Source organism: Haloferax sp. Q22 (assembly GCF_001482285.1).
GTDB lineage: Archaea > Halobacteriota > Halobacteria > Halobacteriales > Haloferacaceae > Haloferax.
This window is the reverse complement of sequence record NZ_LOEP01000005.1, coordinates 1-55,007: the sequence shown is the minus strand read 5'-3', so window position 1 is coordinate 55,007 and position 55,007 is coordinate 1. Positions and strand designations below refer to the sequence as shown.

Genomic DNA, 55,007 nt, shown 5'->3' with positions numbered 1-55,007 from the left:
GGACTCGTAGTTCTTATCGGCGCGACCGCCGGCGTCCCCGGTGGCTCGCTCACCCTCTCGCGGTCGTTCTACGTCCTCGTGGGGCTGTTCGTCGTCGCGCCGCTGGTCGCTCCCGTACTGTTTGTCGCCCGCCGACACCGCCGCACCGGCTCGGAACCGCGGTACGACCTGAGCCTCGCGCTCGCGGGCTTCGTGTTCATGCTGTCGGTGTACGTCGGGCTCGTCGCGTCGGTGCCGGCGGAGCTTCAGACGCCCGCAGAGCCGTTCGCGGTGGGTCCCGTGACCGTCTCGGCGCTCGTTCCCGTCGTCCAACTCCTCTACGACCTCCCTGCAATCTACGGGCTCGTCCCGCCGGTCGCGTGCGCGGTGGGCATCTACGCGATTCACCGACTGCTTCGGTAACCTCGTCGGGACTCACCGACTGCTTCGGTAACTGCCGTGGACTCGTGTTCTCCGACGCAGCCTCATCCGACTCGCGCCGCTAACTCGTCGCGGTAGCGGTAGACGACCGCTGAAGTGACGACGCCGACGCCGACGAGGAGCGCTACCGCCTCGTAGTTCGCCGCACCCGCGTTCTGTCCGGCAGCCGCCGCGAGGGCGAACGTCGGTAGGCGACCGACGGCGACGAGGACGACGAGCGTTCGGAGCCGCAGCGGCGAGACCCCGGCGAGCGCACAGAGCGCGTCGTCCGGAAACGCCGGCAGGAGAAACAGGACGAACAGGCCGGTGACGCCCCGGCGGTCGGCGAAGCCGTCGAACCGGGCGAGTGCGTCGTCGGCGACGAGGCGCTCGACCGCGGGCCGGCCGAAACGCCGGGCGAGCAGGAAGACGACGGCGCTTCCGGCGACCACGCCGACCATGCTGTAGGCCGTCCCGGCGGCCGTTCCGAACAGGTAGCCGCCGACGGCGGCGAGGGCCTGCCCGGGAATCGGCGCGAGAATCACCTGCAGGGTCTGGATACCGACGAACACCAACGGAGCGAACGGCCCGGTCGATTCGACGGCCGAGCGGACCCATGCCGGGTCTGCGAGGCGCGGGGCGAACACGGCGACGCCGACCGCGACGGCCGCGAAGGCGACCGCAATGGCCCCGACTCTGACGAGCGCCGCATTCCGCGCCGCAGACGAGTCGAACAGGCGACCGGTCACAGGAACGAAGCGGTCTTGAGCCGGGCGTTCAGCGCGTACTTTCGCAGGTACTGGCGGGCGGTCGTTCGCGTCCCACGCGCGACGGTTCGCCCGGCGCGGACTCCGTCCAAGATGGCGTCGGTCGTGACGCCGCCGCCCGCCTCGACCGAGACGGCCGTGTACGCCTGTCCGACCAGCGCGGGCCGGTGCGCGTCGCTCCCGCCCGTTCCCGGGAGTCCGTGCCGGCGGGCGTAGCGCCGCGCCTGCCCGTTTCTGAATCCGGTGAGCGTGTGCGCGTTGTACACCTCGACGGCGTCAACGTCCCGAATCGCCCGGCGGGACGCGCCGTGTCGAAACGTCTGAAACGGGTGCGGGACGACTGCGATCCCACCCGACTCGCGAACCGCCCGCGCCGTCTCGGAGAGCGGCCGCCCCGTCGCCGGCGGATCGTCGACGCCGAGCGCGAGGAGGTGGCCGTCGGCCGTCGAGACCTCGACGCCGGGGACGACCCGGACGCCGTACTCGTGGGCGATGTCGAACGCCCGCGGGAGCGATCCGACCGAGTCGTGGTCGGTGATGGCGACCGCGTCGAGGCCGACCGCCGCCGCGCGGGCCAGCACCGCTTCGACCGACATCTCGCAGTCGTAGGAGGCGTCGGTGTGGACGTGGAGGTCCACCGCGAGCGTCCGCGGTCCCCGCGAGCCCTGCGCCGGACCGCTCATATCACGCCGAATTCGAGCGCGAGACAGCCGGCGACCGTCAGGACGCCGGCGACGCCGACGAGGACGTGGCCCGCGTCGGTCTTGTACGCCTTGTAGTCGGAGGTCATGAGCGGACAGACCGCCACGATGGTCGCGCCCGCGACCCAGCCGTTCCACAGCGGGACGAACTGGAGGAGGAAGTAGTTCGCCAGCACGACGAGGTGCGTGTGGACGACCGTCGTCCCGTGGTAGTACGAGGTGCCGCCCTCGTCGCCGAAGCCCTCGCTGTTGTGGCGGATGAGTCGCAGGCCGCCGAAGGTGAGGACGACGAAGCCGACGACGGCGCTCACGACCGGATTGGGCGCGAGCGCGACGTGGTACAGGAGCGCCGCCGACACGAGGTACGCGAAGATGTCGATGAAGGAGTCTATCTGTCGGCCGAACGCCGAGGCGGTCCCGGTCTTGCGGGCGTAGTAGCCGTCGGCTTTGTCGAAGGCGAAGCCGGCGAGAACGGCCACGATGGCCCAGTTCGGCTCGCCCGACACGAACAGTATCGCGCCGACCCACGCCCAGAAGAGCGCGCCCAGACTCAACCAGTCCGCGGTCCCGAGCCGCGAAATCATGTTCTCCCCCGTCGATGAGCGCACGACCTCGCTCGCCCGCGCGTCGACCGCGTCCAGCCTCCCGCGAAGTGCTGACCTGAGTTCGTCCGTCATGCCTGTCTGTCCGACACACTCGGCCGATTGAGTATAAATTTAACCGCTATAGTATATATAAATCAAATATCTATATACTAACGTTCCCGAACGGAGCGCTCGGGACGGAACTGAGCGCTCTGTACCGCTATGAACGGGATTTGACGCGCCGGCGACGCCACGGCCCGGCCCGGTAGTACGCCCGGACCCGGGCGACTCGGAAGCCGACGCTCTCGAAGGTCCACTGCGAGGGTCGGTTGTCGCGGGCGACGAGCGCGTGCACCGTTTCGGCCCCGCGCTCGCCGGCGACGGCGACGGCCCGCGAGACGAGCGCGGTGGCGATACCGCGGTTCCGCGCCTCGGGTGCGACGAATACCCGGCGGACATAGCCGCCGGGGAAGGTTACGTCGGCCTCCAGCGGGTGAACGTGATACGTCAGGCCGGGGTCGCCGAGGAAGAGATAGCCGACGGGGTCGGTGTCCGCGACTTCACCGTTCTCACCGCCCTCGCCGTCTCTCTCGGCTCTCCCGGCGTCGAACGCGCACACCGCCGTCTCGTCGTCTCTGAGTTCGGAAAACGCGTCGTAGCGGGTTTCGAACTGCGTCGCCTCCGCGGGGTCGAGCGCACGAATCTCGACTCCCGCCGGAGGGTCGCGGTCGGCGTCCGCCGCCTCAGCGTCCGCGACGTACTCGTCCATCTGCGTCGCCGTGAGTCCGCGGGCCTTGAGCGCGTCGTAGACGCGGCGGGCCGTTTCGGTCCGGGTCAACCGCCAGAGCGCGGGCATCGTCAGTCGCGTCGAAGCGCCGCGAGAAAAGCCCACCGTCGCCGTGGGTACAGGTGGCACACGCGGTCGAAAGCGCCCGAAACGGGGAAAAGGCCCGGCGGCTTACACCGGGTGATGACCGAGACCGAGTCCGAGACCGAATCCGAGTCCGAGCGAACGGGAACGTTTCTCGTCACCGCCGCCGACGAGGAGTCGGCCGTCCTGAAGGACGTTCACTCCGGGCAGGTTCACGCGCTCTCGTCGAACCCCGGCGTCTCCGAGGACGAAGCCGTCCGCGGGACCGTCGCGCCCGACCCGCCGATGAACGTCTCGTGGCAGCTCGTGGAGGTCGACTCGCGCTGGACCGTCTCCGTCGAGCGCTCCACCGAGTCGCCGACGACGAACTCCCGCGACATCGCCGCGGACAACCCCGACGGCGAACTCGTCCGGGAGGAACGCGCCGGAACCGGCGAGATTCACGTCCTGTCGGTCCCTGACGACATGACCGAACAGGCCGTCGACGACATCCTCTCGGACCGCGAGGGGCTGCTCTCGCGGGCCGCCAGACTCGACGTGAATCGCGTCGAAATCCGCTCGCAGCCGGGCGTCGTCGCGGTCCGCTACATGCCCTGAGTCGGGTCTTTTCTGCTCTCCGGTCGCTCGTCTTCTCGCGCTCCCGCTTCCCCTTTTGCTACCGCTGTGTTCCGGTCGAGGAGACGGGACCGTCCGCGCTCTGGACGCACCACCCGCCGTGGACGCTTCCCTCGCGCTCGACGAACTCGACGGTCGTCTCCTCGCCGATTCCGGTCGCGTCCGCGGGGTCGAGCCCTTCCACGCGGAGCGTCAGCGTCAACGCGTCGCCGCAACAGCCCACGTCGAGGAACTCCTCCCACTCGTCGCCCGGCGCGGCGTCCTCGTGGACCCGCTGCAGGTAGGTCACGAAGTGGTCAGCTGGTCGCGGCCCCACGCGCTGAGTTCGTCGGGGAAGGAGACGACCACGCGGGTCGCCGTCTGGTCGGTCGCCATACCTCACGATTGTCGGCCAACGATTATGGGCCTGTCGCGGGTTCGCCGCGCGCCCGTCAGACCGTTTCACAGCCGAGACCGTCCGCGGATAAGAAACCTTATTCGGCACCGCTCAGGACCGCAACCCATGGTTGAGTTTACGGTACCGGAGGTAGACTACACCCGGTACACGAATCGCCAACTCGTGGCCGTCCCCCTCGCGGTCCTCGCGGTGGCCCTCTTGGTCATCGGAGGGTGGTACGTCGCGACTGGCGCGCCGGTGAACCCGGGCGTCGATTTCACCGGCGGGACCGAACTCCGTATCGCAACGGATGCCCCGCAAAGCGAGGTCGCCGCGGCCTTCGACAGTCAGCCCGAATCGATTCGTTCCGTCGCGGCCGACGGAACGTACGTCGTGACCTTCCAGTCCGGGAGCGCGACGTCGAGTGAACTCCAGACACAAGCCGAAGACGCCGGCTTCGAAGTCCGGTCTATCGACGCGGTGTCCGCTAACTTCGGCTCCGAGACGCAACTGCTCGCCCTCGGTGGCCTCGCGGTCGCCTTCGCGGGCATGAGTATCCTCGTGTTCGCCATGTTCCGCTCGTTCGTTCCCTCCATCGCGGTCGTCGTCTCGGCGTTCTCCGACATCGTCATCCCGGTGGCGCTGATGAACCTCCTCGGCATCGAGCTATCGCTGGGGACTGTCGCCGCCCTCCTGATGCTCATCGGGTACTCGGTGGACTCGGACATCCTCCTGAACAACCACGTCCTCCGACGGTCCGGTGACTTCTACGAGTCCACCGCGCGCGCCATGCGCACCGGTGTGACCATGACGCTCACATCCATCGCGGCGATGATCGTCATGACCATCACGGCGACGCTGTTCGGGATTCAACTGCTCGCCGCCATCGGTACGGTCCTCGTGTTCGGCCTCACCGCAGACCTGATGAACACCTACATGCTGAACGTGACCCTCCTCCGCTGGTACAAGTTCGAGGGGGTGGCCCGATGAGCGCGCTCCGCGACAACTGGCGGGTCATCTTCCTCGTCGTCGCCATCCTGCTTTCGACGTTCGCCCTCTTCTCGCCGACCATCGGGGGCCAGTCCCCAATCGGTGAGGACAACAGCGCGACGAACCTCAAGTTCGGCCTCCAACTCGACGGCGGGACGCGCATCCGCGCGCCGCTCGTCGGCGTCACGGCCGAGGACGTCGAGTTCGAAGGCGATTCCGAGCGCGTCGTCGAACGGCAGGTCGCCGCCCAGTTGGCGGGGGCTGACGCCGCAGACATCATCGCCCGAACGGGCGCTGAGTCAAGCACGGTCGAAGCGACCCTGGAGAACGTCACGGCCGACGACCTGAGCGCCGCGCTCGACGCCGCGGGCTACGCCCACGGCGAAGTCAGAGACGGCGTGACCGAGACGACACGCGCCGAGACGGTCCGCGTCCTCCAGTCGAAGATCAACGAGGCTGGTCTCTCCGGCGGGACGGTCCAACAGGTGACCACGGCGACGGGCGAACACTTCATCCTCGTCGAGGTCCCCAACCGCGACCAGTCTGACGTCGTCGACCTCGTCGGCGAGCGCGGGACGGTCCAAATCGACATCTACTACCCGACCTCGCAGAACGGCACCCGCGTGTACGAGACGCGCGAGGCCGTCCTGACGCAGGCCGACTTCACCTCCATCGGGACCGCACAGGAGTCCCAGACCGGGAGCGGGGCGTTCGTCCCCGTCTCCGTCCGCGACGACCCCGCACAGGAGTTCCAGACGGCGGTTCAGGATACCGGTCTCGCCCAACCCGGCGGGACGCGGTGTACCTACATGGCGGACGGTGGCAAGAACACGACCGAAGGCTGTCTCCTCCTCGTCGTCAACGGAGAGGTCGTCAACGCCTTCGGGATGAGCGGCGGGCTCGCCGACACCATGCGGTCCGGCGAGTGGGCCGGCGCGCCGAGCTTCCAGCTCCAGACCCGCAACACGTCCGAGGCGCAGGAAATCGCCATCAACCTCCGCGCCGGTGCGCTCCCGGCCAAGCTCGACCTCTCGGGCGAGGACAGCGGCACCTCGTCGTACATCTCCCCGAGCCAGGGTGAGAGCTTCAAGTTCGACTCGCTCATCACGGGTATCATCGCGGTCCTCGCGGTCGCCGGCGTCGTCTTCGTCCGCTACGGCAAACCGCAGGTCGCCCTGCCGATGATCGTCACCGGCCTCTCCGAGGTGTACGTCCTCCTCGGATTCGCCGCGGCCATCGGCTACCCGCTCGACCTCTCGGTCATCGCCGGCTTCATCGCCGTCATCGGGACGGGCGTGGACGACCTCATCATCATCGCCGACGAGGTGATGGCTGAGGGCACCGTGAAGTCGCGGAAAGTCTTCCAGTCGCGGTTCCGCCGGGCCTTCTGGGTCATCGGCGCGGCCGCCGCGACGACCATCATCGCCATGAGCCCGCTCGCCGTGCTCTCGCTCGGCGACCTACAGGGCTTCGCCATCTTCACCATCCTCGGCGTCATCGTCGGCGTCCTCGTCACCCGCCCGGCGTACGGTGACATCCTCCGACTCCTCCTGACCGAGGACCGCTGAGGTCGACCCGCTTTCGACCGACGCGTTCTTTCACTCGTTCGTCACGCGTCCAGCGCCGCGAGCCGACGACTCCGCCCGCAGGCCACCGTCGCGATTCTCGCAGCTGATACCGCTCCGACCGCTCGTCCGTTCTCCACGTCAGAATCGGGTGACTGCGACGGTTTCGGTCGTCCCCATCGAGATGTACTTGCCGACAGAATGATATAGACTGTCTATAAAATACTGACCGAACCGGCAACCGACCAACCGCCGCCCGTCGGTACTCACGGTGCACGCACTCCACTCATGGAAGACACGCCACTTCGACGCGACGACACGGACGCGACGACGACCCGGCCGGACGCTCCGCGACGCTCCGCCTCCGCGGACGACGAGGAGTTCGTCGCCATCGTCGCCCCGTACGAGGACGCACCAGACGAGTGCACCATCTTCCCCGCAGGACTCTCCGAAGACGAGTTGCTGACGACGTGGCTCTCCGCGCAGGAAGGCGGGTACGTCTCGCTCGCCGAGATGCGGTAGCCCGTCGCCGCGACTCGTCCTCGAACCACCCGACCCTCCACTTTTTCGAACGTCGGTCTCGCGACGCCTCAGAAATCCCCTAGCGACGACTGTTCGTGCGCGGCCATGAGGTCGGCACACGTCGACCACGACTTCCGCGCACAGTCCGGCAGAATGCCGTGTTCGCGGACGTACTCCCGAAGGAACTCGCGGGTCGTCCCGTCGCTCGGATAGCCGCTCCCCACCTCGCCGTACTCGTCAGCGATGGCCTCGACCCGGCGGTCGCGTTCGACCTTCGCCACGATGCTCGCCGCGCCGACGATGGCGTGTTCGTCGTCCGCGCGGTGCTGGGCGCGGACCTCGACCGAGACGCCCGCCTCGGCCAGCCCCTCGCGGACGCGGCGGCCGAATCTGGCCTCGTTCACGTCGCCCGCGTCGCAGACGAGTTCGTCGGCGTCGGCGGCGACGTCGGCGGCCGCCTCGACCTGCGCCCGGACGGTCAGCAGGTTCATGTCCGTCTCGGGGTCGTCGATTGTCTCGGGTTCGACGAACGCGACACCGACTTCCACGTCGTCTCGGTCGCGGAGTTTCGCGGCGAGTTCCTCGCGCCGCTCGGGAGTCAGTCGCTTCGAGTCGGCGATTCCGTCCGGGAGGGCGTCGGGGTCTCCTCGGACCGCCGCGGCGACCATCGGACCCAACACGGGCCCCTTTCCGGCTTCGTCGACGCCGATGTGCATACCTCGTCGGGTGTCGCGGGCGAGAATTAGAGATTGCGGTCCGCGACGACGCTCGCGGAGGTCCCCCGGGGCTCCGTTCAGTCCTTGAAGAACTCGTCGTCCTCGAACGGCTCGTCCTCGCCTTCGACCGCGATGACGTCGAGCGCGGTGACGACCGCGCCCGTGTCGAGGATGCCGGCGAGGCTCGGGTTCGTTCGGCCCTCGTCGCCCGAGATGAGTTCCTTGATGTAGAGACCGCCCTCGCCGTGGATTTCGACGGTCGCGTGGCGCGCGTCTTCGAGGTCGCCGGTGGCGTCGTAGACGTGGCGGGTGCGGGTGATGCTCGCGCGGCGGTGGTCGACGCGGTGGGGGGTGTACTGTTCGATGGTCGCGCCGGTGAGTTCGTCCAGCGCGGCCCCCAGTTCCTCGTCGGTCACGTCGTCGTCGAACTCGACGGCGGCGCGGTACTCCTTGCTCGCGTCGAGTTTCTTCACGCGCTCGACCATGTCGTAGGTGGCGAGCCGGAGCCCCTCGACCTCGATTTCGCCCTCGGCCATCGCGTTGATGTCACCTTCGAGCTGTTCGACGTCGATGGTGCGGCGACGCGGCTCCATGATTTCGACCACGAACGGTCGACCCGTCCCGAGCATGAGGGCGTCCACGTCCTCGCGGCCCGCGCCGTGAAACTTCGCGTCGACGCCGTCCATCACGTCGGTCACGACGGGAGCGACGAAGCCCTCGACGCTGTCCTCGTAGAGGTAGCCCGACCCGCCGCAGTAGTCGCAGGGCTCCTTGCCCTTGTAGCCCGACCCGTCGCACTCGCGGCAGGGCCACTCGGTCTGCGGGATGTCGCGCGCGAGTTTCCGGTAGCGCCCGTAGACGAACGCGGAGTTGAGCTGCGCCTCGACGGTGTCGGCCTCGATGTCGAGGAGGAACTGCACGTCCGGGCGGGTGAAGTCCACCTCGGTGCCGGTGAGTCGCCCCACGCGCTTTCCGACCTCGCGGTTGAACTCGGACTTGAACAGTTCGCCGGCGTCCTCGGGGAGCCCCGCGCCCTCGCGGAGCAGTAGCTCGTTTTCCTCGACGAGCGGCGGCGCACGGGTGCCGACTTGGTACGTCTCGACTTCCACGTCCTCGATGGCCTCGGCGCAGCGCTCGGCCCACTCGTCGAACTCGGCGCAGGCCCCCTCGCAGACCCAGCAGTCCTCGGTCTCGACGGCCTCGTAGGGCTCGTCGTCGTCGAGGGCGGCGGCGACCCGGAGCGACTTGCCCCGCTCGGCGTTCGTCAGCCCGAAACTGCGCTCGGCGAAGGCCCGGCCCAGACAGGCGTCGCAGACCGGCCCGCTCTCGGCGAGCGCTCGCGCGTCCTCAAGGATGCTCATGTTCGGTCTCTATCGGGGCGCGCGTAACTAGCTTACTTTGTTCGGCGGGCCGCCCACGGCACGGCACGTCGACATACCCCAGAGCTGAGACGTTTGTCAACACGACCCGAGTGGAGTGCTATCTCGGCTCCGAGAAATTTGATGTACGGCGGCGTGGTAGCCGCTTCAACACCTGGGTCTACGGTCGATATCTCGTGTCTATCAATACGCAAACGAATCGGACGCTCGCACTGTTCGCGACCATCGCGGTCCTCTGGGGAACCTCCTTCATGGCCATCGAGGTGGGCCTCGACGTCCTCCCGCCCGTGCTGTTCGCCGCCCTCCGGTACGACGTGGCCGGCGTCGTACTGTTCGTCTACGGCCTGCTCGCGGCGGAGGACTGGCGACCCCGCGGCCGCGACGAGTGGCTCGTCGTCCTCGTCGGCGGCACGCTGCTCATCGGCGCGCACTTCTCGCTCCTGTTCTCCGGCCAGCGGTACGTGACGAGCGGCGTCTCGGCCATCGTCATCAGCCTCGCGCCCGTCCTCACGCCGTTTTTCGCGTGGCCGATGCTCCCCGAGGAGCGCCTCGACGCGTTCGGGTTCTTCGGCGTCTTCCTCGGGTTGGCCGGGACGGTGGTCATCGCCCTCGCGTCCGGGTCGGTCGGCGGCCAACTGCTCGGCGTGGCCCTGCTGCTTCTCGCCGCCGCGGCGTGGGCGTTCGGCTCGGTGCTCGTCAAGCGGCTCCCCGGCAACCCGCCCGTCGTCCCGATGCAAGCGTGGATGATGCTCCTCGGCGCGGGCATGCTCCACGTCACGAGCCCCGTCCTCGGCGAGCCCGGCCTCGCGAGCGTGGCGTGGTCGCCGGTCGTCGTCGCCGCGCTGCTGTTCTTGGCCGTGCTGTGCAGCGCCGTCGGCTTCATCGCCTACTTCGTCCTGCTGGACCGCATCGGCGCGGTCGAAATCAGCCTCGTCAACTACGTCACGCCGGTCGTCGCCGCCGTCACCGGCTGGGCGTTCCTCGGCGAGCGCATCGGCCCCGCCACCGTCTCCGGCTTCGCGCTCATCCTCCTCGGATTCGCGTTCATGAAGCGCGACGCGCTCGGCCCGCTGGGTCGCCGTCTCGGCGTCCGCGTCGGCCTCGTCGCGCCCGAACCCGCGGCCGACCCGGACGTCCACCCGGCCGACGACTGAGCGGCGTCCCGTCGCCGACGCTGCAGGGCTACTCTCACAAGGCTGTCGCGGAACTCTCGCAGACTTGTCGCGTCCGGCGTCACGGCACGAACCTCGAACCGCCTCCGAGTAGAAAAAAGCTCGTCACGTCCGACGCCGGCGTCCGCGCCGGCCTCGGTCGTCGTCCTCAGTTGCTGGTCTCGTTGTCCGACGACGTGGTCGTCTCGTTCGTCGTCGTGACCGTCTCGTTGGCGGTTGTCGTCTCGGTGACCGTCTCGTTCGTCGCGGTCGCGTTCGTGGTCGTCGTCTCGTTGGTGGCCGTGGTGGTGGTCGTGGTCTCCTCGGCGGCCTCGTGAGTCGCGAGGACCTCCTCGGCACCCGCGCGACCGACCCAGACGACCTCGACCGTCGAGTCGCTCTCGGCAGACTCGATCTCGAGGAAGTTACCGACCGAGACGGGGTACTCCTGACCCTTCTCGCCGTCGGCGACCCACGTGGTGGTGCGCTCGTCGTCGACGGTGACGTAGACCTCGCTCGTCGCCTCGTCGGTGATCTTCTCGCCGCCCATGTGGACGACGCGGAGGACGCCGCCGTTCGTGCGGAAGGCGAGTTCGGGGGACGGAACCTCGGCCGGTTCGACGTCGGCCGTCGTCTCGCCCGTCGTGCCGTTGCCCGTCTCGTTGCCCGCGGTCGGCTGCGACCCGGAGTCACCGCCCATACAACCGGCGGTGGTGAGGAGGGCTCCTGTCGCGGCGGCGCTCTTCAGGAAGGTGCGTCGTTCCATACACGGTGATTTACAAGCTCGTATATATGTCTTGTAGTTTACAGTTTGGGGGTAGATAACTACTCCCACACCCGGTTTTCCAATTTTGTCTATCAGGTATTTACAATAAGCCAACCTGTCCGAGCGCCCACAGGGCGACGAGCGCCGTGGCCGCGCCGAGCGCGACGAGCAGGAGAGTGACGGCGGCCACCGCGGCCAAGAGGAAGCGCCGGTCGGCCGCCGCGCCAGCGGGGGAGGCGTCGTCGTACCGAGCCTCCAACAGGCGGACGTTCCGGGCGTTGGCCTTCCACGCCGCGTCGAACACGTCGCCGACGAGCGGGAGCGACCCGACGGTCGCGTCGAGGACGACGTTGCCGAGCATCCGCGCGAGCGTCGCCCGCGGCACGCCGAGCATCGCGGCCTCGACGAGGATGTACGCCGAGAGCGCCGAGGCCGTCGCGTCGCCGATGCCCGGGACGAGTCCCAGTATCGGGTCGAGACCGACGCGGTAGTTCGTCCCCGGCACCTCGAACGCCTCGTCGAGGTAGAAGCTCACCGCGCGGAGCCGAGCGAGGGTCTCCTCGTCCGCGAGGCCCGCCGACTCGAAATCGACGACTGCGTCGGGTTCAAGCGGTTCGTCGCCGTCGCCGTCACCGCCGCTCGCCGCCGCGGGCGTCGTCGGTGTGGAGGAGTCGTTCACACGCGTCGAGTCGCGCGGGCGGAACTTGAGGATAGCGTCGAGTGGAAAAAAGAACGCGACGCGCCGCCCCCACGGTTCGGGCGGGCGCGTCTCAGAGCTACGAAGCCGGACGCCGTCGTGTGACCATGCCGGAACCGGGAGCCGACGGCGGACTCCCTGAGTTGGAGTCGATGGCCGAGCTTAGAGCCCCACCTCAATCGCGCGCTCGACGACGCCCGCGCCGTAGCGCTCTTCCAACTCCTCGTGTTGGTCCGGACGGTGTTCGTACACGTCTTGGAACAGGCTGATGGGCGTCATCGCGGCCTGGTACGTCGCCTCGTCCCACATGCGGTCCTTGGCGATGTCGATTTCGGTACCGCCGATGCGGAGCGTCGCCGACTGGGTCATGGCGATCGCGCCGCGGCCGGCCTCCTTGGCCGCCTCGAACTCCTCCATGGAGTCGACGATATCGTCCATGCTCGGGACGTACGAGGTCAGACCGAGCAGTTCCTCGCGGAGTTCGTCCGCGGTGAGTTCCCGCGCGTCGCCGCCGACCCGGAGTTCGTAGCCGCCGTCGGTGGCTTCGAGCGAGAGGCGGTCGCCGTCGTACACCTCGACGCCGTCTTCGGACGCGAGTTCGACCTCCTCGCCGCCCGCGTCGAGGAGCCAACTGCCGGTCTTCGGCGGGAGCGGCGAGGTGTTTGCCTCGACGACCTGTCCGGGGGTGAGCGACCAGATGCCGAGCATCCCCTTCGCCTGATTCTCGGTCATGCGCTCGCGGTAGCCTTCGACGTCGCGGATGTCGTCGTAGGGGCCGTCGACGGCGATACAGCCGGCGGCGCTGGCCCCGCGGGAGGTGTTGTGTCGAAGCTCCGGCCACGCCGGGAGTTCGCCGGTGGGCGTCATGGCCCGCATGTCCTTCGTGTAGTCGACCTCGCCGTCGACGAGGAGGAACAGCCGTTCGAGGTTGTTCGTCGGCTTGCCCATCTCGTCACGGAGGTCGCCCATGGCGAGTTCGGCTTCACCGCTCTCGATGATGACCGACATGGCGAGGCTCCCCTCGTCGAGTCCGTGCTCGTTCTCGACGATGGTGAACCACTCGTCGGCCTTCTTCCAGTCGTCGATGCCGCCGACCTCGGGGATGACGAAGCCGTCGATGTGTTCGACCGCGCCGTTTTCCGGGTCGGTGATTTCGAGCATGTGCTGGAAGCCCTGATACCGGGTTTCGGGGCTGTCGCGGTGCCAGACCATCCGGGGGTGGATCTCGCCGGGGAACTCCGAGCCGTGTTCGGAGATGACTTCGATGATGTTCTCGGCTCCCTCGTCGCGCATCGACGGCGCGGTGGCGTCCTCGTTGTCGGGGACCCACACGTCGGGGGCCTGCATCCCGCGGAGGCCGGCCGCCCGTCGGAGCATTTTCGCGGAGTCGGCTTCGCCCTCGACGGCCGTCGGCGAGGTGAAGAACGTCCGCACGAACTGTCGGTCGTGTCTGCGCTCAGTCATCGTCGTTGCTCGTGATGGGGTCGGCCTGCTCCTCGCTGAACCCTTCCGACTCCTCGATGCGGCGGCGCGCCTCGGGGTCGAACTGCGTCTCGATGTCCTGATACCGCGAGACGAACGACAGCTCGTGGTGGCTCTCGGTCGGGTGGCCAAGGTAGCGCTGTTCGAGGTCGAACTGCCCTTCTTCGTCCTGTTCGGCGAGCTTCTTGAAGTCCTCGTAGACGGCGTGCGCGCCCGAGTGGAGGCCGAACAGCGTGATGAAGATGTACTTGTAGCCGAGGTCGCCCAGCTCCTGGAACGTCAGCGGGTCCTCCTCTTCGGACCACGCGAACGACGACGAGTAGTTGAACGCGAGCTTCAGGTCCGGGTGGGTCTCGTGAATCTCCTCCGCGTAGGCGACGGCGTCCTCGCGCGAGGGGTTCGGCATCTCGGGCCAGACGATGTCGACGCCGGCGTCGGCGTAGATACGGCCGCGTTCGACGTGTTCGTCCCAGTCACCGTTCGAGGAGCCGTAGGCGTCGGTACGGGCGATGACGACCGTGTCCTCCGACTGCTTGGCGTCGACGGCGGCCTCGAAGCGAGCCTTGGCCTTCTCGCGGGAGACGATTTGCTTGCCCGCGATGTGGCCGCAGCGCTTGGGCGTCGTCTGGTCCTCGATGTGGACGGCGGCGACGCCGGCCTTCTCGTACTCGCGGACGGCGCGGCGGACGTTGTGGATGCCGCCGTAGCCCGTGTCGCAGTCGGCGATGACCGGCAGATTCGTCGCCTCGACCATGCGCTTTGCGTTCTCGACCATCTCGGTCATCGTGACCATCTCCAAGTCGGGGAAGCCGAACTGCCCGAGGACCGTCGAGTAGCCGGACATGTAGGCGGCGTCGTGGCCCGTCATCTCGGCGAGGCGGGCGTCCAGCGCGTGGTACATGCCGGGGGCGAACACGAAGTCCTGCGTGTTCAGCATCTCCCGCAGTTCGCGGGCCTTCTGGTTGTCAACATCCTGTGCGAAGACGTCGCTGTCGAGTTCGGTCGGGTTCATTGGGTGTCGGTGGGCTGCATCGTTCGCTCGATACGGTTCAGTTGGGCGCGGAGCGCGGCGAGTTCGCGCCGAATCGTCGTCATCTCGTCGTCCCCACCCGGCTGTTGGATGAAGGGGACGAGCGGCGCGTCCATGTTCTCCTCGTTGTTGGGGTAGCGCCGCGCGGCAGGTGGACGAGTCGTCGTCGAGCGAGTGGTGGTCGGTGTGCGGGTCGTCGTGTCGGTTCGGGTCGTGTTGTCGCGGTTTGTCATCGGTTACGTCGGTGGGGTCGGCGGTCGGTAGCGGTCGGTTCGAGTCATGGTCGTCGAGCGGTCGGATGCGTGGTGTGCTGCGGATACTACCATCGGATGTCTCCTCACCCGGTTCGACTGCAGAGTAGTACTAATAGTTAATGATTGATAATGATAATATTAGTTAATGACTTAGTTCTGTACGAACGGATATTAGGCCCTAATTTGACACATGGTAACACACCTGCCCCGTCGCGCAGGGTCAGAGCGTTATCGGGTCCAGTCGGCGACCGGCCGTGTCACGCCGTGACGGGGCGTTCCGCGGACACTACGCTTAATCGCGTCCACGCCCGACGACGCACCAACGAATGGCATCCGCGATTGAGATACGCGACCTGACGAAGTCCTACGGCGACGTCCGCGCCCTCGACGGCGTCGACCTCGACGTTCCCGAGGGGTCGTTCTTCGGGCTGTTGGGGCCGAACGGGGCGGGGAAGACGACGTTCATCAACATCCTTGTCGGCCTCGTCCGCAAGACCGGCGGCGAGGCGAGCGTCTTCGGCTACGACGTGGAAGACGACTACCGCGAGGCCCGCGACCGCATCGGCCTCGCGCCCCAGGAGTTTAACGTGGACCGATTCTTCCCCATTCGGGAAGTGCTCGAACACAAGGCGGGCTACCACGGGATTCCGCACGACGAGGCCCGCGAGCGCGCCGACGACGTGCTCAAGCGCGTCGGCATCTACGACAAGCGCGACACCCGCTTCGACTGGCTCTCCGGCGGGATGAAACGACGGTTCATGCTCGCGCGGGCGCTCATCACCGACCCCGACCTGCTCATCCTCGACGAGCCGACCGCCGGGGTCGACGTGCAACTGCGCCACGAACTCTGGGAGACCATCGTCGACCTCAACGACAGCGGGACGACCATCCTGCTCACGACCCACTACATCGAAGAGGCCGAACGCCTCTGCGACGAGGTCGCCATCCTCGACTCCGGGTCCGTCATCGAGGTCGCCAGCCCCGAGGAACTGATGGACCGCGGCACCGACGACATCGTCGTCCAACTCCGCGACCCGCCGACTGCGGTGCCCGACTTCGCGGCCGACGACGACCGCGTCGAGGCCGTCGAACTGGACGGCACCCGCCTCGTCGTGACGGCACAGCAGGGCGGTCTCGTCGCCCCCGACGTGGTGCAGGCGCTCGACCGGCAGGGCCACGAAATCGTCGACCTCGAAATCTCCCGCACGTCGCTCGAAGAGGTGTTCGTCGAGATGACGAGACAGGGCGAGGGCCGCGCCACCGCGGAGGTCGAGCAATGAGCCTCACGAGCCTCGACGTGACCGGCTTTTACGCCCTGCTCCGTCGCGAAGTCCTCCGATTCGTTCGCCGCCCGCGCAACACGTTCGTCCCGCCGTTTATCACGAACGTGCTGTACTTCTCCGTGTTCGGCGTCATCCTCGGCGAGCGCATCAACGAAATCGCGGGCGTCCCGTACATCCTGTTTATCCTCCCCGGCCTCATCGTCCTCGGGGCCGTCTCGAACGCCTTCGAGAACGCGTCCTTCTCTATCTTCCACGGCCGCTGGAACCGCTACATCGAGGAGGCGCTGACCTCGCCGCTGTCGTACACCTCGATGGTCGGCGCGTACGTCCTCTCCAGTGCGACCCGCGGGGTGCTCGTCGGCGCGCTCGTCGCCCTCATCGGCGCGTTCTTCACGTCCGTCGGCGTCGCCCAACCGTTCTATCTCGTCGCGTTCGTGCTCGTCATCACCCTGTTGTTCGCGGGCCTCGGCGTGGTCGGCGGCCTCTGGGCCGACGACTTCGACGACCTGACGATGATGAACCAGTTCATCCTGCGCCCGCTGGTGTTCTTCGGCGGCGTCTTCTACTCGCTCAACGAGATTCCGGCGACCTTCCAGCAGGCGTCGCTCCTCAACCCGATGATATACATGGTCAACGGCGTCCGCTACGGCTTCCTCGGCGTCACCGAGGTGGACCCGAACCTCTCTCTCGGCGTGCTGACGGCGCTCACGCTCGGCGTCGTCAGTCTCAACGTCGTTCTCTTCCGGCGAGGCTACGGACTGACCGACTAAGGCCGGTCGACCGTCATCGACCGTCTCCGGTGACGACCCGCCGTAGTCGGCTCATCTCTCCCCGTTGCCTCGCGTTCTTGTCTGAACAACTGTCTTTTACGATGACAAGTATTTTCACAACCGCTCTAGAAGTCACGTCCGCAGTATGGTATCAAAACCCTCCTCCGCGGCGTCGACGCGGACCGTTTCGGTCCTCGCCCTCGTCGCGGCCGTCCTGGTTGGAGCATTCCTCGCCCCCGTCGTCTACGACGCGGCCGCGCCCACCCCCGACAGGGTCGCGGTTATCTCGGTCGACGGGACCATCACCTCCTACACAGCTGACCAGCTGGAAGAGGACCTCCACGAAGCGCGAGAGAACGAATCGATAAAGGCCGTCGTCCTGCAGGTCGACAGCCCCGGCGGCTCTGCCGCCGCCTCCGAGCGGATGTACTTGGCGGTCAACCGGACCGCCCAAGAGATGCCCGTCGTTTCGAGCGTCCAAGGAACGGGCGCGTCGGGCGCGTACTACACGATGCTTCCCTCGGAGAACATCTACGTGACGCCCTCGTCGGTCATCGGGAGCGTCGGCGTCCGCGGTTCGGCACCCTACGGCGGCTCGTCCAACGAGATCCGCACCGGTCCCGACAAGGCGTCGATGACCCTCGACCACCGCGAAGCGCAGATTGAGACGCTGAAGCACGCCTTCGTCGGCAGCGTCATGGACCACCGCGGCGACGAACTCTCGCTGTCGCGCGAGGAGGTCGCCTACGCGAAGGTCTACACCGGCGCTCGCGCCACGCAGAACGGCTACGCCGACGACATCGGTACGCTCCAGACGGCCATCGAGCGCGCCGCCTCCGAGGCCGGCCTCGAAGACTACGAGGTCGTCGAGAAGGAGCCCCCGACTCGTTCGGGAATCATCCTTCTCAGCTCGCAGAGCGGGAATTCGACGGTCGTCATCGAAGAGAGTCCCATCGGCTACGACGGCGTTCGCGCGCCGCAGTTCCTGATGGTGTACGGGCAAGTGCAGTACGAAGATGAGGTGATCGGTAATGTCTCAGCGTAACTTACTCGGCGGGACGGTCGTCTTCGCGGTCGCGCTCGGCCTCATCTTGGTCGGAGCCGCGGTGGCACCCTACGCCTTCCAACTCGGCGGTAGCGCCCCGGCAGACACGGAAAACGCCGCGAAGCAGGCGTTCGACGCGGACGAACTCGTCGCCACGCCCGGCCCCGAATCGGGCGACGTGACGATGGACTCCAACGCGGAGCCGAAGACCGTCCTCATCGACGTGGCCCACGAGAACAGCGTGAGCGAGTCCGACATCCAGCCGCTCGTCGACGCGCTCGTCGCCAACGGCCATCAGGTGAAGTACCTCACCCGCGAGGACGCCCAGCGGAACTTCAACGCCTCGCTCCGGAAAGCCGACGCCTTCGTCGTCGTCAACCCCGAACAGCCGTACACCGGCGACCAGCTCGCCGGCCTGCGTTCGTTCGAGGACGCTGGCGGCCGCGTCGCCCTCGTCGGCGACCCGCAGTCCGCGGGCACGACGAGCATCCTCGGTCTCATCACCGTCTCGGTGTCGTCCGGGACCACCGGCGGCGACGCCGGACTGACCTCCGACTACGGGGTCTCGTTCGGCTCCACGTCGCTGTACAACATGCACGACTACTACCTCAACTACGAGAACGTCTACGCCACGCCCGAGGGCGAAACCGCTCTGACCGAGGGCGTCGACGAGGTCGTGTTCCGCGACGCCGCGCCGCTTTCGGTCTCGGCCGACAGCGTCTCGCCGGCGCTCGTCTCCGGCGGCGAGACCCGCGTCGAGTCGATTCGCAAGACCGGTCCGTACACGGTCGCCGCCCAGAGCGAGACGGTTGTCGCCATCGGTGACGCCGACTTCCTCGCGCCCGAATCGGCCTACGAGGCCGACAACGAGGTGCTCGTCGGCAACCTCGCTGACTTCCTCGTCTCCGGCGACAAGGAAGCCGGTGCGCCCGCTCCGGCCACGCCCGAAGCCGGCGGCGCGCCCGGCTCGGCACCCGGACAGGGGACCGCCCCGACTCAGGCGTAACCGAACCGCATCGACTCGTATCGACGCGACCGGTCCACCTGTCTCAGCCATCGCGGGCGGCCGGTCGCCCGACGCCGACACCCAGCCATCACTCACGTGACCGAAGCCGGACTCCCGGCTTCGCTGTCCCGACTCGTTTCTTTCGTCGTACTTCGCCTCCCGTCGGTCGACGACTTCCTCAGGCGTCTTTGCCCCCGTCGGCGGTGACCCCGTCGGCGATGCGGTCCGCGTCGGCCTCATCAGCCGCGCGGCTTCGTTCGACCAGTCGCGCGAGGATATCCGCAGAGACGCCCGATACGTCACCGGCCTGAATGCCCCAGAGCGTCGCGTAGAGGCCGCCGAGTTCGACGAGTTCGTCGTGGGTTCCCGACTCGACGACTTCCCCCTCGTCGAGGACGACGATGGCGTCGGCCCGGCGGACTGTCGAGAGCCGGTGGGCGATGACGAGCGTCGTCCGGCCCGCCGAGAGGCGGTCGAGCGCGCGCTGGATGAGCAGTTCCGTCTCCGTGTCGACGGCGCTCGTCGCCTCGTCGAGGACGAGAATCCGCGGGTTTTGGAGCATCGCGCGGGCGATGGAGAGCCGCTGGCGTTGACCGCCCGAGAGCTTCACACCGCGCTCGCCGATGCGGGTGTCGTAGCCGTCGGGGAGCCGCGAGACGAACTCGTGGGCCTCGGCGGCGCTCGCGGCCGCGACCATCTCCGGCTCGCTCGCATCGAACGCCCCGTACAGGAGGTTCTCCCTGACCGTCCCGTCGAAGAGGTACACGTCCTGACTCACGTAGCCGATTGCTTCGCGCAGACTCCTGATTTCGACGTCGCGCACGTCGTGGCTGTCCACGCGGACCGCCCCGTCCGTGGGTTCGTAGAGCCTGAGGAGGAGCTTCGCGACGGTGGATTTCCCCGCGCCCGTGGGGCCGACGAGCGCGACGGTCTCTCCCGGTTCGGCCGTGAACGAGACGTCGCGGAGCACCTCGCGGCCGGTCGCGTAGGCGAACGACACGCGGTCGAACTCCACGCGGCCGGCGACTGCGTCAAGGGCTGCGGCGTCGGGCGCGTCGCGGACGACGGCTTCCCGGTCGGCCAGTCCGAAGATGCGCTCGCCCGAGGCGCGGGCGTTCTCGTAGGAGTTGACGATGCGCCCCGCACCCGACAGCGGGTCGATGAACCGCTGGGTCATGAACAGGAACGTGACGAACTCGCCAACCAGCAGGTCGCCCGTGAAGTGCGCGGGCGGGCCGAAGATGAGCCAGACGCCGCCGATGGCGAACGTGGCGGCGAACGCGACGCCCGCGAGGAGTTCCATCGACGGCTGGTAGAGGTAGTCGAGTCTGACGACCGCGAGGGCGCGCCGGTAGTAGTCCATGGAGGCGTCGGCGACGCGGTCGGTCTCGTAGTCCTCGGTCGCGGAGGCCTTGATGACCTCCATCCCCGAGACGTTGTTCTCGATGCGGGTGTTGAGCGCGCCGACGCTCTCACGGAGCGCGCGGTACAGCGGCCGAATCGTCCGCATGAACCAGACGGTGAAGACGGCGAGAAGCGGGACGGCCACAAGCGTGACGACCGCGAGTTGGGCATTCAGGTAGAATAGCACGCCGGCGATGCCGACGACGGCGACGACCAACTGGAGGCCGCCCGAGAGCGTGCTATCGAGGAACGTCCGGAGGTTGCGCACGTCGCCGTCGAGAATCGACAGCACCTGCCCGGTCTGTTTGTCGTCGAAGAAGGCCATGTCGAGGCGCTGGAGCGCGTCGTAGGTGTCCACGCGGACGGCGTGCTGGACGCGATTCGAGTAGACGGCGAGGCCGAGACCCTGCACCCACGAGAGCGCGACGCCGCCGACGAACGCCCCGATGACGAGCCAGAAGCTCAGCCAGAACTGCCCGGAGACGGTCGTCGGCAACCACGACGACGGGACCAACGGGAGTGCGTACGCCGTGTTTCGGAAGAACACCGCGTCGATGGCGACCCCGAGGACGAGCGCCGGCACGATGGCGACGAGCCGCCCGAGGACGCTCGCCAGTAGCCCGACGACGAACCACGCGAGGTTCTCGCGACCGTATTCGGCGAACAGGCGGACCATCGGGTCGCGCCCGGCTTTGAGGCTCACTTACCCGAGGTAAGCGTCCGGCGGATATGACATGCGCGGTCAGGGGGATTCCCGTCCACCGCGTGCGCCGCTTCGCTCAAATCTGCCCGCTTGCCCGCGCGAGTGAACAGCAATAAGGCCCCGACGCGCCGAGTCGGATTCATGCGCCAATTCATCGTCATCGGCCACGACGCGCCGACGACGCCCGACTTCTCGCTCGACGACATCGCGGGTGGGGCCGGCCGCCTCGACGTGCTCTGTCGCTGTGTGAACTCCGCGTTCTTCCTCTCGCACGACATCCGCGAGGACGTTCGGGTCCACCTCGTCCTCGGCGACGAGTACACCGTCCGCTTCGAGGGGTCGGAACTCCGCCGACTCAACCCCGACGAGCGCTCTACCGCCGCCCTGATTCGCAAGGCGCTGGAGAAGCGCGAGGAGGCAATCGGCCACATGCCGGCCGAGTCGTCGCCGGGAGTCTCCATCCGCCGGATGGGCTTCGAGACGACGCTGGAGGAGGCTGCCCGCGACGCGACCGTGGTCGAACTCCACGAGGACGGTGACCCCGTGGTTCAGGTCGAACCCCCAGAGAATCCGCTTTTCGTCCTCTCTGACCACCACGACTTCACCGACGAGGAAGCCGAGTTGCTGGCGGCCGCCGCCGACGAGCGGGTCCGCCTTGGCCCCGAGATTCTCCACGCCGACCACTCGATTACGGTCGCGCACAACTACCTCGATACCGCGGGATATTCGCGGTACTGAGTCGGGGTCGGCGGTGTGTCACGCGGTCTGACGGTGGCCCACAATCACAACTGTTAAACGCGACGGTGGCTTGCCTCAAAATGCGGGCCGGTGGGGTAGCTTGGTATCCTTCGGCCTTCGGGTGGCCGTAACCTCAGTTCGAATCTGAGCCGGCCCATATTCTCCCCACCTTTCACGACCCACGAGCGACAGCGAGTGGTCTGAAAGGTGTGGGAGATTTCACCCGGTGAAGATTCGAATCAGGGAACGAACGAAGTGAGTGACCGTGGTTCGAATCTGAGCCGGCCCATTTCTACCCCTTTCAACGCCAACGAGCACCGCGTAGCGTGTGCGAGTCTCCCCGAAACGGTTGTTTGGGCGACTGAAGATTCGAACGTCCGAGCGACAGCGAGGGAAGTTCGAATCCCAGTCACACCCCGCCGTCAAACCGAAAATCTTCAATAGTTTAGGACAACCTAAACCAACCGCTGGTTGGCGGTATCGACGGTCCACCACCGCCAGAGAACCGAAGCAATTATCCATTTTAGGTGGGCCTAAAAATTATGGAGCACGACGAGACGCCACGGAAGGGTCTGACGCGGCGCGACTACGTGAAGTATGGCGGCGCGGCGGTCGGCGGCGGCCTGCTCGCCGGCTGTACCGGGGGGAACGATTCGGAGTCTACGGACGCCGAGACCGAATCGACGACGCAGACCGCGACCGAGACAGCCACGGACACGGAGGCCGAGACGGCCGAGGACAGTTCGTACTCGGTGTCGATGTCGCCGGTCGGCACCGTCGAGTTCGACGAGCCGCCGCAGAGCATCTTCACGCGGCTGACCCACCACGCGGGGATGGCGTTCGCGCTCGGCCGCGGTGACGACGTGAATGCGGTCAACGGGCCGGCGTACTACGACACGACGTGGAAGCAGTTTACGGCGCGACTCCCGGGCGTCGAGGTCGACTGGGCGGATCTGTATCCCTCGTGGGAGACGAGCAAGGAGAAGCTCTACGAGCTCGACAGCGACGTGCATCTGGCCGATCCCGCGTGGGTCGTCCAGCTCGAACAGTGGGACATGGACGACATCGAGGAGGTCGACGACAACATCTCACCGTGGTTCGGGAACTCGTTGAGCGGTCGTCACGCGTCGCCGACCGACGAGTGGACCGGCGACTACGAGTATTACACGCTGTGGGAGCAGTTCGAGAAGGTCGCGCAGGTGCTCAAAGAAGCGGAGCGCTACGAGGCCCTCGCGGCCGTCCACGACGACCTGCTCGCCACCATCGAGGCGGGTCTGCCGCCGGAAGACGAGCGCCCGAGCGTGGTGCTTCTCACGGCGGCCGACATCGAAAAGCAGATCTGGGCGTACACGGTCGGCACCCCCGGATTTATGACCTCTCACATCCGACCGCTCGCACCCCGCGACGCGTTCGAAGGCTCTATCGAGTCCGGCTCGAACGTCGACTTCGAGGCGCTGTTGGAGGCCGACCCCGACGTCATCCTCTTCCTGAGCGGGATGCAGCCGAACGTCAGCATGAACGACCTCCGGGCAACGCTCGAAGACGACCCCGTCGCCGCGGAGATTTCGGCGGTCCAGAACGGCCGCGTCTACCCGCAGGGCGCGCGCTATCAGGGTCCGATTCTCAACCTGTTCCAACTGGAGATGAGCGCCAAGCAGTTCCATCCCGAGGAGTTCGGTGAGTGGCCGACCTCGGATGGCGGTCCGTACCCCGAAATCCCGGAGGAAGAACGGCTGTTCGACCGCCAGCACGTCGCCGACATCATCAACGGCGAGTTCTGAGCGGTCGCCCACGCCGCACCGACGGCCCCGCCAACCGGCCCCGCATTCTCCGTCGCCGAACGACACAAGAGATTTGTTCCGTCCTCGACTCCACCACATAGACAGATGACGGACCGACCCGCGTTCGACCGACGGGCGTTCCTCGCCGCGCTCGGGGGCGTTGGTCTCGGGTCGCTCGCCGGGTGTTCGGCCCTCGGCGGCGACTCAAGCGAGACCACGAGCACCGCCGCCCCGACCGCCAGCGTCGACGCCGACGTCGCCCGCGACCTCGCCGCGCGGTTCGCGCCGACGCTCTACTTCGACGCCGCCGAGACGTGGTTCCCGACGGATCCGCGGTCGTACGCGAGCGACCGGGACGGCGAGACGGTTGTCGACGGCTTCGACGCGCTCGACGGCTATCACGCGACACAGCGGGAGACCGGCGAGCGAGCGCCGGAGCCGACGGTGTTCTACAACGTGGTCCGATACGAGGACTCGTCGCTGACGGCCGTGCAGTACTGGTTCTACTCGGTGTTCGACCAGTTCACGACGAACTTCCACTGGCACGACTGGGAGGTGTTGCACGTCTTCGTCGACACGGCGGACGACGAGCCGGTCCCCCAACTCTACGTGGCGAGTTCGCACTCGCAGTCGGTGCCGAACAACGAGTTCCTCGACCCGGATCCCGAGCGCCCGCCACGGGTGCTGTCGGAACTCGGGTCGCACTCCAGCGCGCTCTCGCTCAACGACCGGGCCGACCGGTTCCAGCGGCTCCCGGCGGGCGGGACGTTCGCGGACATCACGAACCGGGCGTTCGACCGTATCGAGGACGTCGCGGAGATTCCCATCGCCTACGGCCTCCCCAGAGATGAGGGCGCGCGCCTGCCCTACGTCGTCCCGGAACTCGACGGCGCGCCGGTGTACGAAGACGAGCGGCTCCCGTCCGTCACGCGTGAATCCCTCGTCAGCGAGGCGCTCACGGTGCGGTCGTTCGACGCGCTGTCGTCGCCGCCGACGGACTTCCCTGCGCGCTCGACTGGGCTGGTGTTCGGGCCTGAGGCGACCGACGAGCGCGACACAGACGCGGACGCGGACGCAGACATCGAGTACGCGCTCGTCCCCGCGGGCGAGGTCGAACACATTACTGCGTTCACCGGGCCGCAACTGAGCTTCGAGTTCGTGGTCCCGACGTTCGCCGAAGACGCGATTGCGAGCCACCTCACGACGACGAGCGCGCCGTGGAGTCAGCCGCGCTACGCCGACCCCGCGGCGGACATCACCGACCCGACCCACCGGAGCGCCCTCGCCGAGCGGTACGATGTCGTCGACGAGCCCTCGGCGCTCAACACGCTTTTCGTCCGGGTGACGGAGGCCGTCACCGACGCGGACGCGCCGGACGGCGAGGGCGTGACGACCCGCGAGTCGGGCGTCGAGTCCGTGCTTCTCTTGGAGAGCGACCCCGAGGCCGCGCCGACGTTCGGCGGACTCGGCGTCCTGCAGGACGTGCCCGCGGGCGAGCACCGGCTCACGGTCAACGGCGCGGGGTCGGCACCCCACAGCGAGACGGTTCAGGTGGGTGACGTGGGGCCCGGTTCGGGGTCCACGTCGGAGACCGAATCGTCGTCTGGCGACGATGACAGCGACAGCGACACCCTCACCACGGCCGGGGTGGACGGCGAAATCCCGCTCGTGGCGCGGGAGTCGGCGACGAAAGTCGAGGTCGACGCCGACGGCACGGATCGCGACCTGACGGCGCTCGCGCTCGAAGACGACTTCGGCGGCCGACTGTACGACGCGCCGCTATCCGGGCCGGACGCCGTCTACGTCCACCGCGGCGGCGCGTACACCGTCGAAGTCCGCGACAGTGACGACGAACTCGGCGCGTTCCGCGTGAACCCCGACCCCGTGAACGAAGAGTCGGATTCGGACGGCGACGCCGCGCCCGACTCGATTCCGAGCGTCCGCATCGACGAACCCCGAACCGGGAAGGCGTCGCTCGCGACGTTTCTCGCGGATATTTCGGCGGAGACGGCCGCGGCGGTCGCGGCGGTCGACGAGGAAGACAGCGGTGACAGCGACGGCTCGGATGATTCGGGTACTTCGGACGACTCGTCGGGCACGGGTACCCCGGACGACTCGACCCAAACGTCGATGAGCAACGGACAGGAGAACGCGATTCGCGGGCTGGCGCAGGCGCTCGAATCGGTCGCCGAGGCCGCACGCCGGGCCGCGGAGCGCGCCGAGGCGGGCGACCGCGGACGGGCGGACGAGAGCCTCGTCACCGTCGCGTCCCGCCTCGAACGCGTGGCCGAACGGCTGGCCGAGGCCCGCGAGGACCTGCCGGGGTCGCTCTCGCGGGCGACCGACCGGCGACTCGAACAGGCGCGGCGTCGCTCCGAGCAGGCCCGCGCGGCCGACGCGCTCTGAGTCAGTAATTCGCGCGGCCGACGCTCTGAGTTGGAAGTGGATAGGTCGCGTAGCCGACCGGCCGCGAACGCGTCGCTCACCGGTCGAATATACGCAAAATGTGAGTTATCGTTCTGCCGCGAAACGCGGCGTACTAAATTAGTTTAAAGGCGCGTGAGGTTCGTCGCGCGCGGGCCCTTGGGGGCCTGCTCGATGTCGAACTCCACATCCGTGCCTTCTTCGAGGTCCGGGCCGCCGATGTCTTCCATGTGGAAGAACACGTCGTCGTCAGCATCGTCCGTCGAAATGAAACCGTAGCCGCCAGTGTCGTTGAAGAAATCAACGTTTCCTTTCGCCATTGCTTTTGAACACACACGCCCTTTGCGGATAAGACTTGTGAGGGTCGTGTTGTCACGGGGCTATTTTATTGAATATTTTTCTGAATCCTCGATCTTTGTAGACGAATGTTCTGTTGTGTCGGTTCTGCTCTCGTTCGCCTAGCGGTTCGTCGCCGATGGCGCGGTAATCTGTGGTATCGGCAGTTCTGCTCACCGAACCCGGCGGGTCGCGGCCGACGAGGCTTTACGCGTGGCCGGACGGTCTCCGACACCGTGGATGCTAACGACGTTCGTCGGAAGTGGGCGAATCGGTCGGGAGAGTTCTCGCCGGAGTACTACGCGTACTACGGGCCGAACGAGACGAGCGAGTCGATTCGGCGCGTCTTCGAGGCGCGTCTCGACCTCTCGGCGTCGATTCTCGAACTCGGTTGCGGTCCCGGTCGGCACCTCTCGCACCTCCGCGAACACGGCTTCGAGAACCTCCACGGCGTCGACATCAACCCCGACTGCTTCGAGGTGATGGCCGACGCCTACCCCGACCTCGCCGACTGTGGGACGTTCCGCGCCGCCGCCATCGAGGAGGTCGCCGAGGAGTTCTCCCCGGGCCAGTTCGACGCCATCTACTCCATCGAGACGCTCCAGCACATCCACCCCGACGACGCGTGGGTGTTCGAGGCGCTCGCCCGGAGCGCGAGCGACTACTTCGTCACCGTCGAAAACGAGGGTGACCAGTCGGTCCCGCCCGAGGACCGCGGCGTCAACGACGACGAGTACGACTTCCCCCTCTACTACCGCGATTGGGAGGCCGTGTTCGCGTCGTTCGGCTTCGAACAGGTCGCCTGCGAGCGCGGCGACCGCGACACGCTCCGCGTGTTCCGCCGGACCGACTGACCTCGTTTTCACTCAGAACCCGCCGTAGCGGAGGTACACCATGTCGGCGATGAGGACGAGTTGGAACACTCCCTGTACGCCGCCGAGCATGGCGTTCTGTTTTCCGATGGCCGAGATGACGCCGGGATCCGGGTCCTCGGAGGTCATCTCGAAGTACATCCGTATCTCGCCGGGCATCAGGAAGCCGAAGCCCTGTACCGAGAGAATCGTGACGACGACGAGCGCGACGACGATGGCCGGTGTGGTCATCTGAAAGTCGCCGATGGTGGTCGCGACCCACGCGAGCGACCCGACGGTGGCGACGGCGAAGACGACCTGCCAGCGCCGGTCGCGCCACGCGTTCAGTCGCCGTCCAAGCAGGAGGAGAACCGGAATCAGGTTCGCGGCGGTGAACAGCGCGAGCCACGGTTCGGCGTGGGGAAACACTCCGAGTCGCTGGGCGAGCGTGATGCCACCCGCGATGGTGACAAGCGCCATCGACGGGAGGAAAAACGCGGTCTTCGGCGTGAGGCGCTCGAACACCGCGGCGCTCTGTTCGTCCGTCAGGCCGCCGATGACCGGCCCGAGAATCGCCCCCATGAACAGGTCGGTGCCCGTCCAGAGCAACCCCGCCATGACGTGGACGAACGTGTGTTGCTGAAGCGACCCGAGCGTGACCGCGTACCCCAACGCGAGAACGGAGACTGCGACGATGCCGCCCGCGAACGCCGGATTCGCTCGTCGTGCCATACCCCCGATTGTCCCACCAACCGTTGCCCTGTGTTGGCTCATCACATCCGTGACGTGTACTATCGGTGATAAAACCGGCGACGATGTCGGCCTCGGCTGGATGGATGAGAAGATGGGGAGTAAAGTTATATTGACGGAGTGTAAAGGTATATTTACATGACAACGAAGAACAACGATGCGGTCGATTTCGTCCGGCTCGCGGTGGGGGGCGTGTTCGCCCCGCTCCTCGTCGTCGCTGGGGTCGTTCTCGCGTGGTATTCGTTCCCGGTTGAAGGCGGTATCCTCGCCGTCGCCGGCGGCATCGCGGGGTATTACAGCTACCGGCGCTATCGTGGACTGACGCGGGCAGACACGTTAGAAGACGAGCGCGCCCAGCGCGTGACCGAGAAGGCGGGACTCAACGCCCTGTGGATCGTCATCCTCGTCATGATTGCCGGGGTGTACTTCTACCCGCGGCTCGTCGTCGGCGGTCCACTCGAATCGTTCGCGTCGTCGTACGGCGGACTCGGCGGTATCTACCTCGCGGTCGGGTTCCTCGCGTACGCCGGCGGTCGCCTGTACTACAGCCACCGCGGGCCATGAGCGTCCAGAACGAACTCCGCGTCTACCGGGCGAAACACGAGTACACCCAGGCGGAACTCGCCGTCGCGACGGACGTCTCCCGACAGACGATAAACGCCATCGAGACGGGAAAGTACAACCCGAGCCTCGAACTGGCGCTGAAACTTGCCCGGCTGTTCGACGTCGCCGTCGAGGACCTCTTTTGGCTCGACGAGGCGAGCGATGGAGGTTCGAACTAACGCTATACCTCCGCCTGTCCGACCGCGTCGGCGGTCATCTCGAATATCGTCTCCTCGCACTCCGGACACGAGAACTCGACCGCGTCGTACGTCTGACAGCAGGTCTCGCGTTCGACGCGGTCGAACTGAAGGGGCGTCCGGCAGACTGCGCACCGTTCGAGGAGAACTCGAACGCTCTGGAGGATTTTCGCCTTCCGAGCCGGCTCGAACGAGGCGAAACCGTCGACCGTTCGTTCGAGCGCGACCGCCGATTTCGCGTCCGCGACCGCGGCGGTTACCGACGGCCAGCGGGTGACGTAGTTTCTCTTGGGGCCCATCAGCCCGGGCCTTTCGTCTCCGAAGGAGACCGACACGTTGTCGAACACCCGCCGAAAGACCGATTCGAGGGCTTCCCGGTCGTCGCCGACGGATGCCGCGGCTCGCTTCTCGCTGAATTCGGCGGTGAGTCGCACGTCGGTTCCGTCTTCGGTGTCGGTCACGATTCCGCTCGCCGCGAGTTCTGCCAACGGGTCGAACGCTTCGTCCGGCGCTTCCCCCTCGGTGGAGGTCGGTGCGGGCGGTTGCTTACCAAACGCGGCGAGTACCGATTCGGGGAGGTACCGCTTCGTGAGTTGGGGCGTCCCCGGAACGAGATAGCCGCGGTAGTAAATCGCCGCGCCGGAGGCGGCGAACATTGCAACACCGACTATCGGACTCACCAGTGAAACGACGACCGACGCGACCACCGCGATGGCGGCGTTCACGACCGTACAGGGGAAACAGCGGTTTTCACCGGTGTACTCGGGTCGTCGAAGGCCTTGCAGGTTCACCATATGTGGTCCCGTCCGGGAGGACGCCAATCACTTTACCTGCCGAAATATCTCACCCCGTGGGTCAGCTCACACCGTGGCACGCGGCACGCCGCGGGACTGTTCGCCCCGTCCGATATCCCAGTAGGCAAATTGACACGAAAACCCGACGCAGGTCGAGCCGCAATGTCGGACAACAACGACAATGCGGACGAATCGAACGGATTGAACCGTCGTCGCCTGCTGCAGACGCTCGGCGCGACAACCGGTAGTCTCACGCTCGGTCTCACGGGGACGGACCTCGTCGCCGCGACTAAAAGCGGTGGGAAGCTCCCGTTCAGTCACGACGAACTCAAGGGTGGTGCGAAACGGAAGGCGGTCGAACAGGCGGTTGCGGCTTTTGAGGACGCGACCGACCTGCAGTCGACGCTTTCGGACCGGGACCTCGAAATCGTACGAAGCGACGCGGACGCGAAGCGGACCGTTTACAACGACTCTCGCGGCACGGTCGTCCGGGTCGGCCTCCCCCTCGACGGTCTCCCGGGCGACATCCACGGGGCGGTGCTCTGGTCGGACGACGGCTCTCTCGATGTCGTTATCGACGGCTCCGCGAAGTCGGTCGTCGGTCAGTTCAAGAACGTCACGGTCGACGACCTCTCCGTGAAAAACGAAGGTTCACAGGGTATCGAAGTCATCGGTGCGGACCGACACGTCGTTCGGTTCTACGGTGAGTCGGCGTCGAAGGTCTCGACCGACAGCGTCTCTACGGACGGCGCGGTGCCGACGAGCGAGACGTTCGCCGTCGATGGGAGAGAACTCTCTCCGCAGTTCACGACGCAGTCGGTTTCGAGCGCGATCGAGTGCGCCCTTCGGTGTTCGGGCGGCGGGAGCGCCGTCCTCGGATGCGCGGCCGGCTGTGCCGCCTGTCCGACCGCGCCCGCGACGTGGGTTGCGCTCCTGTCCTGTCTCGCCTGTGCGGGGTGCGCCTGTAAAGTCGGGTGTTGTGTCGGCGACTGTATCGGAGACATCGAGTGTACGACGGCGCACTACTACTGCGTCGTCGGTGGCGTCGTCTCGCCCGGCCAGGCTGCCGCCGCGTGCTGTATCGATTACGGCTGTGGTTCCGCCGACTGTTCCCTGGTCTAACTCTCCGTTCGGTCCAGTTTTTGACAAAACTGCTCAGGCGATGCTCTCTACCTTCCGGTCTTCGAAGTTCGACTTATAGGCGGTTGTCGCCCACCGGTCGAACAAACAACAGTCGCGCGACGTTTCGAGGAGACCGCAGGCGAGATTCTGGTCGTTGTACGCCGTCACGAGGACCTTGTTCGGGGTCAAAAACAGTTCGTACGACGGCAGTTCCGATGCCACGAAAAAGCGACTCTTTTCGCCGAACATCGTGTCTCGACCCCTCCGAACACCCTCCGAGACACGGTTGGCGACGCTCGGCGTGACGAGCAACTCGATTTCGGAGTCACGCTCGATGAACCGCTGGATGAGGTCGCCGTACAGCGGGTTGTACACGGGCATGAATCCGTAGAGCCGGTCGACCTCGGTGAGCACCTCGAGGACGCGCTCCGCCGGGGCATACGGTTGCTCGGGAGTCCCGACGGTCATGGAATACTGGTCTGTCAGCCGGAGGAACGTCTCTGCCTGTACATCTCCGAACAGCTCCTCGTGAACCGACTGCGGTAGTTGGTCGAGCACCTTCGAGAGGTCGACCAGTTGATTGACGCGCGAGACTGACGAATCGAGGGCGGTCGCGAGAATTCGACCGCCGAAGGTGAGAGAGAACACCTGCTTCGCTCCGGACGTGATCCAGCCGCGGTCCTCAAGTTCGTTCAGCGTCCGTCGAAGGGTCGTTCGCGGGATATCCAACGCCGTCTGTAACTCGTCTGCGGGACGCGGCCGCTCGGCGAGTGAAAACAGGATGTTCAGTCGGTTCTCCGTCCCGAAGAGGTACTGGAGCTCCCCGATACACTCTTCCAAGCAACGCTCGGGCATGTTCGAGTCTCTATTACAGCCACCCATTATGTCACCTGATAACAACGACACCGTCGCGTGAACGAACTCCCGTCTCGGTGACGAGGCCAGAGACCGGGACACGTCGCGCAGTCACGCGATTACTCTCGCCTCCCACAGTTTTTCGCAGACGAACGCGTTCGGGCAGCGGTGATTCTCCCGTTCGGTGAGATAATTTACGTCGTTTCACGAGACGTACGTGACTAACTCATGTCAAACACATTGGAGATGTCCGCGGGCGCCTCTGCGACACACACAGTTCGATGTCTCCTGCGAGTCAACCGCGTTCCCGAGACGGTCGGGTATAACGTCACCTACGTCGCTATCGGCGTCGGGCTCGCGTCTCGGTGGCCCGTCGACTCCGGAACGACGGCCCTCGTTGTCCTCTTCGCGGCGATCATGCTATCGAAGATGCAGGCGTCGGTCGCCGACGCGCTCCACGACCGTGAACTCGACGCGGAGAATCCGTCGAAGTCCGTCATCTCGAACGCCGTCTCACAGCTCGGATGTGAAGTCACTCGGACGCTCCTCGTGACGGAGATCGTCGTCGCGCTCGCCCTCTGGGGCTGGCTGACACATGTCTCCGGGACGCTCCTGTTTCTCGCATGCGGTGCCGCCGTCACGGTCTTGGGCTACGTGTACTCCTACCCGCCGCGGCTCAAAGAGCGCGGCGTCGTCAACCACGTGACGACGACCGGCGTCGACGTGGGCGGAGTCATCTTGCCCGTCGTCGTTCTCTCGGGTTCCGCGCTCACTCCTTCGGTCTGGGCCACGCTCTTTGCCGTGTTTCTCTACGGCTTCGGGTATCACGTATTGCATCAGGCCGGCGACACCTACTACGACCGGGAGTTCGGCGTCACGACGTTCACCCAACGCCTCGGCGTCACGCGGAGCGTTCGGGTTGCGTCCGTGGCGACGATTCTCGCCGGCGTCGTACTGTGCGCTTACGGGGCTGCCCTCGGTGGGGCTGCCGCCCTTGCGGTCGGTGTCGGCTACGCGGTGCTCGCGGCACGAGTGGCAGGTCGGTCGGAGCGAGCGCAGTCCGACGCGGTGTCGCGGTGGTTCCACATCGGATGGGTCGCGACGTTCCTCAACGGCTCTCTCGCCGCCAGTCTGTTCCTGTGATATAATTTCGAATAACGCGGTTCGAAACCAAATGCCGAACTTTATCAATTCACAATCATTTTCTTGTGATATGTCTGATGATATTTCGGGCCGGGACGTTCGGGTAACGATGCAGAAGCGACACGATATTCTCGTCGCCCTGGCGACCGAGCCTCAGACGAAGCCCGAACTCGTCGAATCGGTCGGCCCGTCTCGTTCCACGGTCGACCGTGCAGTACACGCCCTCCAAGAGATCAGGTGCGTCACGCGGTGTGACGGTGATTACTGCCTTACTCCGGTCGGTCGCATCGCTCTCGCCGAGCACGAGCGCTACGTCGAGACGATGGACGGAATCGCTAGTGCGACCGACGTGTTGAACGCCCTCCCGAACGACGTTCGTATCGCTCCCGAATTCCTCAGTGGTGCCGACGTCCGGGTCGCGTCGGCGCACGCGCCCGAGTCGGCGCTGCAACCGAGTCTATCCCGACTGGACGCCCCCGGTCGTTTGGTCGGGTTCGCACCGGTCGTGCTTTCGCTTTACACCGACACGCTGACCGACCTCGTCACCGAACACGACATCGACGTCGAGATCGTGCTTCGGCGGGGAACGCTCGATTCGCTCCTCGAGTACTACCGCGACCGGTTCGACGACGCGGCGGTGGCCGGCCACTTCGAGTTCCACGTCTCGGACCGACCGGTTCCGTACGCGCTCTGGATCAAGGAACGCGAGGAGTCCCCCGTGGCCGGCATCACGGTCCACGAGCACGGCGGGGTCCGCGGTGTCCTGATGAATGATGAGCCGCGGGCGGTCGAGTGGGCCCGGGACACCTACGAACACTACCGCGAAGAGGCACGTCACGTCACGACGGAACTCCAGCCGTGACGCCGCCGAACAGTCCCCCGCCGGCCGCCGATGCGCCGCTTCCGCCAAGCCCGCCGGGCGTGCCGGTTCTCGGTCACACTCACCGGCTCCTCCGAACGAACCCGCTCGACTGGTTCACTGACCTCTCGGAGGCCTACGGCGACGTGGTTCGGGTTCGAATCGCCGGGCAGTCGGTCATCGCGCTCTCGAACCCCGACGATATCGAAAGGGTCCTCATCGAGCGCAACCAGCACTACCGGAAAGGGGGGTTCCAGAAACTCGTGACCCGCTCGCTCCTCGGAAACGGCCTCGTCCTCGCCGAGGGAGACGCGTGGCGTGCGCACCGTCACGACCTTGAGCCCGCGTTTTACCCCGACCGGCTCTCCGCGTACGCCCGGACCATCCGGTCGCACACCCGCTCGTTTCTCGACGGAATCACGACGGGCGACGTGATCGACCTCGAGTCGTCGATGAAACGACTGACGCTTCGAATCATCGCCGACGCGTTGTTCGGCGTCGATGTCGCCGACGACACGACCGAACTCGGGTCGGCGTTCGAGCGGATTCTCGACCACTTCGAGCGAATCAGCCGGACGTACGTCTATCTGCCCGAATGGATCCCGACGCCGGAGAACCTCGGATATCGACGGGCGCTGACGAGGCTCGAAGCAGTCGTCGACGAGATTCTCGACGCCCATCGGGACGGGAGCGTCGACCGGCGAACCGCCGTGACCGGGCTCCTCGAGAGTGATTCCGAATGGAGTCGGACGGAGTTGCGAGACGAAATCGTGACGCTACTGGTGGCGGGACACGAAACCACGGCTCTCGCGCTGACGTTCACGGGGTTTCTCCTCGGTAGTCACCCGGACATCGCCTCGCGAGCCGCGACCGCGGCCCGTCGTCTCGAGGGACCGAACTTCGTCGAAGCAGTCGCGGACTGCGACGTGTTAGACCGGGTTCTCAAGGAGTCGCTCCGGTTGTATCCGCCCGTCTACGGCATCTTCCGCGAACCAACGACGGACGACGTACTCGGCGGCTACCGGATACCGTCCGGATCGATTCTCGCGCTCAATCAGTGGGTCGTCCACCGCGACGACCGCTTTTTCCCCCGACCGACGGAGTTCCGTCCGGAGCGGTGGACGCCGGCGTTCGAACAGTCGCTCTCTCCGGGGGCGTATTTCCCCTTCGCGGCGGGACCACGGCGGTGTCTGGGTGACCGCTTTGCGAGCCTCGAAGCGAAGCTCGTCCTCGCGTCGCTCCTCCGACGGTTCGACATCGAACTGGTGTCCGAGGGGTCACTCGACGTCGTCCCGTCGCTGACGACACAGCCCAAAAATCCGGTTCGTGTTCGCTTGACTGAGGCGTGATCGGGTCGAAGTACCGTCCATCGTGGTGGCGCCCCAGCACGGGTGCACTTATCCCCTCCAGCCACCACCCTCCGACAATGACTGACGCCCTCTCGTTCGATATCACGAGCGTCGACGACGTCGCGGCCAACCGCGACGAGGTCGTCGCGGCGGTCGAAGCCCACGCGGGCACCATCGCGCGCGAACTCGCCATCCTCCAGGGCGGCGACTACGGCCAGGAGACGTTCAAGACGCGCCGCGGGACGTGGACGCTCAAGTACGAGGCGGGCGCGCTGCAGTACCTCCGGTTCAAGGGGAAGTCGGGCGGCGAGACGTACGTCGTCTCGACCAAACAGCCCCCGGAGCCGAAGGCGCTCGCGACGGCGATGCAGGACTACCCGGCGTTCGTGGAGGCGTACAACGAGCACGTCGAGTCGCTCGACGGCGTCCTCGACGACGTGCCGACGGAGTTCCCTGCGGTGACGACGACCGAGGAAATCGTGGCCCAGCGGGACCAACTCGTCTCGACCATCCGCGAGGTGGCCGACACCATGGCGGGCGAACTCAACCGCTTCGACGGCGAGTACGGCACCTTCACCCAGCGGGTCGGCGGCACGCGCTGGGAGCTGAAGTGGGACGGCCCGCGGGCGTCGTACCTGCGCGTCGGCGGCGAGGGCGGCATCTACCTGCTGTCGCAGTACGAACCGCCCGCCGCACCCGACGTGCGCGAACTCGCCGGCGACTTCGCCGGGTTCGTGGCGGCGTACAACGAGTACGTCGACGACCTCGAAGCCGACCTCGCGACCGTCTCGTTCGACGACGCGGGGTAGCGAGGTAGCGGTGTATCGGGGCACCGCGACGCTTTTGGAAACACCGCCGTCACGTGATGCCATGAGCGACGACGACCTCGCGTGGGAGACTACCGACACGCGCATCGACTACTCGTGTCCCGGCTTCGACATCCGCATGGACGACGTTCGGCTCCCCGACGGGACCGAGACGGACTTTCACTACGTCGACGAGCCGGCGGCGGTCGTCGTCCTCCCCTTCACGCCCGACGGCGACGTGGTCGTCATCGACGAGTGGCGACAGGCGGTCGGCCGGACGAACCGCGGGCTCCCCGCCGGCGGTACCGAACCGGACGACGACGACTACGCCGCGGCCGCCCGGCGCGAACTCGCCGAGGAGACCGGCCACGAGGCCGAGTCGGTCGAGCCACTCGTGACCGTCGAGCCGGCCAACGGCATCGCCAACTCGGTCCACCACTACTTCGTCGCGCGCGGGTGCGAGCCGAGCGCCGACCAGAACCTCGACTTCAACGAGAGCATTCGCCCGACGACGGTCGAGTACGACGACCTCAAGCGGGCCGTCCTGGCGGGCGAGGTCCGCGACGCGCGGACGGTCCTCGGCGTGCTCTACTACGAACTCGCCGGCGAGTAAGGAGCCGAGAGGGCCGTCGCTGGTTCCCCTTTTCGTCCTGCGTTTGCGTTCGCCTCCTGGGCCGCCGCTCAGGAGAGATGACGAATCAGCTCGTCGGTCACCTCCTCGCGCTCGTGGTGTACCCAATGCGACGCGTCGGGGAACGTCCGAAGCCGGCCGTCCTCGCAGTAGTCGATGCTCTGTTTCGCCATCGAGGGGACGAGTGCGATGTCGTCTTCGCCCCAGCAGACCAGCGTCGGTTGGGTGACGACCTCGCGGGGCGGGCTTTCCGACCGGAGGAACCCACGATACCAGTCTATTCGCGGCCCGATACCCGTGTGCCGCCAGGCGGCCCGATAGCGGTCGATAGTCTCTCGGTCGAACGTCCCCGGGTTGGACGTCTTTTCGAGGGCGGCGACCATCCTGCTCGCGTCGTTCCAACTGAGAATCCATTCGGGGAGCCTCGGCAACTGATAGAACCAGACGTACCAACTCCGGGCGATCTGCTCGGGGCTCGACCGCAGGGTCGTTCGGTACACCGCCGGGTGTGGGACGTTCAGAATCCCGAGTCGGTCGACCGCGGACGGTTGGCGGAGGGCGACGTTCCATGCGACGAACCCGCCGAAATCGTGGCCGATCAGGTGGGCAGACTCCCGTCCCTCGTCACGGATGAGGGCGCACACGTCCGCTGTCAGTTCTGACACTCGGTAGGAGTCGATTCCGTCGGGGGCCTCGCTCAGGTTACACCCTCGCTGGTCGGGGACGACCACTCGGAAGCCCGCCTCGACGAGCCGCGGAATCTGGGCGCGCCACCCGTACCAGAAGTCGGGATGGCCGTGCAGTAACACGACTAGTGGGTCGTCGGAGTCGCCTGCAGTAACGACGTGTAACCGGACGCCGTTAACGTGACGGGTGGTGGATTCGATGCCGGACGCGTCGATGAGCGAGCCGTCGGTGCTTGGGTGGGTGTCTGTGTCCGTCATTGCTGTTGGCTCGGAGTGATGATCGGGCGCTGTCTCTGTGCGGGACTCATGTGAGTTCGAACCGGTACCTAAGCGCAGGTGATAGACCGGGGTACGGCTACTGCCGTAGCCGTGAGGCTACTTTTATCACCATGTCTGGCGCGAACCGCACCCACCGTCCGCCGTCCCGCAACGTCCGACGCAAAAACGTTAGCAAACAAGTTCGTTGAACACGCGCTGTTCGACTTTTCGGAGGTGTTCACCGGCCGTCGAAGGAGTGATTCCGACTGCCTCCCCAACGTCCCGAAGTGACGCCTCTCGGGGAACGTCGTAGTATCCCAACTGAACTGCCGCCTCCAGTACCTCCTCTTGTCGGGGAGTCAACGTCCTGCTGAACGTCGACTTGTCGGGTTCGAAATCGCCCATTTCGAGTAGTTCGACCGAGACACTCGCTCTTTCGACACCGACTTCGAACAGTTCTCCGAACGCCTCGTCGGTTCCCAGACACGTCAGCTTGATACCTCCGTCATCGGTGAAGCGCATCGGAGTCTCGATTACCAGCGGAGATTCCCGTTGTAGTTCCAGCGTCCGCCGCGACGGCTCTGTCGGTTCGAAATTACTCACGGCCATCCAAGGGTCATCTCCCGAGACGAGGTAGTCAATGACGCGCGGGGCGCTCTCCATAATCTGTCTGTATCGCTCTTGACTGCCGCTCGCTTCGGCGAACAGCAACACGGTGCCGTCGGCGAGCAACTCGACGTGATGAATCGCTCGCCTCTCGACCGACGGCGCTTCCGTCAACCGCTTTCCGAGGGGATGGAACGCGTCCCGGCTCTCCGGTTTGACCAGCACCGTGAGATATCGCATACGCTGAGTTGAGCTGCGTCGCGGTAAAACGTAGCGACTGTCCGACATTTCTCGGTCGGCCGCGGGCCGCGCGTCAGCTCACCGAGTGGTCAGGCGACCGACTCACATTCGCGTTCGCCCCTCGAACCCCGCTCCGAGGCGAGAAGGATTTTGATGCCGGCGCTCTAAGAGGTCGCCTGTGGCTACTACGACGCGCCTCCCTGACCCCGTTCGGTCCTTCCTCGCGGCTATCGCCCTCGGCGGCGGCGGTCTCGCGGTGGGCACGATACTCGTCGTCATCACGCAAGTCCTGGCGTTGAGCGCGGGCGTCGAACTGACGCCCCTCGCGCTCGTCGTCATGTCGCTCGTCCTCTTACAGCTTTCGTTCCTTTCATAGTGGGAGGTAGCTGGCCTCGCGCTCGTCGTCATGTCGCTCGTCCTCTTACAGGGCATCGCCTTCGGCGGCGTCGCCCTCGTCTACACCAGATACCGCGGCCTCGACCGCTCGTACTTCGGCGTCTCCGTCCCGTCGCTCCGCGACATCGTCGCGGTCGTCCTCGGCTACGTGACGGCGCTCGTCGCGGCGTTCGTCGGCGCGTTCCTCGTTTCGACGTTCGGCGTCCAAGCGGGGTCGAACCAGGTGACCGAAATCGCCGCGCAGGACCCCGAGGTGCTGTTGCTCCTCATCCCGGCGTCGTTCCTCCTCATCGGCCCCGGCGAGGAACTGCTGTTCCGCGGGGTCGTCCAGAACCGCATCCGCGAGTCGTTCGGCCCGGTGCCGGGCATCGCCCTCGCCAGCGCCATCTTCGCGGCGATTCACTACGTCGCGCTCACCGGCGGCGCGGGCGGCCGCCTCGTCACTATCGGCATCCTGTTCTTCCCGAGCGTCGTCTTCGGCTCGGCGTACGAACTGACCGACAACATCGCCGTGCCGGCGCTCATCCACGGTGCGTACAACGCGACACTGTTCTCGCTCGCGTACCTCATATTCAAGTTCGCCGAGATGAACCCCGGCGAGATTCCGACCGGGCTGCTGTTCTGAGCGGCCGTCGATACCAGCCTTTTTCCTTCGCTATCCCTTCGAACAGACGTGTTCTTCTCCACACTCGTGTCGGCTGTCCAGGGGCTGGTTCCGGCGGCCGTCACGGTGGATATGCTCGTCGTCTTCGCGCTCATCCTCCTCTCTCTCGTCTTGTTCGCCACCGAGTGGCTCCCCATCGACGTGACCGCCATCGTCGTGATGGTCCTCCTGATGGTGCTGGAGCCGTGGACGCAAATCACCCCGCAGGAGGGACTCTCGGGCTTCGCCAGCCCGGCGACCATCACCGTGCTAGCGATGCTCATCCTGAGCACGGGCGTCAACCGAACCGGTATCGTCCAACTCATCGGCCGGAAGATGGCCAACTACGCCGGCAATAGCCAAACGAAGCAACTCGCCGCGACCATCGGCGTCACCGGCCCGGTGTCGGGATTCATCAACAACACGCCGGTCGTCGCCATCCTCGTTCCGGTCGTTGCGGACCTCGCGCACAAAGGCAAGACCTCGCCGTCGAAGCTCCTCATGCCGCTTTCGTTCGCCTCGATGCTCGGCGGCACCCTGACGGTCATCGGCACCTCGACGAACATCCTCGCCAGCGACATCGTGGCCCAACTCGGGCGAGAGTCACCCGGCCTCGGTCTCCACGCCTTTGGGATGTTCGAGTTCACCAAACTCGGCGTCATCGTCTTCGTGGTCGGCGCGGTCTACCTCATGACGGTCGGCGTTCGCCTGCTCCCCAAGCGGGTGCCCGCCGAGGACGACCTCGTCGAGGAGTACGCGCTCCAGGAGTACCTCGCCGACGTGGTCGTCCCCGCGGACTCGTCGCTCATCGGCCAGACCGTTCAGGAAGCTCTCGGGAACGACGACCTCGACATCGACGTGTTACAGCTCATCCGCTACGGCGAGCAGTTCTTGGAGCCGCTGGCCCGCAAAGAGATTCACGAGAACGACACGCTCCGGCTCCGCACCAACCGGGAGACGCTCGAACGAATCATGCGCTCGGAAGGGCTCACGTTCGTCGGCGGGCCCCGCTCGGAGAGCGAACTTCACCCGGGCGAAGAAGAGCCGGTCATGGTCGAGGTCGTCGTCCCCTCGGGCTCGTTCCTCGTCGGCGAGAGCCTCGCCAGTTCGACGTTCCGACAACGCTACGACGCGAACGTCCTCGCCTTCCGGACCCGCGGGAAGGTCGTCCGCGACCGGTTCGAGGACATCGACATCCGCGTCGGCGACACGCTGCTCGTGCAGGCACCGCCCGACAGCCTCACGCGACTCGTCCAAAACGAGGACTTCATCGTCGCCCACGAGTTCGACGACACCGACTACCGAACCGAAAAGACGCCGTTCGCCGTCGCCATCATCGCCGGCGTCGTCGCGCTCCCGGCGTTCAACGTCCTCCCAATCGTCGTCTCGGCGCTCGGCGGCGTCGTCGCGATGATTCTCACCGGCGTGCTCAAACCGAACGAACTGTACAAATCGGTCGAGTGGAACGTCATCTTCCTGCTCGCGGGCGTCATCCCGCTCGGCGTCGCGCTCCAACAGACGGGTGCGGCGGCGCTCCTCGGTGACGCCGTCGCCTCGACGGCGACGTTCCTCCCCGCAATCGGTGTCCTGTGGGTGTTCTACCTCGCGACCGGGTTGCTCACGAGCGTCATCTCGAACAACGCGAGCGTCGTGCTCATGATTCCGGTCGCCGCCAGCGCCGCCCAATCAATCGGGGCCAACGCGTTCTCGTTCGTCCTCGCCGTCACGTTCGCGGCCTCGACGGCCTTCATGACTCCCGTCGGCTACCAGACGAACCTGTTCGTCTACGGCCCCGGTGGCTACACGTTCTCGGACTTCCTCCGCGTCGGCGCGCCGCTGCAGTTGCTCCTGTCGGTCGTCACCGTGGCCGGCATCGCCTTCTTCTGGGGCGTCGGCGCGTAGGCGCGTCGCCCCCGCCGTGTGAGTCGGTCACCGCCGACTCAGTCGTCGCCGTCGAACTCATTGCCGTCGAATTCGTGGTCGTAGAACGCTGAGACGGTTCGCTCCGCCGAACTTCCCGGCGGCGAGCCCACGTAGACGCCGACTTTGTCGATGGCCGGGTGTATCGTCACGTCGGGGTCGCGCATGGTCGACACCGCGAGATACCGGAGCGGTTCGTCGCCGTCGTTGACGACGCAGTGCGCCCCTGACTCGTCGCTCGGGCAGGGGACGTAGTCGCCCTCTGCGAGGGCGTGGACCTCGCCGCCGAGGCGGACCTGCCCGCGCCCGGAAAGCACGTACAGCGCCTCCTCGTTCGCGGCGTGGTAGTGGTACGACCACGGCTGTGCGCCGGGCGGGAGTTCGTAGAGGCTACAGCCGAGGGCGTCGCTTCCGGCGGCCACGCTCAGTCGCTTCTGTTTGAACGTGCCTTCGACGCCGTCGCGGACCGTCCAGTCGATGTCTGACTCGTTGACAGGTTCCATATCGGCCGTTCGGCGAGTTGGCAGAAAAACGTTCGTCGGGGCCGCTCGGCCGTGCGCGCTGGGCGTCGGTCAGTTCGGGCGGTCGTCGCCGCGTCCGTCCGCCCGCATCGCTCGGTTGGGAGTCGAGGCCGCGGGCGTCGCCGTCTCGCGGCCCGGCACGCCGCCCGCCGCGCGCCCAGAGTCGAACTGCGAGACGAGCGACTTGAGCTGCTGTGCGCGCTCCGAGAGCGACGAGGACGACGCTGCAATCTGCTGGGTCGCGGCCGTCTGTTCTTCGGCCGCGGCGGAGACGTTCTGCGCCTCCGAGGCCGTCCGGTCGCTGAGGTTCGTTATCTCGTCCATCATCGTGACGACCTCTTGGGTCGACTGCGCCTGCTCGTCGGTGGCGCTGCTGATGGACTGGATGGAGTCGTTGCTGTCTTCGATTTTGTGGACGATTTCTTCGAGCACCTCGACCGTTTCGCCGACGGTCTCGCGGCTGGCTTCGACCTCGGCCTGCGTCTCGAAGGTGTCTTCGGCGACGCTCTCGGTCGATTGTTCGATGTCGCGGATGAGCGAGTCGACCTCTTGGGTCGCCTCGGCGGTCTCTTCGGCGAGCGTCTTCACCTCGCTGGCGACGACGGCGAACCCCTCACCGGCGTCGCCCGCGCCCGCCGCCTCGATTGAGGCGTTGAGCGCGAGGATGCTCGTCTTTTCGGCGATGTCGTCGATGAGGTCGACGACCTCGCTGATCTGCGTGACCGACTGCTGGAGTTCTTCGACTTCGGTGACGGTCTCGGTCGACCGCGACTCCAACTGCTCCATCTTCTCGATGGTCGAACCGGCGGCTTCCTGACTCTCCTTGGCGCGCCCGACGGTCTGTTGGGACTGCCGCGCGATCTCCTCGGAGGAGGAGGCAATCTCCTCGATGGTCGCAGAGAGGTTGCTCAGTTCGGACTCCGCGGCGTTGAGGTTCCGGTGTTGCGTCTCGTTGCCCGCCGAAATCTCCTCGATGCTGTTGGCCACGTCCGTGCTCGTCGTCTTCACGGCGTCCGCGCTCGCGGTGACTTCGGAACTCTCGTCGTCGACCTGATCGGCGAACGTCTGTATCTGGACGATGACCGAGTCGATGGCCTCCAACATCTCGTTGAAGCCCCGCCCGATGCGGCGCATCGCGTCGTTCTGGCTCTCGGCGTCGACACGGACGGTGAGGTCGCCGTCGGCGGCCGTCTGCATCGCGTCGCCGTAGTTCTCGGCCTGTCGTTCGAGGTCCGTCGTGAGCGCGTCGAGTTCGCGCCGCCGCTCTTCGGCGTCGTTGACGAGTTCCTTCATGTCCGCGACGATGGCGAGCGTCGCGGTGCCGCCGATTGCGAAGACGGCGACCGTGGCGGTCATCAGCGGCGAGGTCACGAGGTTGAATATCTCGGTGTAGATGCCGAGTTTCTCGAGCGTGAGGCTGACCATCCACAGAATCGCCAGCACGGAGGCGAACGCGTACGTCAGCCAGAACGACGCTTCCGCGTCGGTATCGCGGTAGTTGAGCCACGCCAGCACCGCCGCGCCCATGAACCCGAGGGTTCCGATAGCGTCGAACAGCGCGTCGATTATCACGAGGCGTCACCGCCTTTGATGACGTTTTTCCGGCGGACGTACGCGGCCGCGAAGAACGTGACTCCCGCGAGGCCGATGCCGACCGCGTGCTCGACGAAGTTGAGCACCGACCCGAGGAACAGCGCCTCGACGTTCGTGGCCACGATTCCGATCACGAGCAGGATGTACCCCGCGGCGAACAGCTTGGTCTCGTCTCTGTACTGCGTGATAACCGGTACCAGCCCGACGAGGGCGACGGCGAGCGCGGTTACTTCGAGTGGCGATAAGTCGGCTAACATCTATCCTCTCCGTTGAGCCAATCTCTTTGTAAACTGTTCGCCCAAAAAATCACGTTTGATACCCATGGTGTATATTTTCTAGAATATTTCAACGCATGCGACTATTTCCGGTCGTGCGTCTGTTTTTGGGCGCGCGGCCGACCCGCGAACGCAACCCTTACCGCCGCGCTCGGGAAACGCCACTCCATGCGCGACCACTTCGAACTCCGCGACGGGGACCTCGCCGGCCGTATCGGCCGCCTCTCGGTCCCGCGTGCGGGGGTCACCGTCGAGACGCCGGCCCTCCTGCCGGTCGTCAACCCGAACATCGACACGATTTCGCCCGCGCGGTTGGAGTCCGAGTTCGGCGCGGACATCCTCATCACCAACTCCTACATCATCAAGACGAACGAGCACCTCCGCGAGGAGGCGCTCGACGTGGGCCTCCACGAGATGCTCGACTTCCACGGGGCCATCATGACCGACTCGGGGTCGTTCCAACTCGCCGAGTACGGCGAAATCGACACGACGACCGAGGAGATTCTCCAGTTCCAGCGGGACATCGGCACCGACATCGCCACGCCGGTCGACATCCCGACGCCGCCGGACGTGGCCCGCGAGCAGGCCGAGACGGACCTCGAAATCACCAGGCAAGCCCTCGCCGACGCCGAGGCGGCCGACACGGGAGAGATGCTCGTCAACGCCCCCGTTCAGGGGTCGACCTACCCGGACCTCCGCGAGGAGGCCGGCCGCCACGCCGACGCGACCGACCTCGACGTGTTCCCCGTGGGCGCGGTTGTCCCGATGATGAACGCCTACCGCTACGACGACATGGTCGACGCCGTCGCGGCCGCCAAGCGCGGCCTCGGCGTCGACGCCCCGGTTCACCTGTTCGGTGCGGGCCACCCGATGATGCTCGCGCTCGCCGTCGCCCTCGGCTGTGACCTGTTCGATTCCGCCGCCTACGCCCTCTACGCCCGCGACGGCCGCTATCTCACGGTTCGCGGGACCGAACACCTCGAAGACCTCGAATACCTCCCGTGTACCTGTCCCATCTGCACGGAGTACTCGCCTGACGACCTGCGGGCCGCGGGGTCGAAAGAACAGGAGCAACTGCTCGCCGAACACAACCTCCACGTCACGTTCGCCGAACTCCGCCGCATCAAGCAGGCCATCCGCGACGGCGACCTCATGGAACTCGTCGAGGAGCGCGCCCGCTCGCACCCGGCGATGCTCGACGGCTACCGCGCGCTCCTCGACCACGTCGACCAGCTCGAACGCGAGGACCCCGCCTCGAAGGGCGCGTTCTTCTACGCCTCCAACGAGAGCGCCCACCGCCCCGAGGTCGCGCGCCACCACGCCCGGATGGACCGCTTGACCGCCGAGGGCCACGTCCTCCTCACCGAGGGCGGCATCCCCTCCGGCGACGACTTCGACGCGACGTGGCGGGTCGTCCCGCCGTTCGGCCCGTTCCCGCGGTCGCTCTCCGAGACGTACCCGCTCACCGCCGAAGTCCCCGAGCGACTCGACCGCGACGCCTACGAGCAGGCCGCCCGCGGCGTCTCGCGGCTGGTCGAAGAGAACCCCGACGCGGCGTTCACGCTGGCCCACGACGACTGGCCCGAGTCGGCGCTCGCTCACGTCCCCGAGTCGGTCGAGTTAGAGTCGCTGTCGACGGTCTCCGAGCGGTTGGCCGACGAGCGTGACGAAGCCGACGAGGACGACGACGGTTCGGCGTCGGCTGACGCGTAGACCAGTTCACTCGGTCGCGTCGGCGTCTGTCGGTCGATGCTCTTAGGTTCACCCGACGTATCAACGAACACGATGGAGGCTGTCCTCTGGTACGTGCTCACGGGAACCCGCGGCGGCGAAAACCGTGTGCGTATTCTCAAGACCGTAGAGGAACAGCCGCGAAACGCCAACCAACTGGCCGAGACGCTCGACCTCGACTACAAAACCGTCCGGCACCACCTCGACGTGCTCATGGACAACGACGTGGTCCAGCGGAGCGGCGACGACTACGGCGCGGTCTACCTCCCGTCGCCGCGGTGTCGCGCCAACTGGGAGACCGTCGAGACAATCGTCGAGCGGATGGACTGAGCATGCGAGTCACGGACGCGGTGATTATGGAAAGATTTGGGAAAGCGTATATCAGGATGACGGGGAAAGGAGAGAACGAATGAGTATCTGGGTGGACGTCGCGACGGTCTCCTCGGGCGTCAACGTCGTCGTGCTGCTCGCACTGTCGGCGGTGTGGGCCCGAAACTACCTGACCTTCAGGTCTAAACACGCCGTCGGACTCCTCGTGTTCGGGGTGTTCCTCCTCGCCGAGAACGCGCTGGCGTTCTACATGTACATCCTCGACCCGACGCTCTCGGGGTGGTTCAGCACCGACGTGCCCGTCATCGCGTGGCGACTGATGATGCTGTTACACGTCTTCGAGACGTTCGGACTCGTGTTCCTCGCGTGGATTACGTTCGACTGAAAACACGGTTTTTCCCGCTCCCGTCCGGTTTTTCTCGTTGCCGCCCGCTCAGTCGCGGTGTTTTCGCTCGTGAGTCGGGTGTTCGGAGATAAACACGCTCGTGTGGTCCGGCACGTCCTCGGTGACCCACGAGTTCGCACCGATACTCACGTGGTCGCCGACGGAGACCGCGCCGAGCACCTTGGTCCCCGCGCCGATGACGACGCTGTCGCCGATGTCCGGGTGTCGCTTGTACCCCTTCTTGAGCGAGTGTTCGTCGTCTTCGTCCTCCTCGAAGTGGAGCGCGCCGAGCGTCACGTCCTGATAGATGCGCGCCCACTCGCCGATGGTCGTCGTCTCGCCGATGACGACGCCGGTGCCGTGGTCGATGAAGAAGTAGTCGCCGATGGTCGCACCGGGGTGGATGTCGATACCCGACTCCATCTTCGCGTACTCGGCGAGTTCGCGGGCGTATTCGGGCGCGCCGGCCTCGTAGAAGGCGTGGGCGACGCGGTGGACGATAATCGCCTGCACGCCGGGGTACGACCGGATGATTTCGACGTAGCTCCGCGCGGCTGGGTCGCCCTTGTAGGCCGCCTCGACGTCCTTTTTCAGCATCTCGCGGATGTCGGGGAGGCGTCTGACCACCTCGTCCACGACGGGCGCGGGGTCCTCTTCGGCGTAGGGGTCGATACCGGAGTGACAGAGCGCGGCGAAGTTGGCGACGCCGTCGCGGAGGAGTTCCTCGTCGCCGATCCACGGCCCCGCGTTCCAACAGCGCGGGAACAGGAGGCGCTTGATGAGGTCGACGTCCTCTCGCAGGTGATTCCGCCGCGGGAACGAAAGCGACGTGTCCGTGGGGAAGGGGTCGTCGTCGGCGCGGTAGGACGCCGCGAGCCCGAGGTGCGCGTCGCCCGAGTAGGTGTAGGACATCCGATAGCGATAGTTGGTGGACGAGCGGTATTTAACCCCGTCTCATCGGGCCCGATTCGCCGCCTTCGAACCGCGACTTCCGAGCGCGAATCGATCTCACCAGTCGGCGCGCTCCCGACCGCCGGATAAGGCTTCTGGCCGCCGAAATCGGGCGACTGGGGGCACATCGGGGAGAGATTTGGGTGACAGTTCGGAAAATCTTCTTTTAAATATTCGTCCCCCTCTGAGACATGCGACGCACACTCGCAGTGTTGATGACACTCGTCGTGGTCGTCGGGGGCATCCCGGCGGCCGCAGCGGCACAACAGGAGACTGCGTCCGTCTCCTTCGAGAACCAAGCGACAGGCGGCACGACCGTGACGGTTGATTCCGTCACGCTCCCCGACGGCGGCTTCGTGACGATTCACGACGCCTCCGTCACGGACGGTAACGTCCTCGGGAGCGTCGTCGGTTCGTCGGCGTACCTTGACGCCGGTACCCACGAGAACGTGACCGTCCACCTCGACGAACCCGTCGGTGAGTCCGGCACGTTCGTCGCCATGCCCCACATGGACTCCGACGGCGACCGCGTCTACTCGTTCGTCGCGGCTAACGGCGAGGCGGACGGCCCGTACACGGCTGACGGCAGCGCCGTCGTCGACACCGCGATGGTCAACGCGAGCGCGACCGTCTCCATGTCCGACCAGCCCACGACCGGCGACTCGGTCGTGGTCGACCGCGTCGAACTCTCGCAGGGCGGCTTCGTGACGATTCACGACGCGTCCGTCACCGAGGGTGCGGTGTTCGAGAGCATCCGCGGCACCTCCGCGTACCTGCCCGCCGGCGTCCACGAGAACGTCCGCGTCGAACTGGACGCGCCCGTGACCGAGAACACGACGCTCGTCCCGATGGCGCACATGGACACCGACGGTGACGAGATGTACACCTTCCCCGAGTCGGAAGGCGAGACGGACGGCCCGTACACGGCTGACGGCAGCGCCGTCGTCGACACCGCGATGGCCATGCCCTCCGACACGGCGAGCGTGAACTACACCGCGAAGGCCACCGGCGGCTACTCCGTCGTCGTCGACTCGGCGTACCTGCCCGAGGGCGGCTTCGTGACGATTCACGACGGCACCGTCACCGACGGCGCGGTGTTCGAGAGCATCCGCGGCACCTCGATGTACCTCGAACCCGGCCTGCACCACGACGTGCGGGTCACACTCGACTCGCCGCTGAACGAGACGACCACCGTCGTCCCGATGGCGCACGTCGACTCTGACGGCGACGAGATGTACACCTTCCCCGAGTCCGAAGGCGAGGCCGACGGTCCGTACACGGCTGACGGCAGCGCCGTCGTCGACAGCGGCAACGCGACCGTCTCCGCCAGCGTCGACTACACGATGAAGTCCTCGGACGGCGCGACCGTCGTGGTCGACCGCGTCGAACTCTCCGAGGGCGGCTTCGTGACGATTCACGACCCGTCGCTGTCGGGCGGCGCGGTGTTCGATAGCGTGGTCGGCACCTCGATGTACCTGCCCGCCGGCGTCCACGAAGACGTGGCAGTCACCCTCGACGAGCCGATTCGCTCCTCGCAGGTGCTCACCCCCATGGCGCACATGGACACGAACGGCAACGAGGCCTACGACTTCGTGACCAGCGAGGGCGAGGCCGACGGTCCCTTCACGGCTGATGGCGGCGCGGTCGTCGCCAGCGCCCACACCTCGGTCAACGCGGTCGTGACCGCGATGGCCCAGTCCGGCGACGGCACGACCGTCACCGTCGACTCCGTCACGCTCCACAACGGCGGCTTCGTGACGGTCCACGACGCGACGGTCACCGAGGGTCAGGTCTTCGAGAGCGTCCGCGGCACCTCCGCGTACCTCGAACCCGGCACTCACGAGAACGTCGAAATCAGCCTCGACACGCCGCTTGAGGAGTCCGGCACTATCGTCCCGATGGCGCACATGGACACGAACGGCAACGAGGCCTACGACTTCGTGACCAGTGAGGGCGAACACGACGGACCCTACGTCGCCGCCGGCGGCGCGGTCGTCACGACCGCCGACTACACGGTCGAGGGCATGATGACGGACGAGTCGACCGAGACGATGACCGACGAACCCACGACCGAGATGACCGACGAGTCGATGGAGACGACGAGCGAGTCGTCCACCGACGCGCCCGGCTTCGGCCTCGTCGTGGCCCTCGTCGCACTCGTCGCGGCGGCGCTCGTCGCCGTCCGACGTCGGTAATCCCGCTGACGACGCACCGGTCCACAACCACACAGAGGCACCCTTTTTCGTACGCCGCGCGGGCCAGAAAAGCCACCCCCGCGCGGCACGCGCCCCGCTTTGGGGTTATTTTGCGCTGTCGAGCGTCACAGAGCGTGACGGGCAGTGGTGTCGAATCAAGCGGTGAGTCGAGCGTGTCACGTCTATCTATTTTCACCCTACTCGTAGCGAACTCTCCGACAGGATGCGTTTCCACAGTTTTCGGACAGTACAGCGGAGATTGCCCGGACACAACTCGTGGTTTCGATTCGACATAACGCTTTGATGCTTGAATACCACACCCAGTACAATGCCTGACCGGTCCTCCAACCCCGGCTCGCTCAAATCACGACTGTTGTTCTTCGTCGCTGGATTACTCGTCGCAGTTCTACTGTTTACGTTAGATGTCGGCGGGACGTGGAGTGCCCCCGCAGGTATCCTCGCCTTCGTCCTACTTGGTGAGGCTTACCTCTCGCTCACAGGTGAGCGACCGTCGGGTCGGTAAGCGCCCCTGAGTTCAGCACACCTCCACCAATCCACCAGTAACCGACTGCCTCAACAGATCCGACTATTTCGACTGTTTCATCCGCGCTGCGTAGTCCCACGTATGCAGCCGCTCGGGCCGAATCCGAATCACGACCTCGTCGCGGTCGGGCGAGAGTAAGCGCTCGGCCAGTTCCGAGTCGGTGTCGCCGAGATACCGCGTGATGAGTCGCCGCAGAACCGCCTTCTCCGCGTCGGGTTCGACGGTCGCGGTGCCCCGGCCGCGGACGCCCCGGTACGGCGGGTCGTTGGTCGAGATTTCGAACGCCACGTCGTCGTGGGCGCGGAGGAATCGCACCACATCGGCGTCGGCCGAAGTGGCACACCGGAGTTCGGTCGCCTCGGAGTCCCACTCGTACCACAGCGAGAGCATCCAGAGGTCGTCCGCCGGGGTGCGACACGAGAGTCGGACCGGGACGGTCGCGTCGGCGAGGAAGTCGTCGACGCGGTCGCGTGACCACGGGCCGGTGGGGTCGGAGGCGTTCATAGTGGCTGTTCGGGCGGGGCGGGCTAAATTCGGTAGGCTCGGTGGAAGTAGAGCGGCCGAACTGGTGGGTTCGGTCACCGGCGAGTTCGCTGTGCCACCAGACATAGAAGTGTCTGGACACAAGCACCCGTGATGACGGACACAGACCTCGGCACGGCGGTAATCGTCTACGACGACCCCGACGAGGGAACCGTCGAGAAACGCGTCGAAAACGAGAACATCGCCTACTTTCAGGACCACTGGATCGTGAAACTCGACGAGGACGCCGGCGGCAACGACGTCGTCCGCCGGATTCCGATTCAGCGAGTCCACTACGTCGAGCGCTCTGTCGAGGAGTTCGAGACGGAGGTCAAGACGCTCCGAAACCAGGTCGAGTCGTTCGCGAAGAACCTGCAATCGTCGCTCCTGGGCGGCGGTGACGACGCCGACGCGCGAACGGAAGAGCCCCAGCGCATCGAAGTCGAAGACGATCGGTCGAGCAAGTAATCCGGCTCGTCTCCGCTGTTTTTCGCGTGACTCGCCGTGTACGAAGACGCCCAGCGTCCCGCCCGGCTCGGCGCGCCCGCAGAAGACAAGTTAATTGGCTATCGGGGGCCGAAAGCGGGTATGACCGATTACTTCGAGGTTCACGCCCGCGACGGCGCCGCCCGAATCGGGGAGTTGCGGCTCTCCGAGGCGGTGACGACGCCGGCGGTCGTGGACGACGTGCTCGCGGACGCCGGCAGCCTCTGGGCGACCGAGCGCGAGTTCCCCGACGGCTCCGACGACGTGCTGACCGTGCTCCCCCACCGCTCGCTCCCCGCCGGGAGCGCCGACGAGGTGCGCGAGTCGTTCGCCGTCGACTACCCCGACGTTGACTTCCCCTCGGCCGCCGTCGTCACCGCCGACACGGCCGACGATTACGGTGCTGACGCCTACGTCCTCTCCGACGCGCAGGGCTTCGTCGGCCACGCGCGCGCTTTCCGCGACAACGTCATCGAGGCGAAGGAGAACCTGCCCGCCGACACGGCACTCATGCTCTCGGGCGTCGCCACGCCCCGGAACGTCTCGCTTCTCGTCTACGCGGGCGTCGACCTCGTCGACGAGACACTCGCCCGCGCCCGCGGCCTCGAAGGGTTCTACCTCACGAGCGACGGCGAGTACTTCCTCGAAGACCTCGACGAATTCCCCTGCGCCTGCGAGGCCTGCCGCAAACCAGCCTCGGAGTTCACTCGCGCCGACGCGGCCGACCACAACGCCAACGCCCTGCGCGCCGAACTCGCGCGGGTCCGCCGCCGCGTGCGCGACGGTCGGCTCCGGGACTACGTGGAGGGGCAGGCCCGCCACGACCAGTGGCTGACCGCCCTGTTCCGACGGTTCGACCAGCAGTACAGCTTCATGGAGGAACGGGTCCCCGTCATCCGCGACTCGGAACTCACCGCGGCCTCCGAGGAATCCATCGACCGCGTGGAGATTCAGCGGTTCGCCGACCGCGTGACCAAACGCTACCGGAACCGCTTCGACAACCCGCTCGTGCTCCTGCCGTGCTCGGCGAAAAAGCCCTACAGCGAGTCCCAGAGCCACCGGCAGTTCCAGGAGGCCGTCCAGTACCGCGCGCACATGGTGTCGATGACCTCGCCCATCGGTGTCGTCCCGCAGGAGCTCGAACTCACCTACCCCGCCCAGCACTACGACTCGGTCGTCACGGGCGACTGGTCGGAAGACGAGAAGTCGTTCGTCGCCGAGGTGCTCCGGCGCTACCTGGAGCGCAACGACTACCCGCGAATCATCGCGCACCTCCCGCCGGGCGCGTACACGGAAATCGTCGAGCGCGTCGCCGACGACTTGGACCTCGACGTGGAGTTCACCGTCTCGGAACACCCGACGACGACGGAGTCCATCGGGAACCTCATGCGGACGCTCGACGGCGAACCCAAGTTCACCCGCGAGGAGCGCGAGCACAACGTCGTGAAGGCGCTCGCCGACTACCAACTCGGCCCGGACGCGGGCGACGCGCTCTTTGCCGACGTGGAGTTGGAGATGACGAGTCGGTATCCCAAACTGCAGGTGTGGAACGACGCGGGCGTGCAGTTGGCGACGATGGTCCCGCAGTACGGCGTGCTCTCCTTTACGCTCGAAGGCGCGAAGGTGTGGCGCGACAGCGACGCACCGACGAAGACGGTCGAAATCGACGGCTTCGTCCCGCACGGGTCGGTCCTCGCGCCGGGCGTCGTCGACGCCGACGAGGACATTCGGCCGGGCGACGAGGTCGTCGTCGAGGGACCGAAGGCGTTCGCCATCGGTCGCGCGGAGATGGGCGGCCGCGAACTGGTCGAGTCCACGCGCGGTATCGGCGTCGAGATTCGGCACGTCGAAGAGCGGTGACGCGAACGCGGGTCTGGTGACGCGGCCCCGACTCGCCTCGGAAATCGCAGGACATCTCATCGTCACCGGTCGAAGTTACTTAATTTTGATATACTTATTGCCGTCGTTAACCGCCCCCGAAACGCCAGTAAATGGTACGTATAGTGTGTTTCCTGTCGAACTCGGAATGTCGGAATTATCACGTCGCTATAACTTTAAATAGTATCACGTCCCAACGTGGGCCATGATGGTAGAACGACACGAGGGAGAGCGGTTGGAGTTCGACGAACTCCCCGACGATGGGACGATAGACTGGACGATTACCCAGGCGCTGTTGTCGGCGAGTGACTCCACGTCACGGGCATTGGAGTCGCACTTGTTGCAGGCGCAGTACCACGGTGACGCCGGGGCCGATACGGCGGCGACGGCGCAACACATCGACGATGCAATCGACCGCCATGCGCGGATTATCGAGGACCTGCGCCTCGCACGCGACGCGCTCGAACATCGATAAAACCGAACCCGCCGCCCCTGTCGCCCCTCGCCGCGCGAACCCGACCGCACGCCCTCCCGTTGACATCCTCCCCGCCCTGAAGGGCGGGGTTTTAGCCTTGAATTTCGCATAAGCTGTTTATTTAACAGCGGCTGCGAACAACCATGTATGAAGTTGGCCGTCCCAACTGACTTCGATATCCTCGAGGCACTCTCGGATAGGAGGCGGAACACCGCCGTGAATCTCTCGTATATCCTCGATAAGAACCGTTCGTACATCAACACGCGACTGCCGATTTTGGCGGACTACGGCCTGTTGGCGCGAGTCGGGTCCGCGCCGAACTCCGGGCTGTACGAAATCACAGACAAAGGGCTGGTCATCATCGACAACCGCGACCAGTACCGGACAGACGGCGTCGACTTCGACGCCCTCGTCGAATCCGAACTCAGGGCGCGGACCGACGAGACGAACGCGTAACAGAGCAACGCGCCGCAACCGGAGGTCGGGACGGCTTTCGGAGGCACCCCGGCGCGCTGTTCTCGGTGATGAGTGGCGATGCTGTTCGACCCCGCCGCCCCACCGGCGTCGTGGTGTCGGAGTATGTCCGCACCGTGCTGTGACCGTCGCCGCCTTTTTGCCGCCTTGCCGCCCAGTGCGAGGCATGGATATCGAACCACTCTCGCTCGGCGTTCCGAAGCCTATCATCGACTCGCTTCCGGAGGCCGACGGCACGGCGGCACAGGACATGCAACGCGCCGTCGAGGGGCTCGAAACCCGACTGAACCGGGCCATCGACGGCGCGGAGACGGAATCGGAGGCCGCCGGCTACGTGGTCGACGCGCTCGAACGCCTCGAAGGCCACTACGAGCGCTACGACGAGTTCATCCCGGAACTCCGCGCGTGGGGGCAATCGCCCATCTACGCCATCGCGTGGCGGAACCTCCAAGCGGACCTCATCCTCCAAATCGAGGAGTACGACTGGCTGAAGCCGCACATCGACCGGGAACGAAACCTCCGATTGGTTGAAGACGGTATCAGATTCGGCAAGTAACCAACACACTAGATTTTCTGACTTGGTTGGTCGATTCTCGGCCCGAATAGCGCTTTGGCCGCCTTCAGAAATGCTAAAAGTTCGAATTTCTACTCTGCAGCTGTGCGACCCCACGTTCGCGGCCAGAACAGAGTCTACGACTTTACGAACCCTATGAATAAGACAGAGACTAGCCAATTGAGTTTCCAATTGATTTTTATCGAGAAGAAAATCACACGTCTGTACTCATTTGGATCCTAGCGTATTCTGCACTCTTGTCAATGAATTCTGCGAACGCGATTCCAAGATGCTCATACTATTGTCCATAATAAACAATTCTATCGCTTCAACCTCTACCATAATTCGAGCAGACGAAATTCAATTTCAGATACTCATTGATCTTCTAATACAAAATCTGTCAGTCCATCTGTTCTCGCGAGACAGGAGCATAAGGCTATCTTGTCTTTCGCCCGGAAAGCCCCATACATTAAGTGAACCCCCTGCGAGTTCAAAACAGTGCAACACGTTGGGAACGGGACGCGTTATCGCTCTCGTTCCTGCTCAGTCGCCACCACTTCACGAACTCCCTCGCAATCCATGTTCACACCCATCGGCTAATATGGCAGACCGTGACGATTCGGAGTCGGGAGACTCCGACACCGAGATACAGAACTCGCCGTCGTTATCTGACCTTGCGGACCGCGTGGAAGACGGGACGCCTGCCTCGGATAAATCGGGCGATAGCGCCTCGCCGGCGGGAGAAGAGGGATCGACGACCGACCAGACGCCCTCGAAGCTCTCCGAACTGGCGGACTCAATTCGGCGGAAACAGGGCTCGTCGGCGTCGGACGACAAGGCCTCCGAGTGGGATCTCATCGACGACCTCCCGGACGCCCCCTTCGACGAGGCGAACTTCGACGAGAAGGCGGAGGCGGTGTTCGACCTCGTTTCCGAGCAGTCGGCTCTGGTGAATCGCTGGACAGCGTTGGCTTCGACCGTTAGAACTAGGGAGTTGAAGCGGGAAACCGTCGATGATTCATGTCTAAGA

General features: G+C 65.8%; 56 protein-coding genes, 1 tRNA gene and 3 pseudogenes (1 of these 60 running past the window's edge). 36 read left to right on the top strand and 24 right to left on the bottom strand.

Annotated elements, in window-relative coordinates; translation table 11 throughout:
- Window positions 1–402 carry the 3' portion of a hypothetical protein gene (locus AM590_RS01220; RefSeq protein ID WP_058825850.1) on the top strand. 132 nt of this gene lie to the left of the window's left edge, so 402 of the gene's 534 nt are visible here — the last part of the coding sequence; the start codon falls outside the window, past its left edge; it ends in the stop codon at window positions 400–402.
- Between the two features lie 62 nt (window positions 403–464).
- Here AM590_RS01220 and AM590_RS01215 read toward each other — a convergent pair whose 3' ends face one another.
- The 4 genes from AM590_RS01215 to AM590_RS01200 form a co-directional block, all read right to left on the bottom strand.
- Window positions 465–1,148, bottom strand: coding sequence for a TVP38/TMEM64 family protein (locus AM590_RS01215; RefSeq protein ID WP_058825849.1), 684 nt, complete (start codon window positions 1,146–1,148; stop codon window positions 465–467).
- Window positions 1,145–1,849, bottom strand: a complete 705-nt coding sequence (locus tag AM590_RS01210; RefSeq protein ID WP_058825848.1) for a PHP domain-containing protein — start codon at window positions 1,847–1,849, stop codon at window positions 1,145–1,147. The genes AM590_RS01215 and AM590_RS01210 overlap by 4 nt, the downstream gene beginning before the upstream one ends.
- Window positions 1,846–2,544 (bottom strand): CDP-alcohol phosphatidyltransferase family protein, encoded by a 699-nt coding sequence (locus AM590_RS01205; RefSeq protein ID WP_058825847.1) that lies wholly within the window; start codon window positions 2,542–2,544, stop codon window positions 1,846–1,848. Before AM590_RS01205 ends, AM590_RS01210 begins: the two co-directional genes overlap by 4 nt.
- A gap of 127 nt (window positions 2,545–2,671) precedes the next feature.
- Window positions 2,672–3,307, bottom strand: coding sequence for a GNAT family N-acetyltransferase (locus AM590_RS01200; protein ID WP_058825846.1), 636 nt, complete (start codon window positions 3,305–3,307; stop codon window positions 2,672–2,674).
- A 114-nt stretch (window positions 3,308–3,421) separates the two neighbouring features.
- Between AM590_RS01200 and AM590_RS01195 the strand changes: the two genes are divergently transcribed.
- On the top strand, window positions 3,422–3,919 hold the full coding sequence (locus AM590_RS01195; protein WP_058825845.1) for a DUF5812 family protein: 498 nt from the start codon (window positions 3,422–3,424) through the stop codon (window positions 3,917–3,919).
- Between the two features lie 58 nt (window positions 3,920–3,977).
- Here the strand turns inward: AM590_RS01195 and AM590_RS01190 are convergent.
- Window positions 3,978–4,312: pseudogene (locus AM590_RS01190) on the bottom strand (hypothetical protein).
- A gap of 127 nt (window positions 4,313–4,439) precedes the next feature.
- On the opposite strand from AM590_RS01190, the gene secF reads away from it, so the two are divergent.
- From secF to AM590_RS01175, 3 genes are all read left to right on the top strand, one after another.
- Complete coding sequence (gene secF / locus AM590_RS01185) at window positions 4,440–5,303, top strand: protein translocase subunit SecF (protein ID WP_042663512.1); 864 nt, start codon at window positions 4,440–4,442, stop codon at window positions 5,301–5,303.
- On the top strand, window positions 5,300–6,871 hold the full coding sequence (gene secD / locus AM590_RS01180) for a preprotein translocase subunit SecD (RefSeq protein WP_058825844.1): 1,572 nt from the start codon (window positions 5,300–5,302) through the stop codon (window positions 6,869–6,871). The genes secF and secD overlap by 4 nt, the downstream gene beginning before the upstream one ends.
- A 285-nt stretch (window positions 6,872–7,156) precedes the next feature.
- Window positions 7,157–7,390 carry a hypothetical protein gene (locus AM590_RS01175; RefSeq protein WP_058825843.1) on the top strand — a complete coding sequence of 78 codons (234 nt, stop codon included), beginning with the start codon at window positions 7,157–7,159 and terminating at the stop codon, window positions 7,388–7,390.
- 68 nt (window positions 7,391–7,458) lie between these two features.
- On the opposite strand, the gene rnhB is transcribed toward AM590_RS01175, so the two are convergent.
- Both rnhB and AM590_RS01165 read right to left on the bottom strand, forming a co-directional pair.
- Entirely contained in the window at window positions 7,459–8,106 is a 648-nt protein-coding gene (gene rnhB, locus AM590_RS01170; protein ID WP_058825842.1) for a ribonuclease HII, read from the bottom strand.
- A gap of 77 nt (window positions 8,107–8,183) precedes the next feature.
- Window positions 8,184–9,467: a tRNA pseudouridine(54/55) synthase Pus10 gene (locus tag AM590_RS01165; protein WP_058825841.1), complete on the bottom strand. Its 1,284-nt coding sequence runs from the start codon at window positions 9,465–9,467 to the stop codon at window positions 8,184–8,186.
- 194 nt (window positions 9,468–9,661) lie between these two features.
- Here AM590_RS01165 and AM590_RS01160 point away from each other — a divergent pair, with 194 nt between their 5' ends.
- Entirely contained in the window at window positions 9,662–10,639 is a 978-nt protein-coding gene (locus AM590_RS01160; RefSeq protein ID WP_058825840.1) for a DMT family transporter, read from the top strand.
- A gap of 166 nt (window positions 10,640–10,805) precedes the next feature.
- Here AM590_RS01160 and AM590_RS01155 read toward each other — a convergent pair whose 3' ends face one another.
- From AM590_RS01155 to AM590_RS01135, 5 genes are all read right to left on the bottom strand, one after another.
- A complete protein-coding gene (locus AM590_RS01155; protein WP_058825839.1) occupies window positions 10,806–11,402 on the bottom strand; it encodes a twin-arginine translocation signal domain-containing protein in 597 nt (198 codons plus the stop codon).
- A 100-nt stretch (window positions 11,403–11,502) separates the two neighbouring features.
- Window positions 11,503–12,081: a DUF4112 domain-containing protein gene (locus AM590_RS01150; protein WP_058825838.1), complete on the bottom strand. Its 579-nt coding sequence runs from the start codon at window positions 12,079–12,081 to the stop codon at window positions 11,503–11,505.
- Between the two features lie 180 nt (window positions 12,082–12,261).
- Window positions 12,262–13,563, bottom strand: a complete 1,302-nt coding sequence (aceB, locus tag AM590_RS01145; protein WP_058825837.1) for a malate synthase AceB — start codon at window positions 13,561–13,563, stop codon at window positions 12,262–12,264.
- Window positions 13,556–14,593, bottom strand: a complete 1,038-nt coding sequence (gene aceA / locus AM590_RS01140) for an isocitrate lyase (protein ID WP_004062919.1) — start codon at window positions 14,591–14,593, stop codon at window positions 13,556–13,558. Before aceA ends, aceB begins: the two co-directional genes overlap by 8 nt.
- Window positions 14,590–14,844 (bottom strand): hypothetical protein, encoded by a 255-nt coding sequence (locus tag AM590_RS01135; RefSeq protein ID WP_058825836.1) that lies wholly within the window; start codon window positions 14,842–14,844, stop codon window positions 14,590–14,592. Before AM590_RS01135 ends, aceA begins: the two co-directional genes overlap by 4 nt.
- A 347-nt stretch (window positions 14,845–15,191) precedes the next feature.
- Here AM590_RS01135 and AM590_RS01130 point away from each other — a divergent pair, with 347 nt between their 5' ends.
- The 4 genes from AM590_RS01130 to AM590_RS01115 all read left to right on the top strand — a co-directional run bounded on the left by AM590_RS01130 (window position 15,192) and on the right by AM590_RS01115 (window position 18,969).
- The gene (locus tag AM590_RS01130; protein WP_058825835.1) at window positions 15,192–16,145 is read left to right on the top strand and encodes an ABC transporter ATP-binding protein; all 954 of its coding nucleotides are present in this window, start codon (window positions 15,192–15,194) and stop codon (window positions 16,143–16,145) included.
- Window positions 16,142–16,918 carry an ABC transporter permease gene (locus AM590_RS01125; protein WP_058825834.1) on the top strand — a complete coding sequence of 259 codons (777 nt, stop codon included), beginning with the start codon at window positions 16,142–16,144 and terminating at the stop codon, window positions 16,916–16,918. The genes AM590_RS01130 and AM590_RS01125 overlap by 4 nt, the downstream gene beginning before the upstream one ends.
- A gap of 145 nt (window positions 16,919–17,063) precedes the next feature.
- The gene (locus AM590_RS01120; protein ID WP_058825833.1) at window positions 17,064–17,963 is read left to right on the top strand and encodes a S49 family peptidase; all 900 of its coding nucleotides are present in this window, start codon (window positions 17,064–17,066) and stop codon (window positions 17,961–17,963) included.
- Window positions 17,950–18,969 (top strand): DUF4350 domain-containing protein, encoded by a 1,020-nt coding sequence (locus AM590_RS01115; protein WP_058825832.1) that lies wholly within the window; start codon window positions 17,950–17,952, stop codon window positions 18,967–18,969. The genes AM590_RS01120 and AM590_RS01115 overlap by 14 nt, the downstream gene beginning before the upstream one ends.
- Window positions 18,970–19,147: 178 nt before the next feature.
- Here the strand turns inward: AM590_RS01115 and AM590_RS01110 are convergent, their stop codons facing one another.
- The gene (locus AM590_RS01110; protein ID WP_058826015.1) at window positions 19,148–21,049 is read right to left on the bottom strand and encodes an ABC transporter ATP-binding protein; all 1,902 of its coding nucleotides are present in this window, start codon (window positions 21,047–21,049) and stop codon (window positions 19,148–19,150) included.
- Window positions 21,050–21,217: 168 nt separating this feature from the next.
- Here AM590_RS01110 and trmY point away from each other — a divergent pair, with 168 nt between their 5' ends.
- From trmY to AM590_RS01090, 4 genes are all read left to right on the top strand, one after another.
- Window positions 21,218–21,814, top strand: a complete 597-nt coding sequence (gene trmY / locus AM590_RS01105) for a tRNA (pseudouridine(54)-N(1))-methyltransferase TrmY (protein WP_007276073.1) — start codon at window positions 21,218–21,220, stop codon at window positions 21,812–21,814.
- Window positions 21,815–21,898: 84 nt separating this feature from the next.
- Window positions 21,899–21,971, top strand: a tRNA-Pro gene (locus AM590_RS01100).
- A gap of 385 nt (window positions 21,972–22,356) precedes the next feature.
- Window positions 22,357–23,595 (top strand): ABC transporter substrate-binding protein, encoded by a 1,239-nt coding sequence (locus AM590_RS01095; protein ID WP_058825831.1) that lies wholly within the window; start codon window positions 22,357–22,359, stop codon window positions 23,593–23,595.
- Window positions 23,596–23,700: 105 nt separating this feature from the next.
- Window positions 23,701–26,001 (top strand): hypothetical protein, encoded by a 2,301-nt coding sequence (locus AM590_RS01090; RefSeq protein WP_058825830.1) that lies wholly within the window; start codon window positions 23,701–23,703, stop codon window positions 25,999–26,001.
- Window positions 26,002–26,144: 143 nt separating this feature from the next.
- On the opposite strand, the gene AM590_RS01085 is transcribed toward AM590_RS01090, so the two are convergent.
- Complete coding sequence (locus tag AM590_RS01085; protein ID WP_004041873.1) at window positions 26,145–26,339, bottom strand: cold-shock protein; 195 nt, start codon at window positions 26,337–26,339, stop codon at window positions 26,145–26,147.
- A gap of 252 nt (window positions 26,340–26,591) precedes the next feature.
- Here AM590_RS01085 and AM590_RS01080 point away from each other — a divergent pair, with 252 nt between their 5' ends.
- On the top strand, window positions 26,592–27,209 hold the full coding sequence (locus AM590_RS01080; RefSeq protein WP_058825829.1) for a bifunctional 2-polyprenyl-6-hydroxyphenol methylase/3-demethylubiquinol 3-O-methyltransferase UbiG: 618 nt from the start codon (window positions 26,592–26,594) through the stop codon (window positions 27,207–27,209).
- Between the two features lie 12 nt (window positions 27,210–27,221).
- Here AM590_RS01080 and AM590_RS01075 read toward each other — a convergent pair whose 3' ends face one another.
- Window positions 27,222–27,938: a hypothetical protein gene (locus AM590_RS01075; RefSeq protein ID WP_058825828.1), complete on the bottom strand. Its 717-nt coding sequence runs from the start codon at window positions 27,936–27,938 to the stop codon at window positions 27,222–27,224.
- Window positions 27,939–28,094: 156 nt separating this feature from the next.
- On the opposite strand from AM590_RS01075, the gene AM590_RS01070 reads away from it, so the two are divergent.
- Together AM590_RS01070 and AM590_RS01065 are read left to right on the top strand one after the other, a co-directional pair.
- Complete coding sequence (locus AM590_RS01070) at window positions 28,095–28,520, top strand: DUF2178 domain-containing protein (protein WP_008096334.1); 426 nt, start codon at window positions 28,095–28,097, stop codon at window positions 28,518–28,520.
- The gene (locus tag AM590_RS01065) at window positions 28,517–28,738 is read left to right on the top strand and encodes a helix-turn-helix transcriptional regulator (protein ID WP_008096333.1); all 222 of its coding nucleotides are present in this window, start codon (window positions 28,517–28,519) and stop codon (window positions 28,736–28,738) included. The genes AM590_RS01070 and AM590_RS01065 overlap by 4 nt, the downstream gene beginning before the upstream one ends.
- Window positions 28,739–28,740: 2 nt before the next feature.
- Here the strand turns inward: AM590_RS01065 and AM590_RS01060 are convergent, their stop codons facing one another.
- Window positions 28,741–29,550: a hypothetical protein gene (locus AM590_RS01060; protein WP_052367774.1), complete on the bottom strand. Its 810-nt coding sequence runs from the start codon at window positions 29,548–29,550 to the stop codon at window positions 28,741–28,743.
- Between the two features lie 162 nt (window positions 29,551–29,712).
- Between AM590_RS01060 and AM590_RS01055 the strand changes: the two genes are divergently transcribed.
- Window positions 29,713–30,672, top strand: coding sequence for a hypothetical protein (locus tag AM590_RS01055; RefSeq protein WP_058825827.1), 960 nt, complete (start codon window positions 29,713–29,715; stop codon window positions 30,670–30,672).
- 33 nt (window positions 30,673–30,705) lie between these two features.
- On the opposite strand, the gene AM590_RS01050 is transcribed toward AM590_RS01055, so the two are convergent.
- A complete protein-coding gene (locus tag AM590_RS01050; protein WP_172795729.1) occupies window positions 30,706–31,527 on the bottom strand; it encodes a winged helix-turn-helix domain-containing protein in 822 nt (273 codons plus the stop codon).
- A gap of 228 nt (window positions 31,528–31,755) precedes the next feature.
- On the opposite strand from AM590_RS01050, the gene AM590_RS01045 reads away from it, so the two are divergent.
- The 5 genes from AM590_RS01045 to AM590_RS01025 all read left to right on the top strand — a co-directional run bounded on the left by AM590_RS01045 (window position 31,756) and on the right by AM590_RS01025 (window position 36,297).
- The gene (locus AM590_RS01045) at window positions 31,756–32,670 is read left to right on the top strand and encodes a UbiA family prenyltransferase (RefSeq protein WP_253805808.1); all 915 of its coding nucleotides are present in this window, start codon (window positions 31,756–31,758) and stop codon (window positions 32,668–32,670) included.
- A 70-nt stretch (window positions 32,671–32,740) separates the two neighbouring features.
- Window positions 32,741–33,532 carry a winged helix-turn-helix domain-containing protein gene (locus tag AM590_RS01040; protein WP_042662641.1) on the top strand — a complete coding sequence of 264 codons (792 nt, stop codon included), beginning with the start codon at window positions 32,741–32,743 and terminating at the stop codon, window positions 33,530–33,532.
- Window positions 33,529–34,878 carry a cytochrome P450 gene (locus tag AM590_RS01035; RefSeq protein ID WP_082677626.1) on the top strand — a complete coding sequence of 450 codons (1,350 nt, stop codon included), beginning with the start codon at window positions 33,529–33,531 and terminating at the stop codon, window positions 34,876–34,878. Before AM590_RS01040 ends, AM590_RS01035 begins: the two co-directional genes overlap by 4 nt.
- Before the next feature lie 77 nt (window positions 34,879–34,955).
- A complete protein-coding gene (locus AM590_RS01030) occupies window positions 34,956–35,687 on the top strand; it encodes a hypothetical protein (protein ID WP_058825824.1) in 732 nt (243 codons plus the stop codon).
- 61 nt (window positions 35,688–35,748) lie between these two features.
- Complete coding sequence (locus tag AM590_RS01025) at window positions 35,749–36,297, top strand: NUDIX domain-containing protein (RefSeq protein WP_058825823.1); 549 nt, start codon at window positions 35,749–35,751, stop codon at window positions 36,295–36,297.
- A 68-nt stretch (window positions 36,298–36,365) separates the two neighbouring features.
- On the opposite strand, the gene AM590_RS01020 is transcribed toward AM590_RS01025, so the two are convergent.
- Window positions 36,366–37,259 carry an alpha/beta fold hydrolase gene (locus AM590_RS01020; protein ID WP_058825822.1) on the bottom strand — a complete coding sequence of 298 codons (894 nt, stop codon included), beginning with the start codon at window positions 37,257–37,259 and terminating at the stop codon, window positions 36,366–36,368.
- A gap of 189 nt (window positions 37,260–37,448) precedes the next feature.
- The gene (locus tag AM590_RS01015; protein WP_058825821.1) at window positions 37,449–38,105 is read right to left on the bottom strand and encodes a helix-turn-helix domain-containing protein; all 657 of its coding nucleotides are present in this window, start codon (window positions 38,103–38,105) and stop codon (window positions 37,449–37,451) included.
- A 178-nt stretch (window positions 38,106–38,283) separates the two neighbouring features.
- Between AM590_RS01015 and AM590_RS01010 the strand changes: the two are divergent.
- A pseudogene (locus AM590_RS01010) lies at window positions 38,284–39,126 on the top strand (CPBP family intramembrane glutamic endopeptidase).
- 48 nt (window positions 39,127–39,174) lie between these two features.
- Window positions 39,175–41,046, top strand: a complete 1,872-nt coding sequence (locus AM590_RS01005; RefSeq protein ID WP_157575402.1) for an SLC13 family permease — start codon at window positions 39,175–39,177, stop codon at window positions 41,044–41,046.
- A 38-nt stretch (window positions 41,047–41,084) separates the two neighbouring features.
- Here the strand turns inward: AM590_RS01005 and AM590_RS01000 are convergent, their stop codons facing one another.
- The 3 genes from AM590_RS01000 to AM590_RS00990 all read right to left on the bottom strand — a co-directional run bounded on the left by AM590_RS01000 (window position 41,085) and on the right by AM590_RS00990 (window position 43,435).
- On the bottom strand, window positions 41,085–41,567 hold the full coding sequence (locus tag AM590_RS01000) for a cupin domain-containing protein (RefSeq protein ID WP_058825820.1): 483 nt from the start codon (window positions 41,565–41,567) through the stop codon (window positions 41,085–41,087).
- 69 nt (window positions 41,568–41,636) lie between these two features.
- Complete coding sequence (locus AM590_RS00995) at window positions 41,637–43,157, bottom strand: methyl-accepting chemotaxis protein (RefSeq protein WP_082677625.1); 1,521 nt, start codon at window positions 43,155–43,157, stop codon at window positions 41,637–41,639.
- Window positions 43,154–43,435 (bottom strand): hypothetical protein, encoded by a 282-nt coding sequence (locus AM590_RS00990; RefSeq protein ID WP_058825819.1) that lies wholly within the window; start codon window positions 43,433–43,435, stop codon window positions 43,154–43,156. Before AM590_RS00990 ends, AM590_RS00995 begins: the two co-directional genes overlap by 4 nt.
- 186 nt (window positions 43,436–43,621) lie before the next feature.
- Between AM590_RS00990 and tgtA the strand changes: the two genes are divergently transcribed.
- From tgtA to AM590_RS00975, 3 genes are all read left to right on the top strand, one after another.
- Window positions 43,622–45,166 carry a tRNA guanosine(15) transglycosylase TgtA gene (gene tgtA / locus AM590_RS00985; protein WP_058825818.1) on the top strand — a complete coding sequence of 515 codons (1,545 nt, stop codon included), beginning with the start codon at window positions 43,622–43,624 and terminating at the stop codon, window positions 45,164–45,166.
- Between the two features lie 72 nt (window positions 45,167–45,238).
- Window positions 45,239–45,514, top strand: coding sequence for a winged helix-turn-helix domain-containing protein (locus AM590_RS00980; RefSeq protein WP_004041883.1), 276 nt, complete (start codon window positions 45,239–45,241; stop codon window positions 45,512–45,514).
- 79 nt (window positions 45,515–45,593) lie between these two features.
- Window positions 45,594–45,899, top strand: coding sequence for a hypothetical protein (locus AM590_RS00975; protein WP_042662634.1), 306 nt, complete (start codon window positions 45,594–45,596; stop codon window positions 45,897–45,899).
- Window positions 45,900–45,947: 48 nt separating this feature from the next.
- On the opposite strand, the gene epsC is transcribed toward AM590_RS00975, so the two are convergent.
- Window positions 45,948–46,811, bottom strand: coding sequence for a serine O-acetyltransferase EpsC (gene epsC / locus AM590_RS00970; protein ID WP_058825817.1), 864 nt, complete (start codon window positions 46,809–46,811; stop codon window positions 45,948–45,950).
- Window positions 46,812–47,065: 254 nt separating this feature from the next.
- Between epsC and AM590_RS00965 the strand changes: the two genes are divergently transcribed.
- Window positions 47,066–49,045, top strand: a complete 1,980-nt coding sequence (locus AM590_RS00965) for a PGF-CTERM sorting domain-containing protein (RefSeq protein WP_172795740.1) — start codon at window positions 47,066–47,068, stop codon at window positions 49,043–49,045.
- A 328-nt stretch (window positions 49,046–49,373) separates the two neighbouring features.
- Complete coding sequence (locus AM590_RS20295) at window positions 49,374–49,568, top strand: hypothetical protein (protein ID WP_157575401.1); 195 nt, start codon at window positions 49,374–49,376, stop codon at window positions 49,566–49,568.
- Between the two features lie 63 nt (window positions 49,569–49,631).
- On the opposite strand, the gene AM590_RS00960 is transcribed toward AM590_RS20295, so the two are convergent.
- Window positions 49,632–50,093 carry a hypothetical protein gene (locus AM590_RS00960; protein WP_058825815.1) on the bottom strand — a complete coding sequence of 154 codons (462 nt, stop codon included), beginning with the start codon at window positions 50,091–50,093 and terminating at the stop codon, window positions 49,632–49,634.
- 132 nt (window positions 50,094–50,225) lie between these two features.
- On the opposite strand from AM590_RS00960, the gene AM590_RS00955 reads away from it, so the two are divergent.
- The 6 genes and pseudogenes from AM590_RS00955 to AM590_RS00930 form a co-directional block, all read left to right on the top strand.
- Entirely contained in the window at window positions 50,226–50,579 is a 354-nt protein-coding gene (locus AM590_RS00955) for a hypothetical protein (RefSeq protein ID WP_058825814.1), read from the top strand.
- 120 nt (window positions 50,580–50,699) lie between these two features.
- Window positions 50,700–52,457, top strand: coding sequence for an archaeosine synthase (gene arcS / locus AM590_RS00950; RefSeq protein ID WP_058825813.1), 1,758 nt, complete (start codon window positions 50,700–50,702; stop codon window positions 52,455–52,457).
- A gap of 223 nt (window positions 52,458–52,680) precedes the next feature.
- Window positions 52,681–52,950 carry a hypothetical protein gene (locus AM590_RS00945; protein ID WP_058825812.1) on the top strand — a complete coding sequence of 90 codons (270 nt, stop codon included), beginning with the start codon at window positions 52,681–52,683 and terminating at the stop codon, window positions 52,948–52,950.
- 147 nt (window positions 52,951–53,097) lie between these two features.
- Window positions 53,098–53,406 (top strand): hypothetical protein, encoded by a 309-nt coding sequence (locus AM590_RS00940; protein ID WP_058825811.1) that lies wholly within the window; start codon window positions 53,098–53,100, stop codon window positions 53,404–53,406.
- A gap of 184 nt (window positions 53,407–53,590) precedes the next feature.
- The gene (locus AM590_RS00935) at window positions 53,591–53,980 is read left to right on the top strand and encodes a hypothetical protein (RefSeq protein WP_058825810.1); all 390 of its coding nucleotides are present in this window, start codon (window positions 53,591–53,593) and stop codon (window positions 53,978–53,980) included.
- Between the two features lie 598 nt (window positions 53,981–54,578).
- Window positions 54,579–55,007 (top strand): annotated as a pseudogene (locus AM590_RS00930) (hypothetical protein); the annotation flags it as partial.

Excerpts from the sequence above, each read along its gene's own strand:
- AM590_RS01210 (WP_058825848.1), bottom strand. The coding sequence starts at position 1,849 with ATGAGCGGTCCGGCGCAGGGCTCGCGGGGACCGCGGACGCTCGCGGTG.
- AM590_RS01205 (WP_058825847.1), bottom strand. The coding sequence starts at position 2,544 with ATGACGGACGAACTCAGGTCAGCACTTCGCGGGAGGCTGGACGCGGTC.
- AM590_RS01200 (WP_058825846.1), bottom strand. The coding sequence starts at position 3,307 with ATGCCCGCGCTCTGGCGGTTGACCCGGACCGAAACGGCCCGCCGCGTC.
- AM590_RS01195 (WP_058825845.1), top strand. The coding sequence starts at position 3,422 with ATGACCGAGACCGAGTCCGAGACCGAATCCGAGTCCGAGCGAACGGGA.
- secF (WP_042663512.1), top strand. The coding sequence starts at position 4,440 with ATGGTTGAGTTTACGGTACCGGAGGTAGACTACACCCGGTACACGAAT.
- secD (WP_058825844.1), top strand. The coding sequence starts at position 5,300 with ATGAGCGCGCTCCGCGACAACTGGCGGGTCATCTTCCTCGTCGTCGCC.
- AM590_RS01175 (WP_058825843.1), top strand. The coding sequence starts at position 7,157 with ATGGAAGACACGCCACTTCGACGCGACGACACGGACGCGACGACGACC.
- rnhB (WP_058825842.1), bottom strand. The coding sequence starts at position 8,106 with ATGCACATCGGCGTCGACGAAGCCGGAAAGGGGCCCGTGTTGGGTCCG.
- AM590_RS01165 (WP_058825841.1), bottom strand. The coding sequence starts at position 9,467 with ATGAGCATCCTTGAGGACGCGCGAGCGCTCGCCGAGAGCGGGCCGGTC.
- AM590_RS01155 (WP_058825839.1), bottom strand. The coding sequence starts at position 11,402 with ATGGAACGACGCACCTTCCTGAAGAGCGCCGCCGCGACAGGAGCCCTC.
- aceB (WP_058825837.1), bottom strand. The coding sequence starts at position 13,563 with ATGACTGAGCGCAGACACGACCGACAGTTCGTGCGGACGTTCTTCACC.
- aceA (WP_004062919.1), bottom strand. The coding sequence starts at position 14,593 with ATGAACCCGACCGAACTCGACAGCGACGTCTTCGCACAGGATGTTGAC.
- AM590_RS01135 (WP_058825836.1), bottom strand. The coding sequence starts at position 14,844 with ATGACAAACCGCGACAACACGACCCGAACCGACACGACGACCCGCACA.
- AM590_RS01130 (WP_058825835.1), top strand. The coding sequence starts at position 15,192 with ATGGCATCCGCGATTGAGATACGCGACCTGACGAAGTCCTACGGCGAC.
- AM590_RS01125 (WP_058825834.1), top strand. The coding sequence starts at position 16,142 with ATGAGCCTCACGAGCCTCGACGTGACCGGCTTTTACGCCCTGCTCCGT.
- AM590_RS01120 (WP_058825833.1), top strand. The coding sequence starts at position 17,064 with ATGGTATCAAAACCCTCCTCCGCGGCGTCGACGCGGACCGTTTCGGTC.
- AM590_RS01115 (WP_058825832.1), top strand. The coding sequence starts at position 17,950 with ATGTCTCAGCGTAACTTACTCGGCGGGACGGTCGTCTTCGCGGTCGCG.
- AM590_RS01110 (WP_058826015.1), bottom strand. The coding sequence starts at position 21,049 with ATGGTCCGCCTGTTCGCCGAATACGGTCGCGAGAACCTCGCGTGGTTC.
- trmY (WP_007276073.1), top strand. The coding sequence starts at position 21,218 with ATGCGCCAATTCATCGTCATCGGCCACGACGCGCCGACGACGCCCGAC.
- AM590_RS01095 (WP_058825831.1), top strand. The coding sequence starts at position 22,357 with ATGGAGCACGACGAGACGCCACGGAAGGGTCTGACGCGGCGCGACTAC.
- AM590_RS01090 (WP_058825830.1), top strand. The coding sequence starts at position 23,701 with ATGACGGACCGACCCGCGTTCGACCGACGGGCGTTCCTCGCCGCGCTC.
- AM590_RS01085 (WP_004041873.1), bottom strand. The coding sequence starts at position 26,339 with ATGGCGAAAGGAAACGTTGATTTCTTCAACGACACTGGCGGCTACGGT.
- AM590_RS01075 (WP_058825828.1), bottom strand. The coding sequence starts at position 27,938 with ATGGCACGACGAGCGAATCCGGCGTTCGCGGGCGGCATCGTCGCAGTC.
- AM590_RS01070 (WP_008096334.1), top strand. The coding sequence starts at position 28,095 with ATGACAACGAAGAACAACGATGCGGTCGATTTCGTCCGGCTCGCGGTG.
- AM590_RS01065 (WP_008096333.1), top strand. The coding sequence starts at position 28,517 with ATGAGCGTCCAGAACGAACTCCGCGTCTACCGGGCGAAACACGAGTAC.
- AM590_RS01060 (WP_052367774.1), bottom strand. The coding sequence starts at position 29,550 with ATGGTGAACCTGCAAGGCCTTCGACGACCCGAGTACACCGGTGAAAAC.
- AM590_RS01055 (WP_058825827.1), top strand. The coding sequence starts at position 29,713 with ATGTCGGACAACAACGACAATGCGGACGAATCGAACGGATTGAACCGT.
- AM590_RS01050 (WP_172795729.1), bottom strand. The coding sequence starts at position 31,527 with ATGCCCGAGCGTTGCTTGGAAGAGTGTATCGGGGAGCTCCAGTACCTC.
- AM590_RS01045 (WP_253805808.1), top strand. The coding sequence starts at position 31,756 with ATGTCAAACACATTGGAGATGTCCGCGGGCGCCTCTGCGACACACACA.
- AM590_RS01040 (WP_042662641.1), top strand. The coding sequence starts at position 32,741 with ATGTCTGATGATATTTCGGGCCGGGACGTTCGGGTAACGATGCAGAAG.
- AM590_RS01030 (WP_058825824.1), top strand. The coding sequence starts at position 34,956 with ATGACTGACGCCCTCTCGTTCGATATCACGAGCGTCGACGACGTCGCG.
- AM590_RS01025 (WP_058825823.1), top strand. The coding sequence starts at position 35,749 with ATGAGCGACGACGACCTCGCGTGGGAGACTACCGACACGCGCATCGAC.
- AM590_RS01020 (WP_058825822.1), bottom strand. The coding sequence starts at position 37,259 with ATGACGGACACAGACACCCACCCAAGCACCGACGGCTCGCTCATCGAC.
- AM590_RS01015 (WP_058825821.1), bottom strand. The coding sequence starts at position 38,105 with ATGCGATATCTCACGGTGCTGGTCAAACCGGAGAGCCGGGACGCGTTC.
- AM590_RS01000 (WP_058825820.1), bottom strand. The coding sequence starts at position 41,567 with ATGGAACCTGTCAACGAGTCAGACATCGACTGGACGGTCCGCGACGGC.
- AM590_RS00990 (WP_058825819.1), bottom strand. The coding sequence starts at position 43,435 with ATGTTAGCCGACTTATCGCCACTCGAAGTAACCGCGCTCGCCGTCGCC.
- tgtA (WP_058825818.1), top strand. The coding sequence starts at position 43,622 with ATGCGCGACCACTTCGAACTCCGCGACGGGGACCTCGCCGGCCGTATC.
- AM590_RS00980 (WP_004041883.1), top strand. The coding sequence starts at position 45,239 with ATGGAGGCTGTCCTCTGGTACGTGCTCACGGGAACCCGCGGCGGCGAA.
- AM590_RS00975 (WP_042662634.1), top strand. The coding sequence starts at position 45,594 with ATGAGTATCTGGGTGGACGTCGCGACGGTCTCCTCGGGCGTCAACGTC.
- epsC (WP_058825817.1), bottom strand. The coding sequence starts at position 46,811 with ATGTCCTACACCTACTCGGGCGACGCGCACCTCGGGCTCGCGGCGTCC.
- AM590_RS00965 (WP_172795740.1), top strand. The coding sequence starts at position 47,066 with ATGACACTCGTCGTGGTCGTCGGGGGCATCCCGGCGGCCGCAGCGGCA.
- AM590_RS20295 (WP_157575401.1), top strand. The coding sequence starts at position 49,374 with ATGCCTGACCGGTCCTCCAACCCCGGCTCGCTCAAATCACGACTGTTG.
- AM590_RS00960 (WP_058825815.1), bottom strand. The coding sequence starts at position 50,093 with ATGAACGCCTCCGACCCCACCGGCCCGTGGTCACGCGACCGCGTCGAC.
- AM590_RS00955 (WP_058825814.1), top strand. The coding sequence starts at position 50,226 with ATGACGGACACAGACCTCGGCACGGCGGTAATCGTCTACGACGACCCC.
- arcS (WP_058825813.1), top strand. The coding sequence starts at position 50,700 with ATGACCGATTACTTCGAGGTTCACGCCCGCGACGGCGCCGCCCGAATC.
- AM590_RS00945 (WP_058825812.1), top strand. The coding sequence starts at position 52,681 with ATGATGGTAGAACGACACGAGGGAGAGCGGTTGGAGTTCGACGAACTC.
- AM590_RS00940 (WP_058825811.1), top strand. The coding sequence starts at position 53,098 with ATGAAGTTGGCCGTCCCAACTGACTTCGATATCCTCGAGGCACTCTCG.
- AM590_RS00935 (WP_058825810.1), top strand. The coding sequence starts at position 53,591 with ATGGATATCGAACCACTCTCGCTCGGCGTTCCGAAGCCTATCATCGAC.